The following is a 55,971-nucleotide window of genomic DNA, read 5'->3' as shown; positions in this document are numbered from 1 at the left end:
AGCCGGTCTTGGCGTACTTGTCGGCCTGCTCCACTGCGGACTGCGCAATCTGCGCTGCCAGCTGCATGGACGTCGCCACCATGGTTCCCGACTTGATCGCCGCGATGGCGTCGGGGCTGCCGTCGAAGCCGACGACGACGACGTTGTTGAGCCCGGCCCCCTGCAGCGCGGCGACCGCACCCAGCGCCATGGTGTCGTTGCCCGCGATGACACCCTGGATGTCACGGTTGCGCTGCAGGATCGTCTCCATCTTGGTGAACGCCTCCTGCTGATCCCAGTTGGCGGTCTCCTTCTGCACCAGCGTCATTCCCGGGTACTGCGAGATGACGTCGTTGTAGCCCTTCGAGCGCACGCCCGCATTGGTGTCGGACTCCTTGCCGGTCAGCTCGACGTAGTTGCCCTTCTCCTGCAGGGCCTGCACGAACGCCTGCGCCGAGAGCTGGGCGCCCTGCGAGTTGTTGGCGACGATCTGCGCCTTGGCGATGCCCGTCTGGTTGATCTCGCGGTCGATGAGGAACACCGGGACGCCGGCGTCGTTGGCCTTCTTCACCGCGCCGATCGACGCGTCGGCGCCCGCGTTGTCGAGGATGATCGCCGTCGCCTTCTTCGAGATGGCGGCGTCGATCAGCTCGCTCTGCTTGTTCGGATCGTCGTCGTGGGAGGACACCGTGGCGGTGTACCCCAGCTTCTCCGCCGTGGCCTTCGCGGTGTCGCCCTCGGCCTTGAAGAACGGGTTGTCCGGAGCCGGGGTGATGATGGCGATGTACTTGCTGTCGGAGGTGGTGCTGCCGCCGTCGTTGCTGCTACACCCCGCCAACACCGCCGACGCGGCGACGAACACCGCGATCCCGATCCGTGTACGTCGCGCCGTTGCACCGAACATGGTTACTCCTTACCTAGTCCTGACCGAAACCTGCTGTGACCGAACCTGCTGCGACCGAAACCTGCTGCGACCGAACCTCGCGGCGTCAATCCACCGCCTTCTTCTGCGACACCGAGTGCTCGACGGCATCGGCGGTGGCTGCTGCGGCGGCGCCGCGCCTCTGCAGTCGCTGCTGGCCCTGATCGAGGATCACCGCGAGGATGATCACCGAACCCTTGATGAAGATCTGCCAGAAGGTGGAGATCCCGAGATTGACCAACCCGTCGGCGAGGAACCCGATCACGAAGGCGCCCACAAGCGTTCCGCGAACGTTGCCGCGTCCACCGGAGAGTGCCGCGCCGCCGATCACCACGGCCGCAATTGCGTTGAGCTCGTAGCTCTCCCCGGCCTGCGGGGCCGCCGAGCCCAACTCGGAGGCGATGATCGCTCCGCCCAGTGCTGCGCCCGCACCGGAGATCACGTACACGACGGTCTTGACCAGGCGCACGGGGATACCGGACAGTTCCGCCGCACGCTCGTTACCACCGGTTGCGTAGAGCCACCGCCCGAAGGCGGTGCGTGAGAGCACCAGCACGGTGAGCAACGCCAGAATGATCATCAGCCAGGCCGAGGTGGGCAGCCCCAGCGGCCGCGACCGACCGAGGAAGTCGAATCCGGTGTTGCCCAGCGAGGGGTCACCACCGAGGTTCGGGTAGGTGGCGCCGCCGGATAGCAGCAGCGCGGTTCCGCGGGCCACGTACAGCATGCCGAGGGTGGCGATGAACGGCGCCACGTTGAACCGGGTGATCAGGACGCCGTTGATCAGTCCCACCACCGATCCGACGGCCATCGCGAGGATCACGGTGGCCCACACCGGCGGGTAGGCGATGGTGTCGGTTCCGGGAATGCGGACGCCACCGAGAAGCTCCCCGCACACCACGCCGGACAGACCCACGATGGACCCGACCGAGAGGTCGATGCCGCCCTTGAGGATCACCAGCAGCATACCCAGAGCCAGGATCGCGTTGACGGCAACGTGTTTGGTCATGGTGATCACGTTGTCGACGGTGAGGTAGGTATTCGACAGGCTGGAGAACACGATGATCAGGACGATCAACGCGATGAACGCCCGCAGTTCGAACACCGCGTTGAGCAGTCGCAGACGGCGCGCCTCCATCCGCGACGAACGCTCGAGCTCGCTGCGCGGGTCGCCCGCCCCGGGGGTCTGCGCGGGTCGGTCGGTGTCGACGGTGTGGCTCATTCGGGTGCTCCAGAGTTCGACGGGTCATCGGGGTTCGACGGGTCATCGGGGTTCGACGGGTCATCGCTGTGCCCGCGGTCGTGGGATGGCCCCGACGCGTCCGCGAGCGCCATCAGGGTGGACCGGTCGATCGTGTGGGGGTCGAGGTCGGCGACCACGCGGCCGCGCTGAAGAACGATCAGCCGATCCGGGATACGAAGGGCCTCTTCGGCTTCCGATGTCGTGAACACGACGGTCAGGCCCTTCTCGGCCTGGGTCGCCATCTGCGCGAAGATGTCCGCCTTGGCGCCTATGTCGACCCCGCGGGAGGGCTCGTCGAGCAGCAGCACCGACGGCGAGGTCATCAGCGCCTTGCCGATCACCACCTTCTGCTGGTTGCCGCCGCTGAGCGAGCCGATCGGCGCACCGGCACCGGACGTCTTGACGGTGACGTCGCCGATCATGTCCTGCACGGCCTTCCCCTCGTCGCGGCGACGTACCACTCCGCCGGACAGGAACCGTCCGAGCGCCGACAGCGACAGGTTCTGCCCCACCGACATCGACTGCACCAGCCCGTCGCGCTGACGGTCCTCGGGAACCAGCGCGATCCCCCTGGTGATCCTGTCCCGGATGCTGCTGCGCCCCAACGGCTCACCGTGGAAGAGGATTTCCCCGGACACCACCGGGATGCGGCCGATAACGGCCTCGAGCAGCTCGGTCCGACCCGAGGCCATCAGGCCGTAGATGCCGACCACCTCGCCGGCGCGCACGTCGAGATCGAGCTCGACCACCGCCATGCGGGAGGTGTTGTCGGGGTCGGGCACGTTCAGGCCCCGGATCGACAGCACGGGATCGCCCGGCGTCGAGGCGCGGTCGGGGAACAGTGCATCCTGCTCGCGACCGACCATCTTGCGCACGATCCAGTCGAGATCGACGTCGTCGGCCGCAGCGGTGGCCACCAGGGCGCCGTCGCGCAGAACTGCCACGCGGTCGGCGATGTCGAGGGACTCCTCGAGGTGGTGCGAGATGTAGACCACGGCCACGCCCTGCGCGGTGAGCTCGCGGATCACCCGGAACAGCACGTCCACCTCGGTGACGCTGAGCGCCGAGGTGGGCTCGTCCATGATCAACACGCGCGCGTTCTGCAGCAGTGCGCGCGCGATCTCGATCAGCTGTTGCTGACCGATACGCAGGTTGCCCACCGTGGTTCGGGGATCGATCTTCTCCTCGAGTCGGGCCAGCACCGAGCGTGCGGCCTCCCGCTGGCCGGCGCGATCGACCCAGCCCAGGGTGGTCGACTCGCGGCCGAGGAACAGGTTGTCCTCGACGGAGAGGTTGGGGCACAGGCTCAGTTCCTGGTGGATGATCACCACGCCCTGATCGGCCGCCTGTCGCGGGCTGTCGAAGCTCACGTGCCGTCCGTCGAGCACCACGGCACCGGACGTCGGCGTCTCGATGCCGGACAGGATCTTCATCAGCGTCGATTTGCCGGCGCCGTTCTCGCCGAACAGTGCGGTGACGCAGCCCGGACGGACGTCCAGGTCGACTCCACGCAGGGCACGAGTTCCGCCGTAGGTCTTGCTCACCTCGACCGCGGCGAGCACCACGGTGTCGGGCCGGGTGGAGGCGTCCACGTCCGCGGCCGTCACGGCGCGACCTGGATGTCGACCGGGGTGAGGGTGAACAGCTGCGCCGTCAGCGGCGCGGTGGCGCCGACCACGGTGACCGTCCTCCCGACGAGGGATTCCGGCTTCAGCGTGGCGAGAAGCTCCTTGGCCATCTCCTGGTTCAATGCCGTTGCGGCATCGGCATAGTCGACCTGGTTGACGAAGTCGTTGAAGGCGATGGTGCCGGTGGCATCACGCAGTGCGGTGCCGTTGATGGCGGGGCCGATCTGCACCGAGACGCGAACGCCGGGCGGCGCCGAGGCCACGGTGATCGGAAGCAGTCCGTTGACCGGAGCCCCGGCCACGCCGGTCACCCGTACCGAGTAGGTGTACGGGGAGGTGCCGTCGCGTTTGCCGTACTTGGCGCCCGCGGCCTCGGGATCGGCCGCGACGGCCGCTGCGACCTCCGGGAAGTCGACCGCAGCCTGCTCGATGCCGGGGACGATCTTGCTCGCGTAGTTCGCCTGCCCGTACGACGCGGCGTCGAACGCGACGCGCTGGCCGGGTACGGGCTGGCCACTGGGCCGGTAGGTGGTCGACGCGGCGATCGCCACGATCAGGACCAGCGCCACACCGAACCCGATCAGGAGCCCTCGGCTGGGCCTGACTCCGGCCAACCGGCTCCCCCTCGCGGCACCCTCAACCATGGATCGCCTCGATGGACGCCGCGGCGTGAGCCGCGAGAGCCGGGTACAGGGCGGCCTTGGCGATCTTCTGCGCGAGCAGCGCGTCCTGCGCCTGCTGCGCGGCGGCGAGGGCGTCGTGGTCGAGGGCGATCAGAGCATCGTGGAACGCGGCCATCGTGGCGATCCCGTCGCGGGCGGCGGCAACCGGATCCTCGCGGAACGGGAACTGGTCCAGTTGCCACACCCCCTGCCAGTTCGCCTGGTGCAGTGCATGGAAGAACTCGAAGGTCTCCATCACGTGCACCGAGCCGACAACCATGTCGTCGTCCCAGCCGCGGAAGTTGTCGTTGACGTCGATGGCGAAGAGCCGATCGCGCGAGAGGATCAGTCGAGCGGCCTCGGCCGGGTTCTCGCCGCCGTAGAGGGAATGACCGAAGTCGAGCAGGATCCCCACGTTGTCGCAGCCCATGTCCTCGATCGCGAGCAACGTGAATGCCGCCGAGGAGAACAGCATGCGATTGCGCGGCTCGCGTGGTTTGTACTCGATGGCGAACTTCATGGCCGGGAAGCGGGTGGCGAGTTCGCGAACGGCATCGATGGAGTACTGCCGCAACTGGGTGTGATCGGCCTGGAACGGGTAGTCGACGCCGTCCTGGCCCGGCCACAGCTTGACGTAGTCGCAACCGAGTTCGGTCGCCAGTTCGGCTGCGGCCGAGACCAGGTCGATCGCCTTCTCCCGCACCGCCGCATCGGGATTGGTGAAGCCGCCCTTGACGAAGTCCTTGTTGTAGATCTCCGGGGTGATCGCGATGGCCCGCAGGTCGGCGGCGGCGAGCGCGGCCTTGATGTCGGCGGTCGCGACGTCCTTGGGCGCGAACGGCCAGTTGAGGTCGACCACGGAGAGCGAACCGACCCGACCCGCCATCTCGATGCACTCGATGGTGCTGACCGGGTCGCGGTAGCCCTCTGTGGCGTAGCGATCGAGGTAGCTCGCGAAGTGCCAGATGCCGGCCCCGTATCGCGGAGACTGACTATTCATGCGCTGTTGACTAGACACGCAGCAATGGTGCGACCCCGCCGCATCCGATGTCAATGGGTTCGGCGGAATTGACGAACGCCGACTCCATTGACAGGCAGACCGCCGACGCTTCACACTTACTGCATGTCCATGCGTAGTCGCATATCTAGTCAACTACCTATCAGGCGGCAGGAGAACATGCGATGACCAGCACTCTCGCGTCGCACGCGCTCACGGTCGACACTGCCGCGGCCACGGCGTACCGCGCCACGGCGGAGCGGCTGCGCAGCAGCCCGCCGGCCGTCGCGGCGCCGGAGCTGGCCGCCATCGCCACCGGTATCCGCCGCGATGTGCTCACCACCATCGGCCGCGCCGGGCTCGGCCACGTGGGCGGCGATCTGTCGGTGACCGACATCCTGGTCGCCTGCTACTGGGGCGCACTGTCGGTGGACCCGCAGGATCCGGCCGCGCCCGGCCGCGACAGGTTCATCCTGAGCAAGGGCCACTGCGCCGCGGCGCTGTACTCCACGCTCGCCACGTGCGGGTTCTTTCCCCGATCCGAGCTCGCCACGTTCGTGGCCCCGCTGTCCGCCCTCAACGGGCACCCCAACCGGGTGAAGGTGCCGGGCGTGGAGACCAACACCGGTCCGCTCGGCCACGGGTTCCCGGTGGCGGCGGGGCTCGCCCTCGGAGCCCGTCTGCGCGGGCTCGACTACCGCACGATCGTGGTGCTCGGCGACGGCGAGATGCAGGAGGGCAGCAACTGGGAGGCCGCGATGACCGCCGCGCACTACGGCCTGAGCTCCTTGACAGCCATCGTCGACCGCAACCGCCTGCAGCAGGGCGCGCGCACCGAGGACACCAAGACGCTCGAACCGCTCGACGCGAAACTGGACGCGTTCGGCTGGGAGGCCCGTCGGGTCGACGGACACGACATGATCGCTCTGCTGGGCGCGCTGGCTCCCTCGACCACGGGTCGTCCGGTGGCAGTGGTCGCCGACACCGTCAAGGGCAAGGGCGTGTCATTCATCGAGGACCGCGTCGAATGGCACCACAAGGTGCCCACCGCCGAACAGGTCACCGCCGCACTGCAGGAGCTCTCATGACCATCACCACGGGTACCGATGCCCCCACCTTCGACTGCCGGGCCGATTTCGCGGAGGAACTCGCCGCGCTGGCCCGAGCCGACGACCGGATCGTCGCGGTCTGCAACGACTCGGTGGGATCGAGCAACCTCGTCGCCTTCCGCGACGAGTTCGGCGATCGACTGATCAATGTCGGTATCGCAGAACAGGATCTGGTGGGAGTGGGCGCCGGGCTCGCCGGTGCGGGTCTGATCCCGTTCGTGTGCGCCGCAGCGCCGTTCCTGACCGGGCGGGCCACCGAACAGATCAAGGCCGACGTCGCCTACAGCGGTCGACGGGTGATCCTGTGCGGACAGAGCCCCGGTATGGCCTACGGCGAACTCGGCCCCACCCACCACTCGATCGAGGACCTCTCGTGGATGCGCGCGGTGGCCGGGCTGCCCGTGGTGGTGCCCGCCGATCCGCAGCAGACGCGGGCAGCCGTGCGCTGGGCAACCGAGCAGGAGACGGGCAGCTATCTGCGGATCCCCCGCTTCAAGGTGCCGGCGGTCAGCGCACCGGACGACGAGTTCCGCACGGGCACGGCAGTTCTCGCCCGGCCCGGTGACGACGTCACCATCATCGCGATCGGCACGATGGTCTCTCGGGCGCTGTGGGCGGCCGACGTACTGGCCGCCGAGGGAATCTCGGCGCGGGTGCTGAACATGGCCTTCGTCGAACCGCTCGACCATGCTGCCGTCATCGCGGCCGCAACCCAGACCGCCGGGATCGTCACCGCCGAGGAGGCCACCATCAGCGGGGGTCTGGGTGCGGCGGTGGCGGCGTCGGTCTCCCGGAACGCTCCCTGCCGGATGCGCATTCTCGGGATCGAGGGCCGCTTCGCCCCCACCGGCAGTGCGCAGTTCCTGCTCGACCACTTCGGACTGAACGCCGACGGCATCGCCGCGGCGGCACGTGAGCTGGTCACACGTGAGCCGGCGACCCCGTGATCCTGGCCATCGATCAGGGCACCAGCTCGTCGAAGGCGATGCTGGTCGATCGGGACGGCGAGGTGGTTGCAGAGTCCAGTTTCCCTGTGGCCCAGCAGTTCCCGCAGCCCGGCTGGGTGGAGCAGGATCCCGAGGAGATCGTCGGGTCGGTGCACCGCGCCGTCGCCGAGTGCGTCGCACAGCACGACCCGGCGTCGATCGTCGCGGTGGCGCTGAGCGTGCAGCGCGAAACCGTCATCGCGTGGGACACCGCCACCGGCGCGGCGGTGGGTCCGGCGCTGAGCTGGCAGGACCAGCGAACCGCCGACGCTGCTGCCGCGGTGGAGGCGGCCGGTCACGCCGAGTACGTGTTCGCCTCCTCCGGCCTTCCCCTGGACCCGATGTTCTCGGCGCTCAAGGCTGCCTGGCTGCTCGACACCCATGACCCGGACCGGCGACACAGCAGCACCGGTCGATGGCGGGTGGGAACGGTAGACACCTGGCTGACGGCGCGGCTGAGCGGCCGACTGGGCGATCCGATCATCGAGCGGGGCAATGCGTCCCGGACCCAGCTTCTCGACATCGGGTCCGGGCAGTGGGATCGCCGCCTGCTCGAGATCTTCGCGGTCCCCGAGGCCGCCCTTCCGCGGGTGGTCTCGTCCGTCGGGCCGTTCCCCGCGGTGTCCGGGTTGCCCGGGGTCGCCGACGGCACCCCGATCGTCGCGGTCATGGCCGACTCGCACGCGGCGTTGTTCGCCCACGCGGGCTGGCGCACCGGGGTGGTCAAGGCCACCTACGGCACCGGCTCGTCGGTGATGACCGTGCTCGGCCCCGACATGCGCCCCGAGTATCGACCGGGCGGTGGTGTGTGCAGCACCATCGCCTGGGATCTCGGCGGGGAGCAGCATCCGACCCGAGCGGCCGAGGCCAACATCCGCTCCACCGGACGCACCGTGGCCTGGGTGGCGGAGCTGTGCGGCACCTCCGTCGAGCAGATGTGGGCCGATGCGCAGGCCGGCACCGCGGACGGGGTGGTGATCGTGCCCGCGTTCGGCGGTCTCGGCGCTCCGTACTGGGATCGCCGGGCGGAGCCGCTGATCACCGGGTTCACCCTGGGTACCGGCAGGGCGCAGGTGGCCCGAGCTGCCGTGGAGTCGGTTGCCATGCAGGTGGACGACGTCCTGAGCGCCTTCGCCGCAGATGTCGGCCCGCTCGAGTACCTTGCGTGCGATGGCGGGATGACCAGGTCGGCCGTGCTGATGCAGTTGCAAGCCGATGTCTCCGGGATACCGGTGCACGTGTCCGGAACGGCCAACCTCTCGGCGTGGGGCACGGCGTGTCTGGCCGGGCTCGAGTTGGGCTGGTGGTCACGCGCCGATGTCGAGTGCGGCAACGTCGGCGGCAGGAACCGGACGGCGTCGGTACAGCCGTCCGCCGATCGCACCGAGCGTGATCGTCTGCGTCACCGATGGGCGCAGGCCGTCGCCCGATCCCGACATCGCGACTGACGAGCTGTCGGCCACACCGATCTCGGAGCGCCGACTGCGTACGATCCGACTACACAGTCGGGCACGCTTGAAATCGACGGCCTGCCGTCGACCACCTCGATCGGAGGAAGGTGTCGTATGGCGGTAGAACCCTCGCAGTCGGCCTCGGATTCGCGCGCGGGCGGCCCTCGCGCGGCGCGGTCGACGGCGAACCGCCGCCTCGCGCCCACCGGGGAGCAGGCGCGTCTGATGGTGAAGGTCTCTCGGATGTACCACGAACGTGGACTCAAGCAGGCCCGGATCGCCGACGAACTGCACATCACCCAGGCCCGGGTGTCGCGGCTGCTGCGGCGTGCGGTCGACACCGGCATCGTGCGGACCGTGATCGCCTCCCCGGCCGGAGTTCACACCGACCTCGAGGACGGCCTCGAGCAGCGGTTCGGGCTCCGCGAGGCGGTGGTGGTGGATGTGGGCAGTGTCGACGAGGAGGATATTGCGCACAGCCTCGGCGCGGCCGCTGCCGGCTACCTCGAGGCCACGCTGATCGGCGGCGAGTCCATCGGTATCTCCTCGTGGAGCTCGAATCTGCTCAGCACCACCGCGGCGATGCGCCCGGCCACCACACCGGTGGCCGACAGCGTGGTGCAGCTGGTCGGTGGGGTCGGCGATCCGCGAGTTCAGACCGAGGCGAACCGGTTGCTCACCACGTTCGCCCATGTCACGGGTGCAACCCCCATCTTCCTGCCTGCGCCGGGGCTGCTCGCGACCTCCGACGCACGCCGCAGTCTGATGTCGGACCCGGCGGTGGCCGGGGTCAGTCGCCGGTGGTCGGAACTGACCACGGTCCTGCTGGGCGTGGGCGCGCTCGAACCGTCACCGCTGCTGCGCGAGAGCGGCAACGGCATCGCCGAGAGCGAGCAGGCCGCACTGCGAGCCGCGGGAGCGGTGGGTGATGTGTGTTTCCGTTTCTTCGACGAGCACGGCGCCCTCATCGAGTCGGACCTCGACCGACGCGTCATCGGCATCACCAGCAGCGAGTTGTTGAAGGTGCCCCGCCGAATCGCCGTCGCGGGAGGCACCCGAAAGATCGCGGCGCTGCGCGGCCTGCTGCGCGGCGGATGGGTGACGGTCCTGATCACCGACTCCGAGGTCGCCGCGGAGCTTGTTTCCTGACGCCCGGGTGTCAGCCGCCGCCGGTGGCCGTCTGGCAGACTCTGCGCCATGAGTTTCTCGCCCGGACGCATCGCCTTCGTTCAAGCCACCTGGCATCGCAACATCGTCGATCAGGCCCGCGACGGGTTCATCGACAAGCTGGCCGCCCTGGGCCGACCGCGCGAGGACATCGACGTGTTCGAGGTGCCCGGGGCCTTCGAGATCCCGCTGACGGCACAGCGCCTGGCACGCACCGGCACCTACGAGGCCATCGTGGGTGCGGGCCTGGTGGTGGACGGCGGAATCTATCGCCACGACTTCGTGGCCACCGCCGTGATCGACGGCCTGATGCGTGTACAGCTCGACACCGACGTCCCGGTGTTCTCGGTGGTGCTCACCCCCCATCACTTCCACGAGCACGACGAGCACCAGAAGTACTTCACCGAGCATTTCTTCACCAAGGGCGGCGAGGCGGCATCGGCTGTGGTGCGCTCGTTGCAGCCGCTGACCCCGATCGTCTGAGCCTGGATCGTCCGATCCTGCTGCGTGGCGTCGAGGCAACCCACGCAGTCGGCGCACTGTGTTACCGGCGTGTTACGCGTGCGTCTACCATCGCTGTCATGAACGCCGAGTACGACGCATCGCGTCGACCGTCACCCCGTGAGCCGTGGCCGGAGACGTTCAAGGAGCACCTCGTCGAGCAGTTCGCGGGATACAGCAAGCTGATCGATCGGGCTCTCGCCGACAACGGCGCCTCACTGTTCGGCGACGGTCCGTATCGGCAATCCGCGATCGGTCGTGACGCAACCGCACATCTGCTCGACGCCGTGGCCGATCTCACCCGCAGGATGCGCCGCCGAAACTCCCACTGAGGGTCCATTTCACACCGAGTGGCGTTTGCGGCGGCCAAAAATTGGCTACCGTGAAATATGACCACCGTAGCGAACCACCTGAGGGACACACTCGACGGTCGATGGATCGACGTTCGGAAGCAGGCGCGCGCTCTGCTCGCGCGCCCGGAGTTCGCACCGCACTACACCCCGGACACCGTCGAGGCACGCGCCAAGGCAACCGAACAGTTGCGCCTTCTCGCCAAGGACAAATGGGCGGAAGCGGGTTTTCTCAAGGAGCACGGCGGCACCGGTGACGCCGGCGCCGCGGTCACGCTGATCGAGACCCTCGCGCAGTCCGACCTCTCCCTGATGGTCAAGGCCGGCGTGCAGTGGGGCCTGTTCGGCGGGGCCATCGAGAACCTCGGCACCGAACGGCATCACACCAAGTTCATCCGGCCTCTGATCGACCTGGACATCCTGGGCTGTTACGGCATGTCCGAGTCCGGCCACGGCAGTGACGTCCAGAGCCTCGAGACCACAGCGACGTACGACCGCGACACGCGGGAATTCGTCATCAACACCCCGACGCCGTCCGCACGCAAGGACTACATCGGCGGCGCCGCGGAGTCGGCGCAGTACTGCACGGTCTTCGCGCAGCTCATCACCGGTGGTCCCGGTGAGGAGCCGACGGGCCGCGGAGTGCACTGCTTCGTGGTGCAGATTCGCGACGAGAACTTCGGCACCCCGATGCCCGGCGTGACCATCGAGGACATCGGCTACAAGGGCGGTCTGCCCGGCGTCGACAATGGACGCCTCCATTTCGATCATGTTCGCATTCCGCGCGAGAACATGCTCAACAAGATCGCCGACGTCGACGAGGACGGCACGTACTCGTCGCCCATCGAGAACCCCAACCGGCGCTTCTTCACCATGCTGGGCACCCTCATTCGCGGCCGGATCACCGTGGGCGGCTCGGCGGCCGCCGCGGGGCAGGTGGCGCTGACCATCGCCGCGAAGTACGCGCTGCACCGCAAGCAGTTCAAGGCGCCGGGTACCGACGAGGAGGTGGTCATCATGGACTACCTCTCGCATCAGCGTCGGCTGCTGCCGTTGATCGCCAAGTCGTACGCCCTGCAGTTCGCCCAGAACGAGTTGGTATCGGCGATGCACGATCTGCAGTCCGCACCCGAGGATGTCGATCCCACCGAGCAGCGCGAGCTCGAGGGTCGCGCTGCGGGGCTGAAGGCGGCCAACACCTGGCACGCCACCCGCTCGATCCAGGAGTCGCGGGAAGCGTGCGGCGGCGCCGGCTACCTCGCGGAGAACCGGCTGATCGCACTCAAGGCCGACTCCGACGTGTTCACCACGTTCGAGGGTGACAACCTGGTCCTCACGCAGTTGGTGGCCAAGGAACTGCTCACGGCCTACGCGCACGAGGTGCGCTCGTTCGACACCGCCGACTGGATCAAGTTCGCCGCCACCACCGTCGGTGACGCGGTGATGCGGCGCACCGCAGCCGCGCCCATCATTCAGACGCTGGTGGACGGCAAGGAGATCACCGACGCCGAGGGCAGTCTCTACAACCGGGGCACGCAGATCTCGATGTTCGAGGACCGCGAGCGGCTGCTGCTCACCTCGGCAGCTCGGCGGTTGCAGTCGCAGGGCAAGAAGATGAGCCAGTTCGAGGCGTTCAATTGGGTGCAGGACCACATCCTGCACGCGGCGAAGGCGCACGTCGACCGCGTGATCCTGGAGGCGTTCGTCGCCGGCATCGACAACTGCGAGGACACCGAGACCAAGGAACTCCTGGGGCTGGTGTGCGACCTGTACGCGCTGAGCACGATCGACGAGGACAAGGCCTGGTTCATCGAACACCGCCTGATCTCCACCGAGCGGTCCAAGGCCATCACCCGCGGCATCAACGACCGGTGCCGACTGCTGCGCCCGCACGTGCAGACCCTCATCGACGGCTTCGGGATCCCCGATCAGCTCACCGAGGCAGCGATGCTCGGGCCGGAGTACTGAGTTCTGAGGTCTGAGTACCGTGATCTGGGACCGCACGGGATCCTAGGACCGCACCAGACGCGCGATGGCGGCCGAGGCCTCCTTGACCTTGGCGTCGGCCTCCGGGCCGCCCTCGCGCGCCGCGTCGAGCACGCACCCGGCCAGGTGTGAGTCGAGCAGTTTGAGCGAGACCGACTGCAACGCCTTGGTCACAGCCGAGACCTGGGTGAGCACATCGATGCAGTAGCGATCCTCGGCGACCATGCGCGAGATGCCTGCTACCTGGCCCTCGATGCGGCGCAGGCGGGTGAGAAGGTCGTCACGGTCCATGCTGCTCATGCATCGAATGTACCCCCGGGGGGTACCTCGGACGATCCGTCGCGGTCCGCGATCAGCGCCGTGAGATGCTCGCGCAGGCCGTCGTCGTCCTTGGCCCACGCCTGCACCACACCACCGCCGCGGATCTTCAGACCGATCCCCGAGCGTCGCCGTGGTATCGAGCTGAGCTCGCCGAGCGACCGCGCGCGCTCCCACCGCTCACCCTCGGGATGAGCGTCGTAATCGGGTGGGGGGTAGACGGTGACGATGTCCGCGACGGGCAGGTCCTCCACGCCCTGGCTGAGGGTAGTGGGGGTGAGCAGAACGCGAACATGCATGCGCGCGGCGGTGATCTGCACGTAGAGAAAGCCCGTCAGCACCGCGGCCACCACCGCCAGTCCCACCCAGTGCACCACCGGCCCGGTGAAGATCTCGATCACCAGCGCGATGGCGCAGAAGACCGGCGGGATCGCCAGCGTGCGCCAGCGGCCCCCTGGCTCGTGGAAGAGAACCAGTTCAGGGTCCACCGGCTGATCCTCGAGCGTCGGCGACGGCGTCGAACCAGTCCATGGCGGCGGGCCGGAACATCAGCACGGTTCCGGTCAGGAGCAGGATCGCCGCGAGGAGTCCGAGGATCGGCACCACGATGAGCCCGAACACCGTGGCGCCGAGCAGAACGAACGCGAACACGCTGCCCAGGGTCGCCGTCGCCCGCCGGAACCGCTTGTCACCGCGGCCCGATCGTCCGGTCATGAAGCCGACGGCGGCACCGACGGCAATGATGAGGACGCCGACTCCGCGCAGCAGTGCCAGCACCGAATCCGCCGTGTCGGCAGTTCCACCGTTGGTGGTGATGGCATTGCGCACGGCTGCACCGGACACACTCAGCGAGAGCAGGCCAAGCAGCAGGAGCAGGACGGCGGCGACGATCCACACCCAGAAGGCGACGGTCACGATGCGGGGGCGGGCAGGTTCGCTCACGTCGGCCATCCTGCCCGACGGCGCAGGTGGATCGCTATCGATCTCAGGTCAGCAGCGCCGGGAGAACGACGACGGCCCCGGTGAGCAGCACCAACAGCACGATCGCGGCCAGCAGGAACAGTTCCTTGCCGACGCTGTGGCGCGGACCCGGCTGCAGTTCCATCGAATTCCCCTTCGAAACATCTCGAACTCGTGAGAATCGTCACTCTACATGGGTTTCCGGGGCTCGTTTCCCCGGAGGAAGTACGCGGTCGAGTCGGGCCGGTACATCAGATACGTCGCGCCCGCTGCCGTGACGCCCTGCACGATCGCGGCGATCGAACCGAACAGCGCGGTGCCACCTCCCGCCGACCCGACGCCGAACACCGTGGGGAGTGTGGTGACGACGGTGAACACACCGATGATGGTGAGCACCACACGGGCCCAGGGGGCACCGCCGCGCATCTTCGACACGATCCACCACACCAGGAACGAGAAGGCCGCACCGAGCCCGACGGTCACCACCAGCGCCGCGACGAGAATCCCGTTCACCGAGTCCGCCGTGATCGCCGATTGATCCTGGCCCTGCGTCTGCGCCCTCAGGTCCGTGATCAGGGTGTCGACGAACTCCGTTCGGTTCGAGTACACCGCCCACACACCCAGGATCACGCTGACGAACCCGAGCACGATCGTTGCCAACCACAGATGCCGGGAGGTCTCGACATCGACGGGCGCGGGCGGGCGCTGCGAGAACCCGGGCGGCGGCGCCGGCGGCCGAAGATGCTCCGGCAGCCCCTCGGGGTGCCAGTTCCAGTTCTGGTTGCCGGGGCCGGTCACAGGCGCCCGGCCAGGGTGGTGGCCCAGTAGGTCAGCACGATGTCCGCTCCCGCCCTCCTGATCGACAGTACCGATTCCATGATCGCAGCATCGAGGTCGATCCAGCCACGCTGCGCTGCGGCACTGATCATCGAGTACTCCCCCGAGATCTGGTACGCGGCGACCGGGACGGGCGAGCGGTCGGCAACCTCGCGCAGCACGTCGAGGTAGCTCATGGCGGGTTTGACCATCACCATGTCGGCACCCTCTGCGAGGTCGAGGGTCAACTCCTGCAACGCTTCCCGGCTGTTGCGGCTGTCCTGCTGGTACGTGCGCCGGTCACCGGTGAGCGATGAACCCACCGCCTCGCGGAACGGCCCGTAGAACGCCGACGCGTACTTGGCGGTGTAGGCGAGCTGGCCCACATCGATGAACCCGGCCGCATCGAGACCCTCACGGATCGCCCCGATCTGGCCGTCCATCATCCCGCTCGGGCCGAGCACGTGCGCGCCCGCCTGCGCCTGCGCGAGCGCCATGTCCACGTAGCGCAGCAGCGTCGCGTCGTTGTCGACGCTCACCCCGTCGGCGGCCAGCACGCCGCAGTGACCATGATCGGTGAACTCGTCGAGGCACGTGTCGGCCATGATCACCGTGTCGTCACCGAACTCCGATCGCAGCCGCGCCAGCGCGCGGTTGAGGATGCCGTCCGGATCGGTGGCACCGGTGCCGACGGCGTCCTTGTCCTGCGGGGTCGGCACGCCGAACACCATCACACCGCCCACCCCGGCCTCGGCGGCCTCGTGCACCGCGCGCACCGCCGAGTCGAGGGTGTGCTGGACCACGCCGGGCATCGAGGAGATCTCCCGCGGGATGTCGATACCGTCGGCGACGAACATCGGCAGCACCAGATGCCGAGGCTCGAGCGATGTCTCGGCCACCAGCCGTCGCAACGCCGGGGTTCTGCGCAGGCGGCGGGGACGGTCGACGGGGAACATCGCCTACCGCCGTCGTGACTTCTTGCGCGGCGGCGGTAGCGCGCCCTCGGCCCGCAGTCGCGCCGCGTGTTCGGCGAGCGCTTCCACCAACGATCCCACCCGAGCGGTCTCGGGCTGCACATCCACGCGCAGACCGAATTCCAGTGCGGTCTCGGCGGTCTTGGGCCCGATGCAGGCAACGAGTGTGCGCGCGTGGGGCTTTCCGGCGATGCCCACCAGGTTGCGGACGGTGGAGCTGGAGGTGAAGCACACCGCGTCGAACCCACCCGTCTTGATCATCTCGCGGGTCTCGGCGGCCGGCGGCGCTGCGCGCACGGTGCGGTACGCGGTGACGTCGTCGATCTCCCAGCCGCGTTCGCGCAAACCCTCGGCGAGGGTCTCGGTGGCAATGTCGGCTCGCGGCAACAGAACTCGGTTGACCGGGTCGAACACCTCGTCGTAGGGCGGGAAGTCCTCGAGCAACCCGAGCGAGCTCTGCTCGCCCGAGGGCACCAGCTCGGGATTGATGCCGAACGAGCGCACCTTGTCCGCGGTGGCCTCACCGACGCACGCGATCTTCACCCCCGAGAACGCGCGGGCGTCGAGCCCGAACTCCTCGAACTTCTCCCACACGGCCCGAACTGCATTGGTGGAGGTGAACACCACCCACTGGTAGCGCCCGTCCACCAGCCCCTTGACCGATCGCTCCATCTGCGCGGGACTGCGCGGGGGCTCGACGGCGATGGTCGGCACCTCGATGGGGATGGCGCCGTGGCCGACCAGACGCTCGCTCATCTCCGCCGCCTGGTCCTTGGTGCGCGGCACCAGCACGGTCCAGCCGTACAGTGCGCGAGACTCCCACCAGGACATCTTGTTTCGGCTGCCCGCCACCTTGCCGACGGTCACCACCAGCGACCCCACGAGCTCGGAGCCGGACTCGGCCAGCGTGGCCAGCGTCGCGTCGACGGTGCGCTGCTGACGGGTGGTGCCGCGCACGGTGATCGCTGCGGGTGTCTGCGGCGCGAGTCCGTGTTCGACCAGCGCGCTCGCGGTCTCGGCGAGGTGGCCGGACGTCGCGTGCAGCACCAGCGGGCCCGGCGCCGCGGCGAGGGCCGCCCAGTCGATGTCGCCGCGCACGTCGGCTTCGGTGTGCGCCGAACCCAGAGCCATACCTGCGTAGCTGGGCACGGCCGATCCGCCGGTCAGGCCGGGGAGAACCTCGAACTGCACCTGCGTGCGCGCCACCGCGGTGACCTCGGCGATGACCGAGTCGGTGGTCAGCGGGTCACCGGAGACCAGGCGCACCACGTCGTGTCCGTTGCGGGCCTCGGCGACCAGCGTGCGGGCCACCTCCCCGGGCTCGCCCAGCGCCGGGCGAACCTCGGCGACGGTGGTACCGCTCTCGTGGTCGCACGGAAGGTTCGAGCCGATCAGCGCAATGGTTCCGCGATCGACATCGGGGTCGGTGAAGGCCATCTCGGCGCTACCGAGCACCTCGCGAGCCCGGATGGTGAGCAGGGCGGGATCACCGGGCCCGGCACCGACGAACAGGATCCGTCCCGGCACGTTCTTGCGAGCAGGACTCATCGTTGGGCCTCCCGTGCACTCTTGTTGCGGAATTCGAGCTCGATCGGGGTGGCCGGACCACGCTTGGGGATCAGGCGCCCGGTGGCAATGCGGTCGGCTCGCCCCGGACGGGGAGCAACCGCGTGACGACGGCCACCGCGCACCGCGACCGCGGACCCGGACCGGTACTGCGGCGTCGGCCATGCTCTGGAATCACGCATCGGTCGAGGTGCCTTTCTCGGATGTATCTGGGGTGGAAGCTGTATCAGGGCGAGCGCCCAGCAGATCGGCGGCGCCGAGGTCGAGAAGTTCGGTGGCCACGGCGCGCCCCACCTCGTCCGCACGCGCCGGATCGCCGACGGCCGAAGCGCGGATCACATCGGAGCCGTCGAGAGCGGCGACGCAACCGCGCACGGAGAGTTCGTCGAAGATGCGCCCGTCGTCGTCGATGGATTCGACCACCTCGGCGATGGCACCGACCGGCGCGGTGCATCCCGCTTCCAGTGCGGCGAGGAGTGCGCGCTCGGCCGTGACCGCCGCGCGCGAGGGAGCGTCGTCGATCTTGGCGATGACCTCCGCGAGATCGATGTCGTCACTGCGGCATTCGACGGCGAGTGCGCCCTGGGCGGGAGCGGGCAGGAACTGCACCGGCTCGAGGGTCTCGGTCACCGCGTCGAGCCGGTCGATGCGCGCCAGGCCGGCGCGGGCGACCACCACGGCGTCGAACTCGCCGACCGCCACCTTCCCGATCCTGGTGTCGAGGTTGCCGCGCAGCGGCTGCACGTCCAAGCCCAGCCCGAGGGCCCGCAGCTGAGCGATTCGCCGCGGCGCGGAAGTTCCCACGCTCGCCCCCGCGGGCAGCTCGCCGAGCACCAGGCCGTCACGGGCTACGAGGGCGTCGCGGGAGTCCTCGCGCACCGGCACCGCCGCGATCACGAGATCGGGGTCCGGTGCGGTGGGCAGATCCTTGTACGAGTGCACCGCGATGTCGATCGAACCGTCCCGCAATGCATCTCGCAGTGCGGTGGTGAACACGCCAACACCGATCTCCTGAACCGGGGACGACGAGCGATCGCCCGCGGTGTTGACGATCACGAGTTCGCTGACCACACCGAGGTCGGTCAGCGCGCTGCGCACGGTCTCCGCCTGGGTGGTGGCCAACAGTGATCCACGCGTGCCGATGCGCACCACCCGCTCCGCGCCGGTCACGACGGGTCCCCGTCGGGGTCGACCTCGAGCAGTTCGGACGGTGATGCCACCGCCTGCACCGCATTGGGCGAGAGCTCGAACAGCTCGCGCAGCGCCTCGGCGTAGGCGTCGCCGCCGGGGGTGGTGGCCAGTTGCTTGACCCGCACCGTCGGCGCATGCAGCAGCTTGTCCACCACGCGGCGCACGGTGCGTGCCACCTCGTCGCGCTGCGGATCGTCGAGGTCGGGCAGGCGTGAGTCCAGGCGCAACAACTCTGCCTCGACCACCTCGGCGGCCCGTCGTCGCAGCGCCGTCACCGTCGGGGTGACCTCGGCCAGCCGCTGGCCGGCAATGTAGGCGGCGAGCTCGGCGGCCACGATGTCGCGCGCGGCGCGCTCGTCCGCGGCGGCGGCTCCGGCTGCCGGGTCGCGCTGGAGAGCGGCCATGTCGAGCAGGGTCACGCCGGGAAGACCGGCGACGGCGTGATCGACGTCGTGCGGGAGCCCGAGATCGCAGATCACCAGCGGTGATCTGCCCGTGTCGCGGCGAGCGAGAGCGGTGTGCACGTCTGCCAGGCTCACCACCACACCCACCGCGCCGGTACAGGTGACGAGAAGATCTGCGGCGGCGAGGGCAGCGCTCAGACGATCGAGGGGCAGGGCGCGAGCGGACACCCCGGCGGCCGCGGCGGTCTCGGCGAGGTGCTGGGCACGCTCGAGGCTGCGATTGATCACCACGATCTCCCCGACACCCTGGCCGACGAGCCGGGCCACCGAGAGCCCACCCATCGAGCCCGCACCGAGCACGACGGCGGTGCGACCGGCCAGCCCGCCGAGCTTGTCGGCCCCGCGATCGAGTGCCACCGACACCACCGACGCGCCGGCGGTGTCGATGCCGGTCTCCGCGTGCACCTTCTTGCCGATGCGCAACGCCTGCTGGGCCAGTTCGTGGATCACCCGGCCGGCAGCCTGCTGCGCGTCGGCGGCGGCGTAGGCCGAGCGAATTTGACCGAGGATCTGCTGCTCTCCGATCACCATCGAATCCAGCCCGCTCGCGACGGCGAAGAGGTGCTCGGCCGCGGCCTCGCTGTAGCGGACGTACGCGTGCTTGGTGAGTTCGGCCAGGGGCAGACCGGAGTGCTCGGCGAGCAGGTCGCCGAGGTCGGTGAGCGCACCGTGGAACGCATCGACCACCGCGTAGATCTCCACCCGGTTGCACGTCGAGACGATCATCACCTCGGAAACGTGCGAACCGGCCATGATCCGGTCGGTCAGCTTGGGACGATCGGTGTCGCTGATCGAAATGCGCTCGAGAACCGACACCGGGGCACTGCGGTGCGAGATGCCGAGCATCAGAACGCTCACGACGCGCTCACCACGGCCCGGAAGGACAGCATCTGCAGCTCGAGCGCCACATCCACGGTGCGCACCTCCACATTCGACGGAACCTGCAACGCCACCTCGGCGAAACTGAGAATCGACCGCACACCCGCGGCGACGACCGCGTCGGCAACGCTCTGAGCGGCGGCATCGGGAACGGCGATCACGGCGACAGTGGCCTCGCTCGCTCGGCACACGTCCGCAAGATCGGCCATCGGCCGCACGCGAAGGCGCTCCGCTCCGACCGCTGCGCCGATTCGGGCGCGGTCGTGGTCGAACACACCGACGAGCGTGAAACCCCGACGACGCATGCCGTCATGGTTGGCCAGAGCGGTCCCGAGGTTGCCGGCGCCGACGACGACCATCCGGTGGCCCGCGTCGACCCCGAGTGCCAGTTCGATGCACGCTCGCAGCCGCGCCACGTCGTATCCGACACCGCGCACGCCGTTCGATCCGAGCAGCGACAGATCCTTGCGCAACGTTGCCGAGCCGACCCCGGCGGCGAGGGCGAGCGAATCGCTCGAGACCGTCCGCACACCTTGCTCGTCGAGCGAACCGAGGACCCGGAGGCAGTCGGCCAGGCGGGCCACCGTAGCCTGGGGCAGCGATCGACGAGAACCGGTCGGCTGCACGCGGTCGGCGGCCACAGGGTCGACGGCTTCAGGGCCGACGGTCGCAGGGTCGACAACCGAGGTTCGTTGTCGAGCGGTCACGGCGGCGTCTCTCCTGCTCCGCAGGGCAGCACTGTGCCCTGGTCGTCACACCGATCCCCCTGGTCGGAGGTCGGGTACATCGACTTCCACGGTAACCGCTCGTGAACGTATGAACAAAGTCGCGAGAGGGTGTGCTAGGATCCGCCGCCCTCGGGAAGGCCCAGGTCACGCCGCAGCCGCGGCACGTCGACGTCCCAGTAGCTGTGCTCGGCGCCGTCGAGCAACACCACCGGCAACCGGTCTCCGAACTCCGCCCGCAGCTGCGGGTCCACCGACGCCACCTCGTCCACGTCTATGACCTCGGCTTCGAGCCCGTACTCGGCCAGAACATCGCCCAGAACCTGCCCGGCAACCACGCATGCACCGCACCCGGCACGAGTCAGCAGGGTCACTGCGTGGGCGCGCGGCGGCGTCGGTGAGCTCACGTGGAGATGATGCATGGAGCACCGGTCGCCACCGGCGGCGGGGGCGGTGCCGAGATCGACATCACACGGCACCCGTGCACTGCGACCCGCAGTTCCCGCCGCCGACTACGCTGGGGACCGAAACCGCGCCCAACCGACACCAGCGCGACCGAGACCGGACGGGGGACGGGCATGACCGAGAAGTCCCCCGCGGGTGCGCGGCAGGGGCGGCTGCGGAGCCGATTCGGCCCCAGCGCCGCCCAGGTGCGCGCGAACGTTGCCGGTGCGGCCAGTGCCGACGCGGCTCTCGCTCTGCAGAACGAACGATCCGAGGCCGCCGAGAACGACTCGTCTCCACCGGTCGTACCTCGGGACCTGACCGCAGCCGCCTTCTTCGACGTCGACAACACCATGGTCAAGGGCGCGTCGATCATCCACTTCGCGCGCGGGCTGGCCTCGCGCAAGTACATCACCACCGCCGACATCGCCGAGTTCGCCTGGAAGCAGATCAAGTTCCGGGTCACCGGCAAGGAGGATCTCGGGGACGTCTCGAGCGGGCGCGAGAAGGCACTGTCCTTCGTCGCCGGTCGTTCCACGGCGGAGTTGACCCGTCTCGGCGAGGAGATCTACGACGAGGTGATCGCCGACCGCATCTGGGCGGGCACGCGTGCGCTCGCGCAGATGCATCTCGACGCCGGCCAGCAGGTATGGCTGGTCACGGCAACACCCATCGAGTTGGCATCGATCATCGCCGAGCGCCTCGGGCTCAACGGCGCTCTGGGCACGGTGGCAGAGAGCAAGGACGGCGTGTTCACCGGCCGGCTGGTCGGCGACATCCTGCACGGGCGCGGCAAGGCCCATGCCGTACGTACCCTCGCGGTGCGCGAGGGCCTGGATCTACGCCGGTGTACCGCGTACTCCGACAGCCACAACGATGTGCCGATGCTCTCGCTGGTGGGCACGGCGGTGGCGGTGAACCCGGATTCGGATCTGCGTGATCTGGCGCTCGATCGCGGATGGGAGATCCGCGATTTCCGCACCGGTCGCAAGGCCGCGAAGATCGGGGTACCCACCGGGCTCGCGCTCGTCGCGCTCGGAGCACTCGGCGCGGCGGTGGTCGGACGCAGGCGTCAGCCGAGGAACACACTCGAGCGGCGCGCGAGCAGCTTGTAGAGCGTCTGCTGGATGGTTTCGCGCACGTGGTCGGTGACCTCGAACAGGTCCATCGGATCCTCCGCTGCCGACGGCTCGTATCCCGAGGTCTCGATGGGGTCGCCGAATTCGATGATCCACTTCGAGGGCAGCGGCACCAGACCGAGCGGACCGAGCAGCGGGAACATGGGCGTCACCGGAACGTACGGTAGGCCGAGAATCCTTGCGAGCGTGGTCATCTCGCCGATCTTGGGGTAGATCTCCTCGGAGCCCACGATCGAGCACGGGATGATCGGGGTGCGGGTGCGCAGCGCGGCCGAGACGAAGCCACCGCGCCCGAACCGCTGCAGCTTGTACCGCTCACTGAACGGCTTACCCACACCCTTGAAGCCCTCGGGGAACACCGAGACCAGCTCGCCGTCGCGCAACAGGCGCTCGGCATCGGGCTGGCAGGCGAGAGTGTGCCCGGCGCGGCGGGCCACCGACCCCACCACCGGAAGCTCGAACACCAGATCCGCCGCGAGCATGCGCACGGCCCGGTGCGCGGGATGATGGTCGCGCACGGCCACCTGCGTCATGAGACCGTCGATGGGGATCACGCCCGCGTGGTTGGCCACGATCAGGGCGCCGCCCGTGGCCGGGATGTTCTCGATCCCGCGCACCTCCACCCGGAACCACTTCTGGAACAGCGGGCGAAGCAGCGGAATGAAGACGTTGTCGGCGAAGTGCTCGTCATAGCCGAAGGTGTCGACCTCGTAGTCGCCGGCCAGACGCGTCCGCAAGAAGTCGGCCGTGGTGGTGATGTTGTCCACCAGGGCGGCGCGCACGTGATCGACCGCTGTGGGGCCCGTACGGTCGTCGGCCGGCACACCGGACCGCTCGACACCGGTGGGAACGGGCGCCGGGTCCACCAGGTGCGACGGGTGCCGCGTGCGCCCGATGTCCGGGCGCGAGGCCGACGCGTGTCCGCGGAGCTGAATGACCTTGGCCATGTCGCCTCATCCTTCCGTTCGAGCGGTCGGCACGCCCACCAGCACGGGTCGCCGAGGACGCGACTGACCGAGAGCGGACAGCAGGGGCTCCTCGAGCGCGTCCACCCATTCCCTCTTGACCACGCGGCTCAATCCGACACCCCGGACGAAGTCGTCGACGGCCTGCAGGGTTGTCCACCGCGGTGTGAATCCGAGGTCCTTGACCATGCGGGTGGTGTCGAGCCCGCAGCCGTACCGGAAGTAGTCGATCTGCTCGGCGGTCAACCCGCGCGCGATGGACGGTGAGAGCAGTCGGCCGACGCCCGTCGCGATACCGGCCGGCACCGGAACCTGGATGCGCCCGGCACGGCGGATGGCCTGCGAGAGCATGACGGTGCCCTCGGCCGCGATGTTGAACGTGCCGGCCGGGCCGGACAGGGTGGCCCGCTCGAGGGCGGACAGCGCATCCTCCTCGTGGAGCAGCTGCATGCGCGCGTCACGGCCGAAGATGGTGGGCACCACCGGCGAGGCGAGGTAGCGCGAGACGGTGCCGTTCACGCGCGGACCCACCATGGGTGCGTTGCGCAGGATGGCCACCGAGACGTCGGGGCGACGGCGGCCCAGGCCGCGCGCGTATCCCTCGACATCGAGGGCGTCGCGGGCGAACGCACCGCGGGGACGACTGCGCGCGCTCATGTCCTCGGTGAACATCACCGGATCGCGTGGGCCGCTGCCGTACACCGCACTCGACGAACGAAGCACCAGGTTGCGCACCGACGGCGATTTCTGGCACACCGCGAACAACTGCATCGCACCGATGACGTTGAAGTCCTTCATCACCGATCGGCCGCCGTTGCCGGGGGGACTCGACATCAAGGACGCGTGCACCACCGTGTCGACCGATGCGTTGCGAATCACCTTGCCGATCAATGGATTACGGATGTCAGCGCGCACGAACTCGGCGCGACCCATCCGGCGCAGCATGTCCTTGCTCGGCGCGACCGTGTCGACGGCGATGACCCGCTCGACGCGATGGTTCTGCGCGAGCCGAGCGGTGAGATACCCACCCAGGAACCGGCTGGCCCCGGTGACGAGGACGACCCGGGGACCGGCGGAGAAGCCGTCGGGCGTACTCACAGGTGCCTCCTAGGTGACGATGTAGGTCCGTGGCCGTGACCACGGGCGCGCCGGTGAAGCCCATGGACCACGAGCGGGTGGTAGCGAAGGCAATTATTCCTTGTGGTCGCCCACAGGACACCATCGTCGTGGTACACGCCACACCCTACGGGACGCAGCGCATACCTGCCGGTTCCACGGCGTCCCGGAACACAGCAACGGCGCCGCCACCGAGGAACGGTGGCGGCGCCGTGAGCAAGCTGGGCCGGGGTCCTACTTGCCGAGCTTCCTACGCTGCACACGGGTCCGGCGAAGCAGCTTGCGGTGCTTCTTCTTCGACATGCGCTTGCGGCGCTTCTTGATCACTGAACCCATGGTGGGCAACCCTCACGTTCTGTACTCGGAAAAACCTATCGGCGACGTCCACTCGTCGGGACCGTTCGGCAGTCGGACGATCGTACCGCCGCACGCCGCTCACACCGAAACGGCCCCCAGCACCAGGTGCTGGGGGCGCGTAGCGATGAGCCCGATCTACCCCGCGTCGAAGTACGACGTTTCCAGGTAGTCGTGCACAGCTTTCGCGTGCACGCGGAACGACCTACCGACGCGAACCGCCGGCAACTCGCCACTGTGCACCAATCGGTACACGGTCATCTTGGACACCCTCATCAGCGACGCCACCTCGGCGACGGTGAGGAATTGCGTTCCGGCCACAGCCGGTTGTCCATCCGAGGACGAACTCTTCGAGTTCGACCCGGACGGCTTGTTGATGGACGCCATCAATCCACATACCTCCGGCACGCCCGCGCCACCGGCTTCCCCTCCGGCGGTACAGACACGCACGTGCTGGGGTGAGCTTAGCGGGACTTGTGTGGTTTATGCGACGGGAGTGGGAAGAAGAGTGTTCATTCAGTAACCAATCCCAATTCCACCGACCGCCGCGCTGCCGCCTCCAGGGCGTCGAAAAGCGCTCCTCGCAGGCCTTTTCTCTCCAACTCGGCCACCGCGGCAGCTGTCGTCCCACCGGGAGATGTCACAGCGGCGCGCAGCTCGGTCGGCGAGTCGTCGGAGTGATCCAGCATCGCCGCCGAGCCCACCATGGTCTGGGTCACGAGAATTGCGGCAGTCTCCCGCGTCAAACCCAGACCCACCGCCGCGTCGATCATCGCCTCCGCGACGAGGAAGAAGTACGCGGGACCGGACCCCGACACCGCCGTCACGGCATCGATGCGAGCCTCGGGTACCTCGGTGACCCGGCCCACGGATTCGAGGATCCCGCGCACCACCTCGAGATGCTCGACCCGCGCGTGCCGACCGGCCGCCATCGCCGACATCGCCTTCCCGACCAGCATCGGTGTGTTGGGCATCACCCGCACCACCGGCACCCCCGCCGGGAGGCGAGCCTCGATCCTGGCCGCGGTGATCCCGGCGGCCAACGACACCACGATCTGTGACTGCGCACCGTCGATCTCGCCGGCTGCGATCGCGTCGATCACCGAGTCGACGTCGGCCGGCTTGACCGCCACCACGATCACATCGGCGCCGATGACGGCGTCGGCCACTGTCGCAGCCCGGATCCCGTAGGTCGACGCCAATTCCTCGGCACGGGGCGCGAACTTCTCCGCCACCACCAGATCCTTCGGCGCGCGTCCCGACACCAGCAGGCCCGAGAGCAGTGCCTCACCGATACGTCCGCCGCCGACCACCGCAATCCTCGTCATGGCCACCAGGGTGCCACGACCGGCGCCGCGGTCGGCCCCTCGAACCGGTTTCGGAGCCCCGCGATCAGTCGACGCGCGGGACCATCGCGAGTTGGCGGCTCTGCACCACCACGGCCCCGGTCGAGTCGAGAACCGTGTGGTCCTCCTCGAACCACGTCCTTCCCACGACGGCGCTGGTGTTGCTCACGCGCAGCCACCCCGCAGCCGGCATCGCTCGCAGATACGTTGTCAACTGCACGGTCGGCGCCCAGCCGAACAGGCCGAGGTTCATCGTCACGGGCGGGCAGATATCGCCGGTCATCAGGGCAAACAGTGCGCGCGTCGCGGGGTCGGCCTCGTCACCGGGCCGAGGGCGCACCCACAGCCGCACCTCGGCGGCACCGGTGCGGCCCGAGGCGAACGGGATCGAGTCGGGATCGACGCGCATGTCGCAGTGCGCGGACAGATTCACCACGGACGCCAGCGGACTCGCCACGGCCGACACCGACCCGGTGTCGGGATCAGCGGCCATGGCGGAGTCGACGGAGACGAGCCGGGGCGTCGTCCCCGGCGGATCGAGTTCGCCGAGCACCACACTCGCGCGCACGGCCACCCGGTCGCTCTGCGCCAGTTCGACGTCGACATGCGTCGCCGAGCGGCCACGCCGGATCAGGGAGGCGGTGAGCATCACCGCACCCGGGTCGGGGGCACGCAGGTACGTCGCCGCCACCGAGAGAGGGTGGAGCGAGGCGGACGGCTCGTGCGACCCCGTCGGGATGCTGTCCATCGCGGCCCGCGCGCACAGCGCCGTCAGCACCCCACCGTGGACCTTGGTTCCGATGGTCCATTCGGGGGCGATGTGTGCGGAGAACCGGGACGCGCCGGGGTCGGTGACCGCGGTCGGCTCCAACGTGGTCAGACGCCGGAACGGGTCCGTCACGGCAGGTGCTCTCGGGCGAAGTCCAGGGCCCGTCGCAGCATCGCGGCGCGCTCACGCACCGTTCGGGCGTTCTGGGTGTTGATCTCCACCACGGCGCGACCGCGCCACCGGCGCTCGGTGAGCAGGGCGCAGATCTCGGCCACCGGGGCGGACCCGTCGCCGGGGATCAGGTGCTCGTCGATCGCGGCGCCGCGCCCGTCCGCCAGGTGCAGATGCACCAATCCCTCCCCCATCCGATCGACCATGGCGTACACATCCGTGCCGGCGGTTGCCACGTGGGAGAAGTCGAGGGTGTAGTGCTCGTGCCCGCGGTCGGTGGGGTCGAACCCGGGCGCGAACGCCGACAGTCCGGGGCCCGGTCCGCCGCGGCGTCGCAAGCGGTCCGCCGCTGCGTCGGCGGCACCGAGGAACCGGTCCGCACGCATCGGGAACATGTTCTCCACGGCGATCGCCACGCCGGTCTCCGATTCGAGTTCGTCGATCTGATCGGCGAACCCGTCGACATAGCGTCGCTGCCACCGGAAGGGCGGGTGGATCACCACCGTCTCGGACCCCAACCGCTCGGAGACCTCCGCGGAGCGAGTGAGTCGGGTGACCGGATCGCTGCCCCACACGCGCTGGGTGATCAGCAGGCAGGGAGCGTGCAGAGCGAGAACCGGCATCGAGTAGCGCCGCGACAGGGTGGCCACGGCGTCCGGGTTCTGGCTCACCGGGTCGGCCCAGACCATGAGTTCGACCCCGTCGTATCCGAGTTCGGCGGCGAACCGGAACGCGGACTCGGTGTTCTGCGGGTAGACCGACGCCGTCGACAGGCCGATCGGGATGCTCACACCGCCCTCAATTGGTGCTCAGCATGAACGCGAGCGGACCCAGGGTGACGAAACTTCCCACCAGCACGGCCAGCAGGATGCTCACCAGGTCGTCGGTGCGACGCAGCACACGGACCACCGCCACCAGGCCCACGATCACGAAGAACGAGAGCACCAGAGCCACCCACGGCAACACGTCCCACAGCTTCTCGAAACCCTTGAACAGCAGGGCCCCGATCACGATCGCCACGACGGCCTGACCGGCCACGGACATCCACTGGCGAGCTGGGGTCTGCTCGGCAGTGGCCTTGCGCGTCCTCCGAGAGGCGGCTGGGGCCTCTGGGTCCGTGGTCTCGGCGTCCGTGGTCTCGGCGTTCGTGCTCGCACCCGCTTCGCTGTTCGGCTCGGCGGTGGCGACGCTCGTGTCGGCGGTGATCGGGTCGGCGGTGGCGGTGATCGGGTCGGCCGGGTCGGCGGGGTCGATCGGGGTGGCCGTGACGTACACCGTCACCGGAGCGACGACGGGCGACTCGTCGGTGATCGAATCGTCCACCGGGTCGTTCACCGGAGCGGGCCGGTAACTCGGAGCCGAGTAGGCCGAGCGGTCCGGCGCCGGTCGGTTGTCCGCCGGGTACGGGCGCGACGTCACCGGCCGAGCCGGCTGCGCAGGTGCATACGGCGCGGATGTGGGCGCGGACGGGGTGTACTCGGCTGCTGGGGACGTCGCTGCGGGCGGCGCGACCGGTGTGGGCTGGGCCGGTGTGGGTGCGGGTGTGGCGGGTGTGGGTGCGACGGGTGTGGGTGCGACGTGGGAGGGCCGCGCCGCGGCGGGGGTGGCCGCGTCGTACACCGGGATCTCGCCCGTCAGCTCGGCGACGGTGATCCCGCCCTCCATGCCTCGACGACGTCGACCACCCGTGCTCACGCGCTGACCACCGTTGCGGGCCAGGAGTTCGGCAACCGACAGCGGCTTGCCCTCGTCGGTGGTGTCCTCGTTACTCATTGCTTCTCATCCGTCCTCACGTGTCCGGCTCACCGCTCGCCGAACGTCGTCGTGTCCAGGTGCCGCAGGATCAATCCCTCCCGCAACGCCCACGGGCAGATCTCGAGCTCGTCGACCCCGAGCGCGCGCATGGAGGCCTCCGCCACCAGCGCCCCCGCGACCAACTGCCTCGACCTGTCCGCACTGACCCCTTCCAATTCTGCACGGTCCGCCGAGGTCATCCGGGAAATGAACCCGATGACCTGCCGCAGACCGGCCGAGGTGAGAGTCCTGGTGACCCTCGGGCCGGCTGCGGACGGCGCCGCCCCGGTCAACCGTGCCAACGAACGGAACGTCTTGGAGGTGCCCACGGCCCGATCGGGGTCGCCGCAGGCCCGCACGAGCCTGGCCGGTTCCACCATCTCGGCGTCGAGCCAGTCGCGCAGCACCGCCACGCGGCGTTTGCCGGGTGGGTCCTCGGCCAACCAGTCACGGGTGAGCCGGCCGGCACCGAGCTGGAGGGACAGCGCCAGATCCGGGTTCTCGTCCACCCCGGTGCTCAGTTCGAGCGAGCCACCCCCGATGTCGAGGTTGAGAATCCGGCCGGCGCTCCAGCCGAACCACCGTCGCACGGCCAGGAACGTCAGCCGCGCCTCGTCGTCGCCCGCGAGCACCTCGAGCGAGACACCGGTCTCCTTGCGCACGCGGGCGAGCACGGCGTCGGAATTCTTGGCATCGCGCACCGCCGATGTGGCGAACGCCATCATCTCCCCGCACCCCGACGATTTGGCGATCGACGCGAAATCCTCGATGGTGCTCACCAACCGATCCGCGCCCACGCGGGTGATGTCACCGTTGTCGTCGGTGTTCTCCGCCAGGCGCAGAGCGGCCTTGGTCGAGCTCATCGGCGTCGGGTGACCACCGCGATGGGCATCGACCACCAACAGGTGCACCGTATTGCTGCCGACGTCGAGAACACCTAATCGCACACCGATACGGTACTGGGTCTACCGTCGTGCACTGTGACCGCACGTAGTTCGAGGGCCGAGTTCACCGGGGCCGACGAAGTCGGATTGGACTTTCCGCGTGAATGGGTCGAGTTCGTCGACCCCACCAATGCCGAACATCTGGTTCGTGCCGATTTCACCTGGCTGCTCTCACGGTGGACGTGCGTGTTCGGCACCCCTGCCTGCCAGGGAACCGTGGCCGGTCGCCCCGACGACGGATGTTGCTCGCACGGCGCCTTTCTCACCGACGAGGACGACCGTACGAAGCTCGACGAGTCGGTCACACTGCTGCGCGCCGACGAATGGCAGTTCATGGACAAGGCCCTGGGGAAGAAGGGCCAGAAGAAGAACTACCTCGAAACCGACGAGCTCGACGGTGAACCCGCCCTGCGCACCCGGCGGTATCAGGGTGCGTGCATATTCCTCAATCGACCCGGCTTCCCCGGCGGGGTGGGGTGCGCGCTGCACAAGATGGCGCTGCGCCGCGGCGTCGAACCGCTCGAGGTCAAGCCGGACGTGTGTTGGCAGTTGCCCGTTCGACGCACGCAGGACTGGATCACCCGGCCGGACGGCACTCAGGTTCTCCTGACCACCATCGGCGAGTACGACCGACGCGGTTGGGGCGAGGGCGGGGTGGATCTGGCCTGGTACTGCACCGGCTCACCCGACGCGCACGTGGGCGCCCGCCCGGTCTGGCAGTCGTACGCTCCCGAACTCACCGCACTGCTCGGCGCCGACGTCTACACCGAACTCGCCGCCCTCTGCCGTCGCCGAGAGGGCCTGGGCCTGATCGCCGTCCACCCCGCCACCCGCGAGGCCGGCCGCACCTGAGCGCCCACCCCTGGACGGCCGAGCCAGTCAGCCCTCGAGTTTGTATCCCAGACCGCGCACGGTGACGAGGTGGACGGGGGCGGAGGGGTCGGCCTCGATCTTCGAACGCAGACGCTTGACGTGAACGTCGAGGGTCTTGGTGTCGCCCACGTAGTCCGCTCCCCACACCCGGTCGATGAGTTGCCCGCGGGTGAGCACACGACCGGAGTTGCGCAGAAGGTACTCGAGAAGGTCGAACTCCTTGAGCGGCAACGTGATCTGGTTCCCGCCGACCAGCACCACGTGGCGCTCGACGTCCATTCGCACCGGTCCGGCCTCGAGAACGCCGGTGTCCACGGCGTCGTCGATCTCGGCGTCCGCACCACGGCGCAGGACGGCGCGGATACGGGCGATCAGTTCCCGGGCCGAATAGGGCTTGGTGACGTAGTCGTCGGCGCCGAGTTCCAGGCCCACCACCTTGTCGATCTCACTGTCGCGTGCGGTCACCATGATCACCGGAACCCCTGAGCGCGAGCGTAACTGGCGGCACACATCGGTTCCGCTCATCCCCGGCAGCATGAGGTCGAGCAGCACGATGTCCGCGCCGGCGCGGTCGAACTCCGCGAGCGCCGACGGGCCGTCACCGACCACCTTGGCCTCGAAGCCTTCCTTGCGGAGCAGGAACGCCAGGGGATCGGCCAGCGATTCCTCGTCCTCCACGATCAGCACACTGGTCATCGGTTTGCCTCCGTCATGGGTTGTCGTCCTCGATGTGGGCGGGGATGTTGAGGGTGAAGGTCGATCCCGTGCCCGGCTTGCTCCACAGCCCGATCGAACCGTTGTGGTTCGCCGCAACATGTTTGGCGATGGCCAGGCCCAGCCCGGTTCCGCCGGTGGCCCGCGACCGCGCCTTGTCGACACGGAAGAATCGCTCGAAGACCCGTTCCTGGTCCTCCTTGGCGATGCCGATGCCGCGATCGGTGACGGCGATGGCCACCATGTCTCCGCGCAGCGATCGGCTCACCGACACCGGCGCACCGCGCGGCGAGTAGGCGATGGCGTTCTCGATGAGGTTCGACAACGCCGTCACCAGCAAACTTTGGTCACCGAGCACCTCGAGTCCGCTGGGGTGGTCGGTGCCGACCACCATGTTCGCGGCCTCGGCCCGCGTCGCCGACCGCGCGAGTGCCTCCTTGACGACGGTGTCGACGTCGACCACCTCGAGATCGGGAAGCTTCTCGGCGCCCTGCAGACGCGAGAGCGAGATCAGTTCGCTGACCATGTTGCCCAGGCGGGTGGACTCGCCGAGCATGCGCTCGCCGAAGTGCTGCACCTGCACCGGATCGTCGGTCGACTCGAGCAGGGCCTCGGCCAGCAGGGCGATCGACGCGACCGGAGTCTTCAACTCGTGGCTGACGTTGGCGACGAAATCGCGGCGCGTGGCCTCCATCCGAACGGTCTCGGAGTCGTCGTCGGCGAAGAGCACCACGAACCGCCGGTCCTCCTGGCTGAGCAGCCGGGCCGTCGCTCGCACGGCGATCCGGGAACTGCGCAGCGCCGACCCGGTGTCCGCCGAACCCAGGTCCACCTCGACCGGTTCGCCCGTCTCGAGTACGCGGGTGGCGGCCTTCCAGGCGCGCTCGTCGAGGGAGCGCGAGCGAACCAGTCCCAACTCGGCGGCGCGGGGGTTGAACAGCACGACGTCGTGGAACTGATCGACCACCGCGATGCCGCTCTCGGAGGCCAGCACGATCAGATCCAGCACCTGCGACATCGTCAGCCCCGATTCCTGCCGGACACGCGCCGCATGGCGGGTGTTCAGGTAGGGGATCAACACCCCGCCGATGAGGTACCCGCCGAACGCCGCCACCAGGGCGATCAGGACGACGGACGCGATGCTCACAGGCGAATCGTACGGTCCGCTCGATGTTCACCCGTGTCCGGCCGGGCCGGTTCTGCGCTGGTCACCGGCACATCCGCCGCCGTTCGCACCGTGTTCACCGACCGTTTCTCTCGCGGCTCGCTACTTCTTGCCCTGTGCGGCCACCGCCGCGGCGCCCGCGGCCGCTGCCTCGGGATCGAGGTAGGTGCCGCCGGGATTGGTGGGCACCAGTGTGCCGTCGACGTCCTCGAGGTCGTACCGCAGTGGAATACCGGTGGGGATGTTCAGCGCTGCGATGTCCTCGTCGGAGATGTTGTCCAGGTACTTCACCAGTGCCCGCAGGGAGTTGCCGTGCGCGGTCACCAGCACCGTCCTCCCGGCACGCAGATCCGCCGCGATGGTCGATTCGAAGTACGGGATCATTCGCTTCACCACGTCCAGCAGGCATTCGGTGAGCGGCACCGACTCGAGGTCGGCGTACCGAGGATCGGAGTCCTGGCTGTAGGTGCTGCCCGCTTCGATCGGGGGCGGCGGGGTGTCGTAACTGCGACGCCACAGCATGAACTGCTCGTCGCCGTACTTGTCCTTGGTCTCGGCCTTGTCCAGACCCTGCAGCGCGCCGTAGTGCCGCTCGTTCAGACGCCAGTCACGCACCACCGGAATCCACAGCCGATCGGCCTCGTCCAGGGCGTAGGTGGCCGTCATGATCGCCCGGCGCAACAGCGAGGTGTACAGCACATCGGGGGCGATGCCCTGCTCCGCGAGCAGTCGCCCACCGCGCTTGGCCTCGCCGACGCCCTTCTCCGTGAGTGCGACGTCCACCCACCCCGTGAACAGGTTCTTCTCGTTCCATTCGCTCTCGCCGTGGCGGAGGAGGATCAGCGTTCCGATGCTCATGTGCGACAGTTTCCCCTACCGCGATCCCGCATGCGAGTGGTCCCCACCGATTGCCGTTGCGCGGATCGGAACCGTCGTCGTCGCTACCATCGTGCGATGCGTATCCGGTGGACAGCGGTCATGGCGTTCCTCATCGCGCTGATCTGCGCCCCCACCGCCGCCGCGGAGGTACCCGGCACCCCGCCGCCCAGCACCCCGCCGCTGCCGGTGGACTACAACTTCTTCTCCGGTTTCCCCGCAGAGATCGCGAACCCGGGTGGATCCCTTCCCGGCACCAACGACTTCACGTGCAAGCCCTCGGCTGCCCATCCGCGCCCGGTGATCCTGGTCCACGGCACCTTCACCAACCAGCAGACCAGCTGGGGGACGTTCGCGCCGCTGTTGAAGAACGAGGGGTACTGCGTCTTCGCCCTCACCTACGGCGCGCTGCCCGGGCCGTGGCCGATCACCGCGATCGGCGGGCTCGCGTCCACACCCGACGAGGGCGCCCAGTTCGCCGCGTTCGCGGACAGGGTGCTGGCAGCGACGGGTGCTGCGAAGTTCGACGTGGTGGGGCACTCGCAGGGCACCATCATCCCCAGCTACTACGCGCACTTCCTCGGGGGCGCGAACAAGATCGACCAGTACGTCTCGCTCGCACCGTTCTGGAAGAACTCGTTCCCCGACCCCGGCACCGAGTGGCTTCGCACCACACCCACCTACCTGCCCGGCATCACCTACACCAACATCCTGACCAGGTACGACGAGCTCATCGTGCCCTACACCGACGGGTACGTCGAGGGTCCGAACGCCACGAACATCGTGGTGCAGGACGCCTGCTCGCTCGACTACTCCGAGCACGCAGCCCTTCTCGGCTCGCCCATCGCCGCCGCCTACGTGCTCAACGCCCTCGATCCGGCGCACCCGCGGCCGGTCCCGTGCGTGTTCGTCCCCCCGTTCACCGGCTAGCTCGGCTCGTCGGTCATCGCGTTGACTGTCCCGCGTTCGATCGGCCATCCTGAACCGATGATCAACCCGAAGCCATCGACGCCGTCGTCGCGCGTCGGATCTGTGACCTCGAGTGATCCGATTCGGTTGCCGACGGCGTCGGCGCTGGCCGAGGCGAGGCGAGCGGGTGTCACCGGGCTGCACATGGCCCGTGGCACCGCCGGGTTCCTGGTCCGTCTCCCCGGCGGTGGGCCGGTGAAGAAGCGGGCGGCGCGTGAACTGCGCGACCTCTTCGAGCGTCTGGGGCCCACCTACGTCAAGTTCGGGCAGCTCATCGCGTCGAGTCCGGGTGTGTTCACCCCCACCGTGTCCGAGGAGTTCGAAACTCTGCTCGACCGGGTCGCTCCGGCACCGTCACCGGTCATCGAATCGGCCATCGCAGCGTCGCTCGGCAAGCCGGTCCGCGAACTGTTCGCCGAGTTCGACACAGCTCCCATCGCCTCCGCCTCGATAGCGCAGGTGCACACCGCCACAACGCATTCGGGTGAGCGCGTCGTGGTGAAGGTGCAGCGCCCCAACCTCGGACCCCGATTGGCCGCCGACGTCGCCCTGCTCGCGCACACCGCCCGACTGATCGAACTGACCTCCTACGGCAAGATGCTCAGCGCACGCAGCGTCGTCGGGGACTTCGCCACCGGGCTCAACGCCGAGATCGACTTCCGCAACGAGGCCGCCGCGATGGAGGAGTTCGCCTCCTCGCTCGCCGGACGCGCTGTGGCCGAGCGTATTCGGGTGCCCCGGGTTCTGCACGAGCTCAGCTCCGCGACGGTGCTCACGATGGAGTACGTGGACGCCGTGCGTATCGATGACGCGGCGGCCGTGCGCGCAGCCGGGCACGACGGCGTCGCACTGGTGCGGTCGTTGCTCATGTCGTTCCTCGAATCCGCCTTCCGCGGTGGCGTTTTCCACGGCGACCTGCACGCGGGCAACGTGCTCGTCGACTCCGACGGACGACTGGTGCTGCTCGACTTCGGCATCGTGGGGCGCTTCACCCCACCCACCCGCAAGATCATGCGTCGGCTGCTCGTCGACCTGATGGTGCGCGGGGACTACGACGCCGCAGGGGCTGCGCTGATCGAACTCGGCGCGGTGCGCAACCCCGTCGGATTCACCACCGGCACCGGCGCGGAGGACCTGAAGAAGTTCGCCCAGCCCATGGGCCGCTCGGGTTTGGCGAAGATGTCCTACACCGACATGGGTCGCCAGCTCGCGGCTCTCGCCAACGCCTACGACCTGCGGCTTCCGCCGGAGTTGGTGCTGGTGGGCAAGCAGCTGCTGTACGTGGAGAAGTACATGAAGCTTCTCGCTCCCCGCTGGCGCGCCGGCACCGACCGCGAGGTGTTCAACTTCATGTCCGACCTACTGGCCGAGGACGCCCCGCAGGAGCTCTGAGCGTGTCCGGGGTTCACTGAGCTCGGCTGGGATTCTGGGCCCGGGAGCCGTCAGCGCACGCCCTCCCACACCTGACGCGTCCGCCCGCGCGGGTCGGTGGCGGTGGAACCGGGGAACTCGCGCACCGTCCGGCTCGCGCCGTAGCGTGCCCAACCCGGCGAGCCAGTACGAATGAACTCCACCCACGTGCTGTGGACGTCGGCAGCGAGATCGCGCGGCGCGTTCGGGCCGGTGATGCGCTCGGACTCCGGTTTGTCGAGGTTGTCGAACACGAACGGGATCTCGAGCGCGTGGCAGGCACCCAGGCGGCCGTCGAACAGCGTCGAGCGGTGACCGAACTCGTAGACATACGCATCCGCAGCCTCCGCCAGGCGCAGCGCCGGGATGCGGAAGAACCAGTCGCTCATCACCGCGATCACCAGTTCGCCGGCACTGGCCGTCGGGTGCTGGTCCTGATAGGCGTGCACGGCGGCGTCCACATCGACCCCGTAGCCACCCAGTGTCCGCCGAAGGAAGCCCTCGTCGACGTGCTGATCCAACCCACCGGGCACGATGAACAGCGCATGCTCGTCGACGTTGGATCCGATCAGCACGTCCAGGCCCGCCGCGGAGCCGGCCACGATGCGATCGTAGGGCCGCGCCGGGACCACCTCGCCGTCGATGTACGGCTCGAAGGGCATCACGTTCAGTGCGATCTCGGGATACCCACCCGGATCGGCGGCCACGGCCAGCGCCACGGCGACCTGCGCGTCGATCAGGCGGGCAGGGTCGACCTGTGCCAGTTCGTCGATGCTCGGCGCCAGGGACAGATGCTCACCGAGCGCAGCCGCGACGCGCGCGGCGGTGTCCTCGGAGATCACGTGATGACCGGCGCCGGACTGCAGGATCGCGCGATGGAACAGCCCCTGTGCGGACGGCATCGACATCAGGGTGCCCACGCTCATCGCGCCCGCCGACTCCCCGAACACCGTGACCGCGCCCGGATCGCCGCCGAACGAGGCAATGTTCTCGCGCACCCAGCGCAGCGCCGCAACCTGGTCCAGAAGCCCACGGTTGGCGGGCGCACCGTCGATGCGCGCGAACCCCTCGACTCCGAGCCGGTAGTTCACCGAGACCAACACCACGCCGCTGCGGGCGAACCCGTGACCGTCGTAGATGCCGATAGCGTTGGAGCCGTTGATGAATGCGCCGCCGTGAATCCACACCGCGACCGGGGCGCACCCGTCGACGTCGGGGGTCCAGACGTTCACGTTCAGGCAGTCCTGCCCGGCGATGGTCACGTCCATCAGGATCGAGTCGATGGGCGGAACGTACCCGGGTGACGGGGCGGTGGGTCCGAACTCGACCGCATCACGCACCCCCTCCCACGACGGCGGCGCGGTGGGCTCACGAAACCTGTTGTCCCCGAACGGGGCCTGCGCGTAGGGAACACCGAGGAAGGCCGTGACACCGTCGACGACCCTGCCGCGCAGCGCACCCTGCGCGATCTCGACGGTTCGGATGATCTCGCCGGTGGTCATCGCGCCTGCTCCGCCAGCCGCAGGTCCTTCCGCAGGATCTTGCCCGACGCGGACTTGGGCACCGCGTCGATGAACTCGACCCGGCGAACCTTCTTGTGCGGGGAGACGCGCTCGGAGACGAAATCCATCACGTCCGACTCACTGAGCGAGGCTCCCGGCTGGCGCACCACGAACGCCTTGGGCACCTCCTCGCCCTCGTCGTCGAGGACTCCGATCACCGCGGCATCGGCAATCGAATCATGAGTCAGCAGAAGCGCTTCGAGCTCCGCGGGCGGAACCTGGTACCCCTTGTACTTGATCAGCTCCTTGAGCCGATCGACGATGGTCACCGCGCCCTGGCCGCTCACCACGGCCATGTCGCCGGTGTGCAGGAACCCGTCGGCGTCGATGGTCTCGGCGGTGGCCTCAGGATTGTTCAGGTAGCCCACCATGACGTTGGGCCCGCGCACCCACAGCTCACCGGGCTCGCTCACCGCATCCGACCCGGGCTCCGGGTAGGCCACCTCGACGCCCGTCGCCGGGTCGACGATCTTGTTCTCGGTGTTGGGAACCGGCATGCCGACACTGCTCAGCGGCACGTCGTCACCGTCGAAGGGGATGGAGTGCGAGACGGGGCTGAGCTCGCTCATCCCGTAGCCCTGGCGCACACGCACGTTCATCCTTCTCGCGACGAGTCGTCCCAGGTTGTCGTCGAGCGGGGCAGCACCGGAGAACACCGAGTGCACCGACGAGGTGTCGTACTCGTCGATCATCGGATGCTTGGCGAGCGCCACCGCGACGGGCGGGGCGATGAACAGGTACGTGATGCGGTGCTCGGCAATGTTGCGCAGGAACTCCGGCAGATCGAACCGCACCATCGTCACCAGCGACGCGCGCACCTTCAGGGCCAGGTTCAGCAGCACCGTCATGCCGTAGATGTGGAAGAACGGCAGCACCGCGAGCAGCACGTCGTCCTTGGTGGCGCCCATCCGCGGTTCGATCTGGCACACGTTCGCCACGAGGTTGCGGTGGGTGAGCACCACACCCTTGGGTACCCCCGTGGTCCCCGAGGAGAACGGCAGCACCGCCACGTGAGTGGCCGGGTCGATCGTCACGTCGGGAGCCGAATTGCCCTCTGCCAGAATCTGTCCGAGAGAGGTGTATCCCTCGGCACCGTCGAGCACGATCACCTTGTCCGCGGGCAGACCCGCCGAGGTGGCCGCCGCCACGGCCTGCTCGAGCAGCGGCGATACGGTGATCAGGGCCTTGGCGCCGGACCCGACGAGCTGCTTGGCGATGTCCTGCGCGGTGTAGAGAGCGTTGACGGTGGTTGCGGCTGCGCCCGCGCGCAGGATGCCGTGGAACGCGGAGGCGAACGCCGGGGTGTTCGGTGAGTGCAGGGCCACCACGTCGCCCGCGACGATCCCGCGCGCGGCAAGACCACCCGCAACGAGGCCGATCTGCTCGATCAGGGTGCGGTAGTCGGTGACAGCGCCGCTGGGTCCGTCGATCAGCGCCGGCAGATCGAGTTCGTCGTCGGAAATCGACCCGAAGAGGAACTCGTGGATGCTCAGATCGGGGATGTCGACATCGGGAAACGGGCTGCGGAAGCTCATCGGACTCCTTCGATCGCGGCGTTGCGGTGGCGTGGATCACACCGTTTCCGATGCTACCTGCCGCGACCGGTCTACCCCTCCGAGCGGTCCGCGTCGTCCTACTCCGAGCGGTCCGCGTCGTCCTACTCCGAGCGGTCCGCGTCGTCCTACTCCGAGCGGTCCGCGTCGTCCTACTCCGAGCGGTCCGCGTCGTCCTCCACCGGACGCTGCCCGGGCTTCGGGATCCACGGGCTCTGCGCGGCACTGCCGTCGACCAGATGCTCGAATGCCCGCAGGTTGGTCAACGGCTCCCCGCGCGAGACGCGCCACTTCCACTCCCGACGAATCGACTCGGCGAAACCGAGTTCGAGCAGGGTGTTGAAGTCGCCGTCGGAGGCCTCGAGAACTTGGCCGAACAGACGATCGAGCTCGTCACCGGTCACCGACTCCGTCGCCAGTCGTCCCACGAGGTAGATGTCGCCGATCTTGTCGATCGTGTACGCCATCCCGTAGAGCCGACGGTTGCGCCGCAGCAGGAACCGGTGCACCCCCTCGTGGTTCTCGTCGGGACGACGACACACGAACGCCTCCAGGCGAACCCCGTGGTTGCCGACCGTGACCATGGTCGTGGTGACCAGGCGCTTCTCACCGGGCAGCTCCACCACGAACTCGTTGTCCTTGACCCGGTGATGGGTCAGTTCACGATCTGCGAGCACGTCGGCGATGAGATCGCTCGTACCCTGGATGGTTCCGGTCACAGTGCCGCTCCTGTCCGTCGTAGACGCCATGCGGCGCGCAGTCTGCGCGCAGTCGGTTCGGGACCCGGAACCCGGGCTCCGCGGTACTGCCGCATCGCCGTCGCGTAGGTCTCGAGCAGCGCCTGCGCAGTGTGGTCCCAGGAGAAGTTCCGGGCGTGTGAAGGGGCATTCGACGCCAGCGCGGCCCGCAGACGAGTGTCGGTGATCAGGTGCTCGAGTGCGTCCGCCCAATCGCCGGGGTCGTGCCCGGAGACCAGAATTCCGGTGTCCCCGTTGCGCACCGCAACGCCGAGACCACCCACATCCGCGGCCAGCACCGGGGTGCCGCACGCCTGGGCCTCGATCGCCACCAGGCCGAACGACTCCGAATAGCTCGGCACCGCAACGACATCCGATGCGCGATAGACGTGCGCGAGCCGTTCGGGCGGCTGTGGCGGGAGGAACGTCACCCGCGCCGTGATGCCCAACTGCTCGGCCTGACGGATCAGCGCATCCGGCCGCGCGAGGCCCGTCCCCGACGGGCCACCGACCACCAACACCCGCAGCGCGATGTCGGGCCGCCGCCGATGCACGTCACCCGCGGCGGCGAGCAGCACGTCGGGAGCCTTGAGCGGTTGAATGCGTCCGACGAACGTGACGATCACCTCGTCCTGCGCCAGCCCCAGCTCGCGTCTGGACGCCGCGCGATCGCCCGGCGCGAACACCGACAGGTTCGCACCCGGCGAAACCACATCCACCTTCTCCGGGGCGGCACCGTAGATCTCGATGAGGGCCTTCGCCTCGTCGGCGGTGTTCGCGGTGAGCCGGTCGGCCTCGGCGACAACCTGCTCCTCACCGAACTTGCGACTCGGCGGCTCGGGTGAATCACCCTGTGCCAGAGACGCGTTCTTCACGGCCGCGAGGGTGTGCGCGGTGTGCACCAGCGGCACCCGCCAGCGATCGCGAGCCAACCACCCCACCTGGCCCGAGAGCCAGTAGTGCGAGTGGATCACGTCGTAGTAGCCAGGTTCGTGGCGAGCCTCCTCGCGCAGCACCCCCGCCGCGAACGCACACAGTTGCGTCGGCAGATCGTGCTTGTTCAAGCCTTCGAACGGGCCCGCCGGCACGTTGCGCACCAGCACACCGGGCGCGGCCTCCTGCGTGGGAGCGTCCTTCGACGACGTCGCCCGCGTGAAGATCTCCACCGCCACGCCCCGACGGGCCATCTCCAGCGCCGACTGGAGCACGTACACGTTCATCCCGCCCGCATCACCGGTCCCGGGCTGCGCGAGCGGCGAGGTGTGCAGGGACAACACGGCCACACGTCTGGGTTGCTCGATCCTGCCCACCACACCAGTGTGCCTGCCGATCACGCTCCCGCGCGGCCCAGGGGCGCCACGAACTGCTCGACCTCGCGGACGAACCGCTGCGGATCGGCCACGAACGGGCCGTGATCGACCCCCTCCCACCACGATGTGCTCACCTGCGGAATCAGACTCGCGGCGTGCTCACCAGCCCGGATGTCGACCACACGGTCCTTCGTGCCGTGAATGACCAGCGCCGGGACGTCCAGTGCGGCCAATGTCCGGTCATGGGAGACCGTGCGGCGGAACACCGCCGACCGCACCCGCGGACGCGTCGACAAGCTCGCGCCGTACAGCGCCTGCGCCTGCTCACCGAGGCCCTCGCCGGGGCCGGTGAGCGCGTTGCCGAACGAGGCCAGCCCCCGTATCGCCGTGCGGGGGTCCTCACTCGTCGCCGCGGGTAGGGCGGCCTTCATCGCCGGGCCGATACGGTCGACGTCGTCCGGGGTTCCGATCGACGTGATCGCCCCCACCAGAACGATGCCCGCGACCAGCGCCGTCCCGTGCGTGGCCAGGTAGTCCGAGATCACCAGCCCGCCGTACGACCAGCCGACGAGCACCGCGCCGGGGGAATCCGCGCTCACACCCTCCTGCGCGAGAACTGCGGCGATGTCCCCGGCCCAGAGCGTCGAGTCGTCGTAGCCGGTGAGCGGGGCATCGGAATAGCCGTGCCCCCGCAGATCCACCGCGATCACCCGATGCGAGCGCGCGAGCGGCCCCACCACCGCCTCACCCCAACACGCCGACGACTGCGCCCACCCATGCACCAACACCACCCGCCGCCCGTCGGGCGGACCGGACACCCGATACACCACGGACGCCCCGTCGATCCCTGCCACATCCCTGACCGTCACCGGCCCTACCCTGCCAGCCGGCTCGGTCGTGGCTGTACCCAATGTGACATTTGGTCACCATGGCTGACCAAATGTCACATTGGGTACGCAACCGACCGAGTTCAGGCGGCCGCCCTGCGCATGGTGCCGAGGGGGTCGGTGAAGAGAGGGCTCAGGGACACCGTCGCCGACGCGTACTCCTGCACCCGACCACCGAATCCGCTGACCCGCATGTCCGTGCGGGGAAGGGTGGAGGCGGCGTCGAAGGACTGCGACACGTAGGGCAGCGCCTCCGGGTAATCGGAGAACGCCTGTCCGCCCAGCAGAATGCGCTCGGGGTTGAACAGATCGTGCAGCAGCGCAACGGTGCGGCCGAGCACCTGCGCTCGCTCCACCAGCAGAGTGTGCGCCGCCTCGGACCCGCCGCGAGCCGTGGCGATCACCGCGGACATGCTGCGCTCACCCGCGCCGGTGATGATGCCGGCGTCGACGGCGGCACCGATGACCGCGCGGTCACTGACCGTCGCGTCCAAGCAACCCGTCCGCCCGCAGGAGCACACGGCCGACGACCCCGTCGGCAGGTGTGAGGTCGACCCCGGTCCGCCGACCGGGCTGTGCACGCGACCATCGATGGTCAGCGCCGCGCCCGTGGTTTCGCGGGCGTAGAAATACATCGCCGACGACGCGTCCGATGGGTTCGGAGCAAGCAGCAACTCCGACGCCGCCATGGCCTCGACGTGAGGTGACACCGAAATCGGCAGGCCTGTCCGTTCACCGAGAATCCGGCCGACGGGCGCCTCGCTCCACCCCAGCCGCGGATGGTCGACCACGCCGTTGGCGGTATCGACCCGCCCACCGAGAGCGACCCCCACCCACAGAATGCGACGCGAATGCCACCGGGCGGCGAAGGCGGCGACGCTCGACGCAATGGAGCTCAGCGCAGCGTTCTGGTGAGTGGGAGGCGTGGCGACGGACACCCCGCCGAGGACACGTCCACGCAGGTCCGATGCGACGATCTGAGTCGACACCGAGCCGATGTGCACACCGATCGTGGCGAAGGACTCGGTGTCGACGTCGACGGGTACGCGAGGGCGGCCGATGGCACCGGACGCGGCGAGGTCGGCACGCTCGCGAATCAGACCCACCGCCATCAGCGCGGCAATCTGACGGTTGACCGTGGCAGTGGAGATGCCGGTCTCCCGCGCGATGGCGTCGCGAGAGATCGGGCCGCGCACCGACGTGGTTCTCAGCACGGCGGCAGCCGGTAGGTCGGACAACCGCAGTTCGGGGGCCACGATACGAGCGCGGGTAGCTCGGGCAGCGACGGACCGTGCGGACGCGGCGGGACGAGCGAGAGTGGGGACCGACATGGGTATTTCCTCGAGTGGTGGCGTACGGGGTCAACGTGGGCCAACTCGGGGCAGTGCATGTGGATCGGCGAACCGAAACAGGAACTACACGCGAGTCAGCGGCGTGAACACCGACAACACAACTCGCGGGCCAGCGGCAGGCGAGAACCGAGGGCTGCGGTCACATAGGTGACCCGCATCGCGGAGCTCGGGCGGCTGGACATGGGCCCGAAGCTACCACCTTCGACACCGCCCGAAATCCGCCGACCTGCCGTACCCAATGTCACATTGGGTCATCCAGAGCGACCAACTGTCACATTGGGTACAACGCGGGGTGCGCGCATTCGGGGGCCGTAGGCTCGGAGCATGAGTGGAGAACAGGCGCGCACGGCGGTGGTGACGGGGGCGAGTTCGGGGATCGGGGAGGCCACTGCCCGACAGTTGGCGGCGCAGGGTTTCTCGGTGGTGGTCGGCGCCCGTCGGCTCGATCGACTCGAACAGCTGGCCGCCGAGATCAACGGCACCGCAGTGCAATTGGACGTCACGGACGATGCGTCGGTGGCGGCGTTCGCAGCGGCGGTGCCGCGGGTGGATGTGCTGGTGAACAACGCCGGCGGGGCGAAGGGGTTGGCGACGGTGCTCGAGGGCGATCTCGACGACTGGCGCTGGATGTGGGAGACCAACGTCCTGGGCACGCTGCGGGTGACGAAGGCCCTCCTGCCGAAGCTGATCGACTCGGGCGACGGACTTGTGGTGACCATCACATCGATCGCCGCATTCGAGACGTACGACAACGGCAGCGGCTACACCTCCGCCAAACACGCCCAGGCAGTGCTGCACCGAACCCTGCGCGGGGAACTGCTCGGCACCCCGGTTCGGCTGACCGAGGTGGCGCCGGGCGCGGTGGAGACCGAGTTCTCGCTGGTGCGTTTCGACGGCGACGCCGACCGCGCTGCCAAGGTCTACGAGGGCATCGATCCTCTTGTCGCGCAGGACATTGCGGAGATCATCGGCTTCGTGGCCGACCGCCCGTCGCACGTGAACCTCGACACCATCGTGGTGCGGCCGCGCGATCAGGCGCCGGGCCCCAAGTTCGCTCGGCGCTGACCCGCGCCGGCAACCGAAGCCCCAGCGGTACCTACTTCGCCAGCGCGCTCATCGACTGCCAGGTGGGCCAGTCGATGGACCAGTCGTAGATGTCCCCGTCCGCGGCCGAGAGGTCGATGCGGGTGCCGGTTACCTCCACGGGGTCGCCGTAGACGGCGATGGAGAAGTACTTCTGGGCGTCCTCGGTGGAGAGGTTGATGCACCCGTTGGTGACGTTGGCCGAGCCTTGGACGCCGGTGGTCTGCGGATTGGCGTGGATGAACTCGCCGTTGTTGGAGATTCGGGTGGCCCACCGCTCGTGCGCGTTGGTGTAGAAGGGCGGGTTGGACATGTTGATGTCCTCGTACTTCTCGGTGACCACGTGGATACCCGAACGCGTGACGTTGCGGTCCTCGTTGCCCTCGCCGTAGCTGACGGGGATGTCCATGATGGTCTGGCCGTTGCGCACCACCTGCATGCGGTGGCTGTTGGCGTCGGCCTTGACCACCTGCGCGTCGCCGATGGCGAAGTCGACCGTGACATTGGCGTCGCCGTACGCGCCCGCGCCGTAGGGCACCCCGAACAGGTTGGCGGCCACGTGCACGGTGGTGCCCGGCTGCCAGTAGTTCTGCGGCCGCCAGTGGATTCGCGAGCCGCCGTCGTCGGGCAACCACGCCCACGAACCCGGCGTGGGCGGGGTGGTGGTGACGGTCAGCGCCTTCTCCACCGCCGCCTTGTCCACCACCGGTGCATCGAACTCGAGCATGATGGGCGCCGCGACGCCGACCACCTGGCCGTCGCCGATGTTGGTGGTGACCGACGTTCGCGACGCCGGGGTCACCGTGGTGAAGGAGCCGGTGACGGGCACACTGCGCCCGTCCGACGCTGTCGCGGTGCCCGACCACGTGTATGCGATCCCATACCCGAGCGGGGCGGTGACGGTGTAGACCGACCCGCCCGGATCGAGCCTGCCGGGCACGATGGTGCCGTCGGCCGCGGTCAGCGCGACCGCGGAGAGGGTGCCACCCGTCGCGGTGAGGGTGATCGGCGCGACAGGGCTGACCCCGGTTGCCCCCGCGGCGGGATTCGAGACGACGGTGACCGGCGGCGGCGCGGGGCTAGACGTGGCCGCCGGCGAGCCGGAGACGGCGCTCGAGCACCCCACGACGAGCGCCAACAGTGCGACCAGGAACGCGATCGCGGTCGCTACGGGAGGACGGGCGGGGATCTTCGGCACCGGCCCACGGTACCTGCGACGGCCGACACGGCGAAGCCGGCGATCGCGCGCGCGGGCCCGAGAACTCAGCCGATCGAGCAGTTGACCAGCTTGCACTCGGGTGTCAGGTGAATGCCGTATCGCTCGCGCACCCCCGCCGCGATATGTGCGGCCAGGGTGGTCACGTCCGCCGCAGTCGCGCCACCACGGTTGGTGATGGCGAGGGCGTGGCGGGTGGACAGACGAGCGCGCCCGGTGCCGATCTCGGCACCGAAACCCTTGTGGAATCCGGCGTTGTCGATCAACCAGGCCGCGGAGATCTTGATCCCCCGCGGATCGGGGAACTGCGGGGAACCCGCTGCGGCGGCGGGGACCTCGTCCACGATCGGGTTGAGGAAGAACGACCCGACGCTCCAGGTGTCGTGCTCGCTCGGATCGAGCACCATCCCGCGTTCGGTGCGCAGTGCGAGCACGGCGGCGCGCACGTCCGTCGCCGGAACCCGATCTCCGAGCGCGACGCCGAGCCGCTCGGCGAGGGCCGCGTAGCGCACCGGCGCCGAGAGCCCGCTCTCGTCGAGCGCGAACGTGAGCTCGAGCACCACGTATCTGTCGGTGTGCTTGAACACCGAGCTGCGCGCACTACCGAAACCGCAGCGGGCAGCCTCCCACACCTGCACCTCGCCCGTGGTGCGGTCGAGAACGGTGACCGTCTCGAGCCACTCGGACACCGTGGTGCCGTAGGCCCCCACGTTCTGGATCGGCGTCGCGCCCGTCGTGCCCGGAATACCCGAGAGCGCCGAGAGCCCGGTCAGCCCGGCGTCGAGCGAGCAGCGCACCACCTCGTCCCAGTCGACACCCGCCTCGACGTGCACACGGTTGCCGTCGATACGCATGCCCGCACTGGCCACGCGGACGGTCAGACCGTCGAAACCATCGTCGCCGACGAGCAGGTTCGAGCCGCCCCCGATCACCAGCAGGGGCGTGCGATCGGCGTCGGCGGACCGGACGGCGTCGACGATCGCGTCGGTGGAATCGACGGTGACCAACCGGGTCACCGGACCGCCCACCCGAATGGTGGTCAGGTCCGCGAAGGTGCTCGTCACGAGCGAGCACGCTACCTGTTGTGCCCGAGCCGTCCGGTTCGCCGGGTACTCCGAGCGGCTTATCATCGGGTGGGCAGGTAAGCGAGTAACGGAGGATTGACGTGCAGGTCACCAGCGTCGGACACGCGGGGTTCCACATTTCGACCGACGCCGGGACCATTCTGTGCGATCCGTGGGTCAATCCGGCGTACTTCGCGTCGTGGTTCCCGTTCCCGGACAACTCCATCCTCGACTGGGACACCCTCGGTGCATGCGACTACCTGTACATCTCGCACCTGCACAAGGACCATTTCGACCCCCGGCATCTCGCCGAGCATGTCAGCAAGGACGCCGTGGTCCTGCTCCCCGATTTTCCGGTTCCGGACCTCAAGGGCGAGCTCGAGAAGCTCGGGTTCCACAACTTCGTCGAGACGACGGACTCGGTCAAGCACACCGTGAGCGGCCCCAAGGGCGATCTCGACGTGATGATCATCGCGCTGCGCGCACCGGCCGACGGGCCGATCGGCGACTCGGGTCTGGTGGTCTCGGACGGCACCACCACCGTGTTCAACATGAACGACGCCCGGCCGGTGGACCTGTCGGCGATGACCGAGGCCTTCGGGCACATCGACGTGCACATGCTGCAGTACTCGGGCGCGATCTGGTACCCCATGGTCTACGACATGGCCGATCGTGCCAAGGAGGCCTTCGGCACCCAGAAGCGCCAGCGCCAGATGGACCGGTGTCGGCAGTACATCGAGCAGGTCGACGCCACCTGGGTGATCCCGTCGGCTGGTCCGCCGTGTTTTCTCGACGACGATCTGCGCACCCTCAACGACGTGTACGGCGATCCGGCCAACATCTTCCCCGACCAGATGGTGTTCCTCGAGCAGATGCGCACCCACGGCAAGGACAACGGGATCCTGATGATGCCGGGAACCGCCGCCGAGTTCGCCGGTACCACACTCGCCGAGGTTCGCCACCCGCTGCCGACCGCCGAGGTCGAGGCCATCTTCACCACCGGCAAGGCCGACTACATCGAGGCGTACGCCCAGCGGCAGGCCGCGGTGATCGCGGCGGAGAAGGCATCATGGGCGTCGCCGGACGGTCCGCCGTTGCTCACCGCGCTGCGTGAGCTGTTCGAGCCGATCATGAGCCGCTCGGATCAGATCTGCGACGGCATCGGCTACCCCGTCGCGCTCGAGCTGACCCGCGCGGGCGGGGTGGCCGAGACCGTGGTGCTGGACTTCCCCAAGCGCATCGTCCGCGAGCCCATCGCCGACGAGAAGTACCGCTACGCGTTCGAGATCCCGATCGAGTTGGTACGCACGGTGGTGCGTGACGGCGAGCCGGACTGGGTGAACACGATCTTCCTGTCCACCCGCTTCACCGCGCGCCGGGTCGGTGGCTACAACGAGTACCTGTACACCTTCTTCAAGTGCCTGACCGAGGAGCGGATCGTCTACGCCGACGGGTGGTTCGCCGAGGCGCACGACGACACGGCGACCATCGTCAAGGACGGGTGGCGGATCCAGCGTCGGTGTCCGCACCTGAAGGCGGATCTGACCACGTTCGGCATCGTCACCGACAACGGGCGCGGTGGCGCCACCCTCACCTGCAATCTGCACGGCTGGGATTGGGACCTGGGGTCGGGTCGATGCCTGACCTCGAAAGGTCACGAAATCCGGGCCGAGCGCGTCTCCGACGCGTCCGGTAGCTAGCCTTACCTGCCATGGCCCGCACTTTCGAGCACTCCGTCACCACCACCCTCACGGTGAGCGAGGTCCACGCCGCGATGACCTCGCGGCAGTACTGGGACGATCGCACCGCCGACATCGGCGGCCCGGACGCCAAGCTCAACTCCGTCACGATCTCCGACGCCGAGGTCGATCAGCGCACCGCCGACGTCGCCCTGACCCAGGCCATCGAGGCGTCGGTCCTGCCGAGCATCGTCACCGCCGTGCGGCCGGGCGGCCTGGTGATCGAACGCACCGAGTCCTGGGGGCCCGTCGAAGGAGCCACTGCGGCAGGAACTTTCGGCGCCACCGTGGACGGTACCCCTGCCTCTCTGACCGGCCGGTTGCGCCTCGAGCCGTCCGGCTCCGGCTGCGTGATGAAGGTCGAGGGCGAGGCCGAGGTGAAGATTCCCCTGGTCGGCGGCAAGATCGAGAAGGCCATCATCGAACAGGTCATCGCTCTGATCGACCACGAGTTCGAATACACGGCCACCTGGTCGACGCGGTCCTGAGGGCTACCACCCGGTAATCTGACCCCCATGGCACGACGCATGAACTACTCCGCACGGTTGCCCTTCACCACCGCGGAGGCCTACGAGATCCTCAGCAGTGAGCAGTACTGGGAGGCCAGTATCGCCGAGCTCAACAAGTACTCCCCCAACCACCTCGAGTCGGTCACGATCGACTCCTCGGGGGTCCACGTGACGATGCGGCACATCATCCCTCGATCGGAACTGCCCGACATCGCGCAGGCCGTGATCAAGAAGGACATGGTGATCACCCGCAACATCCACCACGGTCCGTTCGGCGAGGTCACCGCCGGTCACTACGACGCGTCGATCCCCGCCGGGCCCGGCAGTCTCACCGGTGTCACCGAACTGTTCGCCACCCCCACCGGGTGCACGCTGCGCACCTGCTCCACGGCGAAGGTGTACATCCCTTTCGTCGGCGGCAAGCTCGAGCAGCTCATGTTGGTGAATCTGCGCGACCTGTGGAAGGGCGAGGGCGAGCACATGCACCGCTACCTCGCCGACAAGCACGGCCACTCGCACATGGAGGAGCCGTACGTTCCCCCCGTCTCACGCGTCGAGCCGGAGACACCGATCGACCTGGGCTCGCAGAAGCCCTGACGGCTAGCTCGACGTCGCCCGTCACCCGCCGGCGGTGAAACCCGAGGGCGTCGTCACCCGCGGCACGACGGGGATCAACCGGCTGCGGCGAAGCGACCGCCGGCTGATGCACGACGGTGAGATCACCGCACTCCTACGGTCCGCGGACCGACCTCTGGTGGTCGATCTGGGCTACGGCGCGAGCCCGGTCACCACACTCGAACTGGCAGCGCGCCTGCGCACCGTGCGCCCCGACGTCGACGTGGTGGGTCTCGAGATCGATCCCGCCCGGGTGGTCCCCGACCGGGACGGTGTGCGGTTCGCACGCGGCGGATTCGAGCTGGCCGGTCTTCGCCCGGTGATCGTCCGCGCGTTCAACGTGCTGCGCCAGTACGACGAGTCGGACGTGCCGGGCGCGTGGGCGCGCATCACCGGCAACCTCGCTGCCGGCGGGGTCCTGATCGACGGCACGTGCGACGAGCTCGGTCGCCGTGCAGTGTGGGCGGTGGTCGGCGCCGACGGCCCGCGGTCGCTGACGTTCGCGTGGGATCCGTTCACCGTCGATCGGCCGTCGGATCTCGCCGAGCGATTGCCGAAGGTCCTGATCCACCACAACGTCCCCGGCCACCCGGTGCACGCACTGCTCAGCGCCGCCGACGCCGCGTGGGACCGAGCGGCGCCACTCGCGCCGTTCGGTCCCCGCGTGCGCTGGCGTTCCGCGCTGGGCTCGCTGGCTCAGCTGGGACTGCCCGTCACCGTGCCACGACGACGCCTGCGCGACAACGTCCTGCACGTGCCCTGGTCCGTGGTGGCCGGCTGAGCGGGCCGGTTCGGGGCATGACGTTCGAAGATCACGTGGCCTGTGTCGGCGGACGATCGTCCGGGGACACCGTCATCGGCGGTCCAACGCTCACGGACCCACCTCCGAATCCACCGCCGCCGCCGACACCGGGCGGGTTCCAGCCGCCATTTCCAACCGGACCGGTCCCCGGATCGTTGGACCGATCACCACCGGGCGGGTCCGACAACGGGGAGGGCGGGTAGGTGATGAGTCCGGACTCCGGGTGGAAGAAGAACTCTCCCAGGTTCGTCGTCGTCAAGTAGTACATCTCGGGGTGGCTCAGGTTCTGGTACTGGTACAGAGTTTCGGCCGGTTGGCTGTCGACGTTCCTGAGCTTCCAGACGTCGGCGTTCGCCGCAGTCGCCGAACCGACAACCGCTCCAACCGCGATGGCCGAGATGGCCAGCCCGCGCGCGAGTGCTCGCTTCGTCATCACTGTGTCTCCTTCGTCGAGGACGCCGGGCCGTCCGACGCCACATCGATCGTCTGCCATACGAACTACCTGGGAGTCTCGAGTGAGTCTCACTCTTGTGGGGCGAGCTCACAGACTCGCCTCAGAGTGCTCGTCCACAATGGCGGCACCGATCGAAGGAGAGTCGCCGATGAGCACCTGGACACCTGCTCCCGCACCGACCCGGCGCGGACCGTCACGAGCACTCGTGATCGTTCTCGTGGTGGTGTTGACGTTGCTGGCCGTCGTCGCCGGTGGTGAGGCCTACGCCCGCAATCGCATCGAGACCTGCCTGGCCGGTCAGTTGCAGAGCCAGCTCGGATCTCGCGTGGACGTCTCCCTCGGACTGCAGCCGGTGCTGCTCGGGCTGGTGACCAAGAAGGTCTCCTCGGTGGACATCGACAGCCTCGACAGCACCTTCGGCCCGGCCAAGGACATGACCGTGCACGCCGAGATCACGGACGTCGATCTCAACGCCACCTCCGCCGGATCGGGAAGTATCGGATCCTCACGTGCGGACGTCACCTGGTCGGCAGCCGGCATCGAATCGACGCTGTCCAGCCAGGGCCTCGGCGGCCTGGTCTCCGGGGTCACCACCGACCCCGCGACCGACACCCTGAACTTCGCCGTCGCGGGCGGGCTCGCCAAGTTGTCGGTGGTACCGAAGGTGGTCGGCGACAAGATCGAGGTCACGACGGTCGACGCGCAGATCTTGGGCCTGGGTATTCCGACGACCCTGGCCGACAGCGTCGTCTCCGTGCTCGCCGACTCCCTGCAGGCCTACCCCCTCGGCCTGAAGGCGAGCACCGTCGCCGTCACCGACAGCGGTATCGCGTTCACGCTGACCGGCGGCCAGTACACCCTGCCCGCCGCGCAGCCGGGACAGCCCACGACCAGCTGCTGATCATCACGCAGGGAAGCAGCTCAGGCGGGGAACCCGTCGAGAACGGCCCTGCTTCCGGACAGGCCGAGCCGGGTCGCCCCCGCAGCGATCATCTCCCGCGCAGCCTCGGCTGTGCGGATGCCGCCGCTGGCCTTCACGCCCAACCGCCCCCCGACGGTCTGCGCCATCAGCTCCACGGCCTCCGCGGAGGCGCCACCCGCGGGGTGGAACCCGGTGGAGGTCTTCACGAAATCCGCGCCGGCCCGCTCGGCGGCCCGGCACACCTGCACCACGGTGTCACGGCCGTTCGGCGCTGCGAGCAGCGCCGCGGACTCGATGATGACCTTCAGCAGCGCCCCCTCCCCGATCGCCTCGCGCACGGTGAGGATGTCCGAGAGCACCGCCCCGAAGTCACCGGCGATCGCAGCGCCGACGTCGATGACCATGTCCACCTCGCGCGCCCCGAGGTCCACCGCGAGGCGCGCCTCGGTGCCCTTGATCAACGAGTCGTGCTTGCCCGACGGGAATCCGGCGACCACCGCCACCACCAGGTCACCGACCTCGCGCAGCGGCAGCATCGACGGCGAGACGCACACGGCGAGCACCCCGAGATCGAGAGCCTCGGTGACCAGGGCGTCGACGTCGGCCCCCGTGGCCTCGGGCTTGAGCAGAGTGTGATCGACCATCCGCGCAACGGAGGATCGGGTGAGGTTCGCATCGGTCATCGTCACAGCTTGGCACGGCCGATCACGGCCGGGCGGCGCCGGTCGAGAATCGGACACGGAGCCGGTCGGTAAGGTTGCCCATCATGAGTTCACCCGATCGCCGCTACGTTCTCACCCTCGGGTGCCCCGACCGGACGGGCATCGTGGCGCGAATCTCGACATTCCTCGCCGACCTAGGTGGCTCGATCGTCGAGGCGGCGTATCACGCGGATGCGGATTCCGGCTGGTTCTTCACCCGGCAGGCGGTGCGGGCGTCGTCGGTGCCGATCCCGGTGGAGGAGCTGCGGGAGCGGTTCGCAGCGGTGGCAGCCGCCATCGGCCCGGACACCGAGTGGTCTCTGCACGATTCGCACGAGCGCAAACGCATCGTGCTCCTGGTCAGCCGTGAGGCGCACTGCCTGCACGATCTCCTGGGACGCGCAGCGGGCGGCGAGTTGCCGGCCACCATCGCCGCGGTGATCGGCAACCACCCCGAACTGGGCGAGACCGCCGCCGCCCACGGAGTGCAGTTCCACCATGTGCCGTTCCCGAAGAACCCGGCCGAACGCGGGCCGTCCTTCGATCAGCTGCGCGACCTCGTCGACTCCTACGATCCGGCCGCGGTGGTGCTGGCGCGATTCATGCAGGTGCTACCCCCCGATCTGTGCGATCACTGGGCGGGTCGCGCGATCAACATCCACCACAGCTTCCTGCCGTCGTTCGTCGGGGCGCGGCCGTACCACCAGGCGTTCGCGCGCGGGGTGAAGCTGATCGGCGCCACGTGCCACTTCGTGACGGGTGAACTGGACGCGGGCCCGATCATCGAGCAGGACGTGATCCGGGTCGATCATTCCGACGAGGTGGCCGACATGGTCCGCCAGGGCCGCGACATCGAGAAGCTCGTGCTCTCGCGTGGCCTGCGGTGGCTGCTCGAGGACCGCGTGCTGGTGCACGGACGCAAGACCGTCGTCTTCAGCTGACCTCGGTCGGTTCCTGCCGCCCGGTCAGCCCGCGATGCGCACCAGCTCGGCGTTGAACTCGTCGATGGCCTCGACGTTGGCCATGTGCCCGACACCTGGGTACTCGATGAATCGATCGAGTACCCCGGCCCGCTCGAGGGCGGCGACGAGCTTGACCGCCTGGGTGCGCGGGGTCAGCCGATCGGCGGTGCCGACGACCACGGTGGTCGGCACCTCGATGTTCTCCACGGCCTGGGTGAGGTCGAGGTCGGGGAACGCCAGGCCCCACCGCGCCCGCGCCCGCGGTGAGCATTCGCGCACGATGCGCTCGCAGAACGCCACCTGCGCGGCCGTCGCGTGGCGACCGAGCGCGACGTACTGCACGGCGATCGAGGACAGAGCCGTCGAGGGGATCGTGACGTCGGCGCCGAGGATGGTGCGCGCCACCCCGTTGGGGATGTGCACCTTCTTCGGCAGCGGCAGCACGGTGGTGCTGGCAACCAGATCCCCCGCGGCCGTGTCCACCAGGACGAGTGCCCGCGCGTAGCGGCTCACCTCGTCGGGATGGTCACCGGCCCACGACATGATCGACATCCCGCCCATGCTGTGGCCGACGATCACCGCCGGGCCGTGGCGGTGGCCGCCCGGCCCCTCCGCGCCGAGGGCTGCGTCGAGAACAGCGGAGAGGTCGGCACCGAGCAGTTCGGCGGAGAACTCGTACTTGCCCATCTCGCTGCGCCCGTGTCCGCGCTGGTCGTAGACCACCACTCGGTATCGCTCGGCGAGCGCGTTGATCTGCGGAGTCCAGTAGTCCGCCGAACATGCCCAGCCATGACAGAAGACGATGGTCGGCGCCTCGACGTCGCCGTATTCACGCGCGTGCAGGTGGGCGCCGTCGTCGGTGACCACCTCGATGGTGCGGTACGGGTAGCGGATGTCGCCGAGCAGCTCGTCGGCGCCGGTGGCGATGGGTGCGGCGGTGTCGGTGCGTCTGGTGACGGCGTAGGCGAGGGCGCCCGCACCGGCCACTGCTCCCAGCGCGGCGGCCCCCAGTGTGGCCAGGACCAGGTTTCGTCCGGTGTGTGTCATGTGGCTTCTCCCACTGCTGTGTCATGGCGTGTCTCAGAGCGCAGGGCCGCGACGCAGGCGCGCGGGTATTCGCTCCACGATAGGCACACCCCCGCTCACACCGGCACAGAGGTGGTGATCACACCCGAAAAGTTCGGGCGCCCGAACATTTCGGTGTTCGGTGGCCTACAGTTCGTTCATGCTCGAGAAGGCGACGCCGACACCGACGACCCGAATCCGCTGGACCCGCGCGGTCGCGCTGCTCGGACCCGCCTTCGTGGCAGCGATCGCGTACGTCGATCCGGGCAACGTGGCCGCCAACCTCACCGCCGGCGCCCGCTTCGGCTACCTGCTCGTGTGGGTTCTCGTGGGCGCGAGCGCGATGGCCGTCCTCATCCAGTACCTCTCGGCCAAACTCGGTCTCGTCTCCGGGCGTTCGCTTCCGGAGATCCTCGGCGAGCGACTCTCACCCAATCGGCGACGCGCGTTCTGGGTGCAGGCCGAGTGTGTGGCCGTGGCAACCGATCTCGCCGAGGTGATCGGTGGCGCGATCGCCCTGAACCTGCTCTTCGGCCTCCCGCTGTTCGTCGGTGGCCTGATCACCGGGGTGATCTCGATGGTCATCCTCGCGGTGCAGAACCGCCGCGGTCAGCGCACCTTCGAGTTCGTCATCATCGGCATGCTCGCGGTCATCGCCGTCGGATTCCTGACCGGGCTCTTCTTCACCGACGTCTCCCTCTCCGGCGTCGCCGGCGGCCTGGTGCCGGGATTCGACGGAAGCGAGTCGGTGCTGCTGGCGGCGAGCATGCTGGGAGCCACGGTCATGCCGCACGCGATCTACCTGCACTCGGCCCTCGCTCGCGACCGGCACGGCGTGAGCACGGACCCCGGCCGCCTCGATCGGCTTCTGCGCGCCACCAAGTGGGACGTCGCGGTGGCCCTGGTCATCGCGGGCGCGGTCAACATCGGGATGCTGCTGCTGGCTGCGTCGGCGTTCCGTGGCGTCGAGGGCACCGACACCATCGACGGCGCACACGCAGCCATAGCGTCGAGCCTCGGCCCGACCGTCGCGGCCATCTTCGCCGTGGGCCTGCTGGCCTCCGGGTTGGCCTCGACATCGGTCGGGTGCGCCGCCGGCGCCGAGATCATGAAGGGCCTGTTGGCCAGACGCATCCCGTTGCTGCTGCGCCGCGTGATCACCCTGATCCCGGCACTGATCGTGCTCGGAATCGGCGTCGACCCCACCCGCGCACTCGTGATCAGTCAGGTGGTCCTGAGCCTCTGCATCCCGTTCGCGTTGATCCCCTTGATGTCGCTCACGTCGAACCCCGATGTGATGGGTACCCGCACCAACTCACGGCCGACCGTCGCGGCCGGTGTGCTCACGACGGGACTGATCGTCGCGCTCAACGTGGCGCTGCTCTACCTGACGTTCACCGGTCAGGAGTAGGTCACCAGCGCGGACCGCGCTGAACGTCGTCGACCTTCGGCCGCACATCCGCGAGGTACACGCCGACGGCCACGACACCGATGATCCCGAGGAAACCGGTGAAC

General features: G+C 68.6%; 58 protein-coding genes and 1 pseudogene (2 of these 59 running past the window's edge). 19 read left to right on the top strand and 40 right to left on the bottom strand.

What is annotated here, in order from left to right; all coding sequences use genetic code 11:
* From ACY48E_RS00580 to ACY48E_RS00560, 5 genes are all read right to left on the bottom strand, one after another.
* Positions 1-883, bottom strand: partial view of a substrate-binding domain-containing protein gene (locus tag ACY48E_RS00580; protein WP_462870103.1) — the 5' portion only. 89 nt of this gene lie to the left of the window's left edge; 883 of the gene's 972 nt are visible here — the first part of the coding sequence; its start codon is at positions 881-883; the stop codon falls past the left edge of the window.
* 85 nt (positions 884-968) lie between these two features.
* Complete coding sequence (locus ACY48E_RS00575; RefSeq protein ID WP_462870102.1) at positions 969-2,123, bottom strand: ABC transporter permease; 1,155 nt, start codon at positions 2,121-2,123, stop codon at positions 969-971.
* Complete coding sequence (locus ACY48E_RS00570; RefSeq protein ID WP_462870101.1) at positions 2,120-3,751, bottom strand: sugar ABC transporter ATP-binding protein; 1,632 nt, start codon at positions 3,749-3,751, stop codon at positions 2,120-2,122. The genes ACY48E_RS00575 and ACY48E_RS00570 overlap by 4 nt, the downstream gene beginning before the upstream one ends.
* Positions 3,748-4,416 (bottom strand): DUF2291 family protein, encoded by a 669-nt coding sequence (locus tag ACY48E_RS00565; RefSeq protein WP_462870099.1) that lies wholly within the window; start codon positions 4,414-4,416, stop codon positions 3,748-3,750. The genes ACY48E_RS00570 and ACY48E_RS00565 overlap by 4 nt, the downstream gene beginning before the upstream one ends.
* Complete coding sequence (locus ACY48E_RS00560; protein WP_462870098.1) at positions 4,409-5,434, bottom strand: sugar phosphate isomerase/epimerase family protein; 1,026 nt, start codon at positions 5,432-5,434, stop codon at positions 4,409-4,411. Before ACY48E_RS00560 ends, ACY48E_RS00565 begins: the two co-directional genes overlap by 8 nt.
* A 182-nt stretch (positions 5,435-5,616) precedes the next feature.
* On the opposite strand from ACY48E_RS00560, the gene ACY48E_RS00555 reads away from it, so the two are divergent.
* The 7 genes from ACY48E_RS00555 to ACY48E_RS00525 all read left to right on the top strand — a co-directional run bounded on the left by ACY48E_RS00555 (position 5,617) and on the right by ACY48E_RS00525 (position 12,963).
* Positions 5,617-6,519, top strand: a complete 903-nt coding sequence (locus tag ACY48E_RS00555; protein WP_462870097.1) for a transketolase — start codon at positions 5,617-5,619, stop codon at positions 6,517-6,519.
* Entirely contained in the window at positions 6,516-7,487 is a 972-nt protein-coding gene (locus tag ACY48E_RS00550; protein WP_462870096.1) for a transketolase family protein, read from the top strand. Before ACY48E_RS00555 ends, ACY48E_RS00550 begins: the two co-directional genes overlap by 4 nt.
* Entirely contained in the window at positions 7,484-8,974 is a 1,491-nt protein-coding gene (locus ACY48E_RS00545) for an FGGY family carbohydrate kinase (protein ID WP_462870095.1), read from the top strand. The genes ACY48E_RS00550 and ACY48E_RS00545 overlap by 4 nt, the downstream gene beginning before the upstream one ends.
* Before the next feature lie 117 nt (positions 8,975-9,091).
* Complete coding sequence (locus tag ACY48E_RS00540; RefSeq protein WP_462870094.1) at positions 9,092-10,126, top strand: sugar-binding transcriptional regulator; 1,035 nt, start codon at positions 9,092-9,094, stop codon at positions 10,124-10,126.
* 48 nt (positions 10,127-10,174) lie between these two features.
* On the top strand, positions 10,175-10,627 hold the full coding sequence (locus ACY48E_RS00535; RefSeq protein WP_462870093.1) for a 6,7-dimethyl-8-ribityllumazine synthase: 453 nt from the start codon (positions 10,175-10,177) through the stop codon (positions 10,625-10,627).
* Positions 10,628-10,725: 98 nt separating this feature from the next.
* The gene (locus tag ACY48E_RS00530; protein ID WP_462870092.1) at positions 10,726-10,977 is read left to right on the top strand and encodes a hypothetical protein; all 252 of its coding nucleotides are present in this window, start codon (positions 10,726-10,728) and stop codon (positions 10,975-10,977) included.
* A gap of 57 nt (positions 10,978-11,034) precedes the next feature.
* Positions 11,035-12,963: an acyl-CoA dehydrogenase family protein gene (locus tag ACY48E_RS00525; protein ID WP_462870091.1), complete on the top strand. Its 1,929-nt coding sequence runs from the start codon at positions 11,035-11,037 to the stop codon at positions 12,961-12,963.
* 42 nt (positions 12,964-13,005) lie between these two features.
* Here the strand turns inward: ACY48E_RS00525 and ACY48E_RS00520 are convergent, their stop codons facing one another.
* The 11 genes from ACY48E_RS00520 to ACY48E_RS00470 all read right to left on the bottom strand — a co-directional run bounded on the left by ACY48E_RS00520 (position 13,006) and on the right by ACY48E_RS00470 (position 21,296).
* Positions 13,006-13,281, bottom strand: coding sequence for a metal-sensitive transcriptional regulator (locus ACY48E_RS00520; RefSeq protein ID WP_462870090.1), 276 nt, complete (start codon positions 13,279-13,281; stop codon positions 13,006-13,008).
* Complete coding sequence (locus ACY48E_RS00515) at positions 13,278-13,787, bottom strand: hypothetical protein (RefSeq protein ID WP_462870089.1); 510 nt, start codon at positions 13,785-13,787, stop codon at positions 13,278-13,280. The genes ACY48E_RS00520 and ACY48E_RS00515 overlap by 4 nt, the downstream gene beginning before the upstream one ends.
* Positions 13,777-14,241, bottom strand: a complete 465-nt coding sequence (locus ACY48E_RS00510; RefSeq protein ID WP_462870088.1) for a hypothetical protein — start codon at positions 14,239-14,241, stop codon at positions 13,777-13,779. The genes ACY48E_RS00515 and ACY48E_RS00510 overlap by 11 nt, the downstream gene beginning before the upstream one ends.
* Before the next feature lie 207 nt (positions 14,242-14,448).
* Positions 14,449-15,057 (bottom strand): hypothetical protein, encoded by a 609-nt coding sequence (locus tag ACY48E_RS00505; RefSeq protein ID WP_462870087.1) that lies wholly within the window; start codon positions 15,055-15,057, stop codon positions 14,449-14,451.
* Positions 15,054-16,031, bottom strand: coding sequence for a porphobilinogen synthase (gene hemB, locus ACY48E_RS00500; protein WP_462870086.1), 978 nt, complete (start codon positions 16,029-16,031; stop codon positions 15,054-15,056). The genes ACY48E_RS00505 and hemB overlap by 4 nt, the downstream gene beginning before the upstream one ends.
* Positions 16,032-16,034: 3 nt before the next feature.
* A complete protein-coding gene (locus tag ACY48E_RS00495) occupies positions 16,035-17,597 on the bottom strand; it encodes a bifunctional uroporphyrinogen-III C-methyltransferase/uroporphyrinogen-III synthase (protein ID WP_462870085.1) in 1,563 nt (520 codons plus the stop codon).
* Complete coding sequence (locus tag ACY48E_RS00490; RefSeq protein ID WP_462870084.1) at positions 17,594-17,797, bottom strand: hypothetical protein; 204 nt, start codon at positions 17,795-17,797, stop codon at positions 17,594-17,596. Before ACY48E_RS00490 ends, ACY48E_RS00495 begins: the two co-directional genes overlap by 4 nt.
* Positions 17,790-18,767: a hydroxymethylbilane synthase gene (hemC, locus tag ACY48E_RS00485; protein WP_462870486.1), complete on the bottom strand. Its 978-nt coding sequence runs from the start codon at positions 18,765-18,767 to the stop codon at positions 17,790-17,792. Before hemC ends, ACY48E_RS00490 begins: the two co-directional genes overlap by 8 nt.
* Before the next feature lie 14 nt (positions 18,768-18,781).
* The gene (locus tag ACY48E_RS00480) at positions 18,782-20,128 is read right to left on the bottom strand and encodes a glutamyl-tRNA reductase (RefSeq protein WP_462870083.1); all 1,347 of its coding nucleotides are present in this window, start codon (positions 20,126-20,128) and stop codon (positions 18,782-18,784) included.
* A complete protein-coding gene (locus tag ACY48E_RS00475) occupies positions 20,125-20,856 on the bottom strand; it encodes a redox-sensing transcriptional repressor Rex (RefSeq protein WP_462870082.1) in 732 nt (243 codons plus the stop codon). Before ACY48E_RS00475 ends, ACY48E_RS00480 begins: the two co-directional genes overlap by 4 nt.
* A gap of 134 nt (positions 20,857-20,990) precedes the next feature.
* Positions 20,991-21,296: a glutaredoxin family protein gene (locus ACY48E_RS00470; protein WP_462870081.1), complete on the bottom strand. Its 306-nt coding sequence runs from the start codon at positions 21,294-21,296 to the stop codon at positions 20,991-20,993.
* 156 nt (positions 21,297-21,452) lie between these two features.
* Here ACY48E_RS00470 and ACY48E_RS00465 point away from each other — a divergent pair, with 156 nt between their 5' ends.
* Positions 21,453-22,433 (top strand): HAD family hydrolase, encoded by a 981-nt coding sequence (locus ACY48E_RS00465; RefSeq protein ID WP_462870080.1) that lies wholly within the window; start codon positions 21,453-21,455, stop codon positions 22,431-22,433.
* On the opposite strand, the gene ACY48E_RS00460 is transcribed toward ACY48E_RS00465, so the two are convergent.
* The 9 genes from ACY48E_RS00460 to ACY48E_RS00420 all read right to left on the bottom strand — a co-directional run bounded on the left by ACY48E_RS00460 (position 22,391) and on the right by ACY48E_RS00420 (position 29,919).
* Entirely contained in the window at positions 22,391-23,404 is a 1,014-nt protein-coding gene (locus tag ACY48E_RS00460) for a lysophospholipid acyltransferase family protein (RefSeq protein ID WP_462870079.1), read from the bottom strand. The genes ACY48E_RS00465 and ACY48E_RS00460 overlap by 43 nt on opposite strands.
* Positions 23,405-23,410: 6 nt before the next feature.
* Positions 23,411-24,520: an NAD-dependent epimerase/dehydratase family protein gene (locus ACY48E_RS00455; RefSeq protein ID WP_462870078.1), complete on the bottom strand. Its 1,110-nt coding sequence runs from the start codon at positions 24,518-24,520 to the stop codon at positions 23,411-23,413.
* Positions 24,521-24,772: 252 nt separating this feature from the next.
* Positions 24,773-24,874 (bottom strand): 30S ribosomal protein bS22, encoded by a 102-nt coding sequence (locus ACY48E_RS00450; RefSeq protein ID WP_003402602.1) that lies wholly within the window; start codon positions 24,872-24,874, stop codon positions 24,773-24,775.
* 156 nt (positions 24,875-25,030) lie between these two features.
* On the bottom strand, positions 25,031-25,279 hold the full coding sequence (locus tag ACY48E_RS00445) for a helix-turn-helix domain-containing protein (protein ID WP_462870077.1): 249 nt from the start codon (positions 25,277-25,279) through the stop codon (positions 25,031-25,033).
* Positions 25,280-25,404: 125 nt separating this feature from the next.
* Positions 25,405-26,220, bottom strand: coding sequence for a pyrroline-5-carboxylate reductase (gene proC, locus ACY48E_RS00440; RefSeq protein WP_462870076.1), 816 nt, complete (start codon positions 26,218-26,220; stop codon positions 25,405-25,407).
* A 64-nt stretch (positions 26,221-26,284) separates the two neighbouring features.
* Positions 26,285-27,139: a thioesterase family protein gene (locus ACY48E_RS00435; RefSeq protein ID WP_462870075.1), complete on the bottom strand. Its 855-nt coding sequence runs from the start codon at positions 27,137-27,139 to the stop codon at positions 26,285-26,287.
* A complete protein-coding gene (locus tag ACY48E_RS00430) occupies positions 27,136-27,957 on the bottom strand; it encodes a sugar phosphate isomerase/epimerase family protein (RefSeq protein ID WP_462870485.1) in 822 nt (273 codons plus the stop codon). The genes ACY48E_RS00435 and ACY48E_RS00430 overlap by 4 nt, the downstream gene beginning before the upstream one ends.
* A 19-nt stretch (positions 27,958-27,976) precedes the next feature.
* Positions 27,977-28,951, bottom strand: coding sequence for a hypothetical protein (locus ACY48E_RS00425; protein ID WP_462870074.1), 975 nt, complete (start codon positions 28,949-28,951; stop codon positions 27,977-27,979).
* A gap of 29 nt (positions 28,952-28,980) precedes the next feature.
* Positions 28,981-29,919 carry a Ppx/GppA family phosphatase gene (locus ACY48E_RS00420; protein WP_462870073.1) on the bottom strand — a complete coding sequence of 313 codons (939 nt, stop codon included), beginning with the start codon at positions 29,917-29,919 and terminating at the stop codon, positions 28,981-28,983.
* A gap of 33 nt (positions 29,920-29,952) precedes the next feature.
* On the opposite strand from ACY48E_RS00420, the gene ACY48E_RS00415 reads away from it, so the two are divergent.
* A complete protein-coding gene (locus ACY48E_RS00415) occupies positions 29,953-30,768 on the top strand; it encodes a hypothetical protein (protein ID WP_462870072.1) in 816 nt (271 codons plus the stop codon).
* Between the two features lie 27 nt (positions 30,769-30,795).
* On the opposite strand, the gene ACY48E_RS00410 is transcribed toward ACY48E_RS00415, so the two are convergent.
* The 3 genes from ACY48E_RS00410 to ACY48E_RS00400 form a co-directional block, all read right to left on the bottom strand.
* A complete protein-coding gene (locus ACY48E_RS00410) occupies positions 30,796-31,485 on the bottom strand; it encodes a winged helix-turn-helix domain-containing protein (protein WP_462870071.1) in 690 nt (229 codons plus the stop codon).
* Between the two features lie 13 nt (positions 31,486-31,498).
* The gene (locus tag ACY48E_RS00405; RefSeq protein ID WP_462870070.1) at positions 31,499-32,650 is read right to left on the bottom strand and encodes a sensor histidine kinase; all 1,152 of its coding nucleotides are present in this window, start codon (positions 32,648-32,650) and stop codon (positions 31,499-31,501) included.
* Positions 32,651-32,770: 120 nt separating this feature from the next.
* On the bottom strand, positions 32,771-33,535 hold the full coding sequence (locus tag ACY48E_RS00400; protein ID WP_462870484.1) for a phosphoglyceromutase: 765 nt from the start codon (positions 33,533-33,535) through the stop codon (positions 32,771-32,773).
* An 87-nt stretch (positions 33,536-33,622) separates the two neighbouring features.
* Between ACY48E_RS00400 and ACY48E_RS00395 the strand changes: the two genes are divergently transcribed.
* Both ACY48E_RS00395 and ACY48E_RS00390 read left to right on the top strand, forming a co-directional pair.
* The gene (locus tag ACY48E_RS00395) at positions 33,623-34,474 is read left to right on the top strand and encodes an esterase/lipase family protein (protein ID WP_462870069.1); all 852 of its coding nucleotides are present in this window, start codon (positions 33,623-33,625) and stop codon (positions 34,472-34,474) included.
* 57 nt (positions 34,475-34,531) lie between these two features.
* Positions 34,532-35,905 carry an ABC1 kinase family protein gene (locus ACY48E_RS00390; RefSeq protein WP_462870068.1) on the top strand — a complete coding sequence of 458 codons (1,374 nt, stop codon included), beginning with the start codon at positions 34,532-34,534 and terminating at the stop codon, positions 35,903-35,905.
* A 50-nt stretch (positions 35,906-35,955) separates the two neighbouring features.
* Here the strand turns inward: ACY48E_RS00390 and ACY48E_RS00385 are convergent, their stop codons facing one another.
* From ACY48E_RS00385 to ACY48E_RS00360, 6 genes are all read right to left on the bottom strand, one after another.
* The gene (locus tag ACY48E_RS00385) at positions 35,956-37,425 is read right to left on the bottom strand and encodes a carboxylesterase/lipase family protein (RefSeq protein ID WP_462870066.1); all 1,470 of its coding nucleotides are present in this window, start codon (positions 37,423-37,425) and stop codon (positions 35,956-35,958) included.
* Positions 37,422-39,020: an AMP-binding protein gene (locus ACY48E_RS00380; RefSeq protein WP_462870065.1), complete on the bottom strand. Its 1,599-nt coding sequence runs from the start codon at positions 39,018-39,020 to the stop codon at positions 37,422-37,424. Before ACY48E_RS00380 ends, ACY48E_RS00385 begins: the two co-directional genes overlap by 4 nt.
* 170 nt (positions 39,021-39,190) lie before the next feature.
* Complete coding sequence (locus ACY48E_RS00375) at positions 39,191-39,787, bottom strand: type III secretion system chaperone family protein (protein ID WP_462870064.1); 597 nt, start codon at positions 39,785-39,787, stop codon at positions 39,191-39,193.
* The gene (mshA, locus tag ACY48E_RS00370) at positions 39,754-41,088 is read right to left on the bottom strand and encodes a D-inositol-3-phosphate glycosyltransferase (protein ID WP_462870063.1); all 1,335 of its coding nucleotides are present in this window, start codon (positions 41,086-41,088) and stop codon (positions 39,754-39,756) included. Before mshA ends, ACY48E_RS00375 begins: the two co-directional genes overlap by 34 nt.
* Positions 41,089-41,105: 17 nt before the next feature.
* Complete coding sequence (locus tag ACY48E_RS00365; protein ID WP_462870062.1) at positions 41,106-41,954, bottom strand: alpha/beta fold hydrolase; 849 nt, start codon at positions 41,952-41,954, stop codon at positions 41,106-41,108.
* Between the two features lie 101 nt (positions 41,955-42,055).
* Entirely contained in the window at positions 42,056-43,303 is a 1,248-nt protein-coding gene (locus tag ACY48E_RS00360) for an ROK family protein (protein WP_462870061.1), read from the bottom strand.
* Positions 43,304-43,648: 345 nt separating this feature from the next.
* Between ACY48E_RS00360 and ACY48E_RS00355 the strand changes: the two genes are divergently transcribed.
* On the top strand, positions 43,649-44,389 hold the full coding sequence (locus tag ACY48E_RS00355; RefSeq protein WP_462870060.1) for an SDR family NAD(P)-dependent oxidoreductase: 741 nt from the start codon (positions 43,649-43,651) through the stop codon (positions 44,387-44,389).
* A gap of 31 nt (positions 44,390-44,420) precedes the next feature.
* On the opposite strand, the gene ACY48E_RS00350 is transcribed toward ACY48E_RS00355, so the two are convergent.
* Positions 44,421-45,596 carry a L,D-transpeptidase gene (locus ACY48E_RS00350; protein WP_462870482.1) on the bottom strand — a complete coding sequence of 392 codons (1,176 nt, stop codon included), beginning with the start codon at positions 45,594-45,596 and terminating at the stop codon, positions 44,421-44,423.
* Positions 45,597-45,670: 74 nt separating this feature from the next.
* On the bottom strand, positions 45,671-46,687 hold the full coding sequence (locus ACY48E_RS00345) for a UDP-N-acetylmuramate dehydrogenase (RefSeq protein WP_462870059.1): 1,017 nt from the start codon (positions 46,685-46,687) through the stop codon (positions 45,671-45,673).
* Positions 46,688-46,788: 101 nt separating this feature from the next.
* On the opposite strand from ACY48E_RS00345, the gene ACY48E_RS00340 reads away from it, so the two are divergent.
* The 4 genes and pseudogenes from ACY48E_RS00340 to ACY48E_RS00325 all read left to right on the top strand — a co-directional run bounded on the left by ACY48E_RS00340 (position 46,789) and on the right by ACY48E_RS00325 (position 50,331).
* Positions 46,789-48,387: a Rieske 2Fe-2S domain-containing protein gene (locus ACY48E_RS00340; RefSeq protein WP_462870058.1), complete on the top strand. Its 1,599-nt coding sequence runs from the start codon at positions 46,789-46,791 to the stop codon at positions 48,385-48,387.
* A gap of 11 nt (positions 48,388-48,398) precedes the next feature.
* Positions 48,399-48,914, top strand: coding sequence for a DUF2505 domain-containing protein (locus tag ACY48E_RS00335; protein WP_462870057.1), 516 nt, complete (start codon positions 48,399-48,401; stop codon positions 48,912-48,914).
* A 27-nt stretch (positions 48,915-48,941) separates the two neighbouring features.
* Positions 48,942-49,433: pseudogene (locus tag ACY48E_RS00330) on the top strand (DUF2505 domain-containing protein); the annotation flags it as partial.
* 133 nt (positions 49,434-49,566) lie between these two features.
* Positions 49,567-50,331 (top strand): class I SAM-dependent methyltransferase, encoded by a 765-nt coding sequence (locus ACY48E_RS00325; protein ID WP_462870056.1) that lies wholly within the window; start codon positions 49,567-49,569, stop codon positions 50,329-50,331.
* 31 nt (positions 50,332-50,362) lie between these two features.
* On the opposite strand, the gene ACY48E_RS00320 is transcribed toward ACY48E_RS00325, so the two are convergent.
* A complete protein-coding gene (locus tag ACY48E_RS00320; protein WP_462870055.1) occupies positions 50,363-50,785 on the bottom strand; it encodes a hypothetical protein in 423 nt (140 codons plus the stop codon).
* A 169-nt stretch (positions 50,786-50,954) separates the two neighbouring features.
* Between ACY48E_RS00320 and ACY48E_RS00315 the strand changes: the two genes are divergently transcribed.
* Positions 50,955-51,707: an LmeA family phospholipid-binding protein gene (locus ACY48E_RS00315; protein ID WP_462870054.1), complete on the top strand. Its 753-nt coding sequence runs from the start codon at positions 50,955-50,957 to the stop codon at positions 51,705-51,707.
* Positions 51,708-51,727: 20 nt separating this feature from the next.
* Here ACY48E_RS00315 and deoC read toward each other — a convergent pair whose 3' ends face one another.
* Complete coding sequence (deoC, locus tag ACY48E_RS00310; protein ID WP_462870053.1) at positions 51,728-52,411, bottom strand: deoxyribose-phosphate aldolase; 684 nt, start codon at positions 52,409-52,411, stop codon at positions 51,728-51,730.
* Between the two features lie 83 nt (positions 52,412-52,494).
* Here deoC and purU point away from each other — a divergent pair, with 83 nt between their 5' ends.
* On the top strand, positions 52,495-53,370 hold the full coding sequence (gene purU, locus ACY48E_RS00305; protein WP_462870052.1) for a formyltetrahydrofolate deformylase: 876 nt from the start codon (positions 52,495-52,497) through the stop codon (positions 53,368-53,370).
* Positions 53,371-53,394: 24 nt separating this feature from the next.
* On the opposite strand, the gene ACY48E_RS00300 is transcribed toward purU, so the two are convergent.
* A complete protein-coding gene (locus ACY48E_RS00300; protein WP_462870051.1) occupies positions 53,395-54,438 on the bottom strand; it encodes an alpha/beta fold hydrolase in 1,044 nt (347 codons plus the stop codon).
* 178 nt (positions 54,439-54,616) lie between these two features.
* Between ACY48E_RS00300 and ACY48E_RS00295 the strand changes: the two genes are divergently transcribed.
* Positions 54,617-55,867, top strand: coding sequence for an Nramp family divalent metal transporter (locus ACY48E_RS00295; protein WP_462870050.1), 1,251 nt, complete (start codon positions 54,617-54,619; stop codon positions 55,865-55,867).
* A 1-nt stretch (position 55,868) separates the two neighbouring features.
* On the opposite strand, the gene ACY48E_RS00290 is transcribed toward ACY48E_RS00295, so the two are convergent.
* Positions 55,869-55,971 carry the 3' portion of a DUF2516 family protein gene (locus ACY48E_RS00290; RefSeq protein ID WP_462870049.1) on the bottom strand. The gene runs 188 nt beyond the window's last position, so only the last 103 of its 291 coding nucleotides appear in the window; its start codon lies beyond the right edge, outside the window; it ends in the stop codon at positions 55,869-55,871.

This window comes from Rhodococcus sp. AZ1, assembly GCF_054979605.1.
Note: the sequence above shows the minus strand (reverse complement) of the source record. Positions and strands in the feature narration are given on the sequence as shown.

Excerpts from the sequence above, each read along its gene's own strand:
- ACY48E_RS00575 (WP_462870102.1), bottom strand. The coding sequence starts at position 2,123 with ATGAGCCACACCGTCGACACCGACCGACCCGCGCAGACCCCCGGGGCG.
- ACY48E_RS00565 (WP_462870099.1), bottom strand. The coding sequence starts at position 4,416 with ATGGTTGAGGGTGCCGCGAGGGGGAGCCGGTTGGCCGGAGTCAGGCCC.
- ACY48E_RS00560 (WP_462870098.1), bottom strand. The coding sequence starts at position 5,434 with ATGAATAGTCAGTCTCCGCGATACGGGGCCGGCATCTGGCACTTCGCG.
- ACY48E_RS00555 (WP_462870097.1), top strand. The coding sequence starts at position 5,617 with ATGACCAGCACTCTCGCGTCGCACGCGCTCACGGTCGACACTGCCGCG.
- ACY48E_RS00550 (WP_462870096.1), top strand. The coding sequence starts at position 6,516 with ATGACCATCACCACGGGTACCGATGCCCCCACCTTCGACTGCCGGGCC.
- ACY48E_RS00540 (WP_462870094.1), top strand. The coding sequence starts at position 9,092 with ATGGCGGTAGAACCCTCGCAGTCGGCCTCGGATTCGCGCGCGGGCGGC.
- ACY48E_RS00535 (WP_462870093.1), top strand. The coding sequence starts at position 10,175 with ATGAGTTTCTCGCCCGGACGCATCGCCTTCGTTCAAGCCACCTGGCAT.
- ACY48E_RS00530 (WP_462870092.1), top strand. The coding sequence starts at position 10,726 with ATGAACGCCGAGTACGACGCATCGCGTCGACCGTCACCCCGTGAGCCG.
- ACY48E_RS00525 (WP_462870091.1), top strand. The coding sequence starts at position 11,035 with ATGACCACCGTAGCGAACCACCTGAGGGACACACTCGACGGTCGATGG.
- ACY48E_RS00520 (WP_462870090.1), bottom strand. The coding sequence starts at position 13,281 with ATGAGCAGCATGGACCGTGACGACCTTCTCACCCGCCTGCGCCGCATC.
- hemB (WP_462870086.1), bottom strand. The coding sequence starts at position 16,031 with ATGTTCCCCGTCGACCGTCCCCGCCGCCTGCGCAGAACCCCGGCGTTG.
- ACY48E_RS00495 (WP_462870085.1), bottom strand. The coding sequence starts at position 17,597 with ATGAGTCCTGCTCGCAAGAACGTGCCGGGACGGATCCTGTTCGTCGGT.
- ACY48E_RS00490 (WP_462870084.1), bottom strand. The coding sequence starts at position 17,797 with ATGCGTGATTCCAGAGCATGGCCGACGCCGCAGTACCGGTCCGGGTCC.
- ACY48E_RS00470 (WP_462870081.1), bottom strand. The coding sequence starts at position 21,296 with ATGCATCATCTCCACGTGAGCTCACCGACGCCGCCGCGCGCCCACGCA.
- ACY48E_RS00465 (WP_462870080.1), top strand. The coding sequence starts at position 21,453 with ATGACCGAGAAGTCCCCCGCGGGTGCGCGGCAGGGGCGGCTGCGGAGC.
- ACY48E_RS00460 (WP_462870079.1), bottom strand. The coding sequence starts at position 23,404 with ATGGCCAAGGTCATTCAGCTCCGCGGACACGCGTCGGCCTCGCGCCCG.
- ACY48E_RS00450 (WP_003402602.1), bottom strand. The coding sequence starts at position 24,874 with ATGGGTTCAGTGATCAAGAAGCGCCGCAAGCGCATGTCGAAGAAGAAG.
- ACY48E_RS00445 (WP_462870077.1), bottom strand. The coding sequence starts at position 25,279 with ATGGCGTCCATCAACAAGCCGTCCGGGTCGAACTCGAAGAGTTCGTCC.
- proC (WP_462870076.1), bottom strand. The coding sequence starts at position 26,220 with ATGACGAGGATTGCGGTGGTCGGCGGCGGACGTATCGGTGAGGCACTG.
- ACY48E_RS00425 (WP_462870074.1), bottom strand. The coding sequence starts at position 28,951 with ATGAGTAACGAGGACACCACCGACGAGGGCAAGCCGCTGTCGGTTGCC.
- ACY48E_RS00410 (WP_462870071.1), bottom strand. The coding sequence starts at position 31,485 with ATGACCAGTGTGCTGATCGTGGAGGACGAGGAATCGCTGGCCGATCCC.
- ACY48E_RS00395 (WP_462870069.1), top strand. The coding sequence starts at position 33,623 with ATGCGTATCCGGTGGACAGCGGTCATGGCGTTCCTCATCGCGCTGATC.
- ACY48E_RS00390 (WP_462870068.1), top strand. The coding sequence starts at position 34,532 with ATGATCAACCCGAAGCCATCGACGCCGTCGTCGCGCGTCGGATCTGTG.
- ACY48E_RS00385 (WP_462870066.1), bottom strand. The coding sequence starts at position 37,425 with ATGACCACCGGCGAGATCATCCGAACCGTCGAGATCGCGCAGGGTGCG.
- ACY48E_RS00380 (WP_462870065.1), bottom strand. The coding sequence starts at position 39,020 with ATGAGCTTCCGCAGCCCGTTTCCCGATGTCGACATCCCCGATCTGAGC.
- ACY48E_RS00375 (WP_462870064.1), bottom strand. The coding sequence starts at position 39,787 with ATGGCGTCTACGACGGACAGGAGCGGCACTGTGACCGGAACCATCCAG.
- ACY48E_RS00360 (WP_462870061.1), bottom strand. The coding sequence starts at position 43,303 with ATGTCGGTCCCCACTCTCGCTCGTCCCGCCGCGTCCGCACGGTCCGTC.
- ACY48E_RS00355 (WP_462870060.1), top strand. The coding sequence starts at position 43,649 with ATGAGTGGAGAACAGGCGCGCACGGCGGTGGTGACGGGGGCGAGTTCG.
- ACY48E_RS00335 (WP_462870057.1), top strand. The coding sequence starts at position 48,399 with ATGGCCCGCACTTTCGAGCACTCCGTCACCACCACCCTCACGGTGAGC.
- ACY48E_RS00320 (WP_462870055.1), bottom strand. The coding sequence starts at position 50,785 with ATGACGAAGCGAGCACTCGCGCGCGGGCTGGCCATCTCGGCCATCGCG.
- ACY48E_RS00315 (WP_462870054.1), top strand. The coding sequence starts at position 50,955 with ATGAGCACCTGGACACCTGCTCCCGCACCGACCCGGCGCGGACCGTCA.
- deoC (WP_462870053.1), bottom strand. The coding sequence starts at position 52,411 with ATGACCGATGCGAACCTCACCCGATCCTCCGTTGCGCGGATGGTCGAT.
- purU (WP_462870052.1), top strand. The coding sequence starts at position 52,495 with ATGAGTTCACCCGATCGCCGCTACGTTCTCACCCTCGGGTGCCCCGAC.
- ACY48E_RS00300 (WP_462870051.1), bottom strand. The coding sequence starts at position 54,438 with ATGACACACACCGGACGAAACCTGGTCCTGGCCACACTGGGGGCCGCC.
- ACY48E_RS00295 (WP_462870050.1), top strand. The coding sequence starts at position 54,617 with ATGCTCGAGAAGGCGACGCCGACACCGACGACCCGAATCCGCTGGACC.